Annotated in this window: 49 protein-coding genes and 1 tRNA gene (1 of these 50 cut by a window edge); 18 read left to right on the forward strand and 32 right to left on the reverse strand. The window is 58.2% G+C overall.

The features are described 5' to 3' along the window. From RDL77_RS12925 to RDL77_RS12945, 5 genes are all read right to left on the reverse strand, one after another. On the reverse strand, nucleotides 1–687 hold the 5' portion of the coding sequence (locus RDL77_RS12925) for a PQQ-dependent sugar dehydrogenase (protein ID WP_288193178.1). It extends 456 nt beyond the left edge of the window; 687 of the gene's 1,143 nt are visible here — the first part of the coding sequence; the start codon lies at nucleotides 685–687; the stop codon falls past the left edge of the window. Between the two features lie 100 nt (nucleotides 688–787). Beyond that, entirely contained in the window at nucleotides 788–1,198 is a 411-nt protein-coding gene (locus RDL77_RS12930; RefSeq protein ID WP_288193179.1) for a DUF2147 domain-containing protein, read from the reverse strand. Between the two features lie 194 nt (nucleotides 1,199–1,392). Then, nucleotides 1,393–4,506 (reverse strand): efflux RND transporter permease subunit, encoded by a 3,114-nt coding sequence (locus RDL77_RS12935; protein WP_288193180.1) that lies wholly within the window; start codon nucleotides 4,504–4,506, stop codon nucleotides 1,393–1,395. Next, nucleotides 4,503–5,744, reverse strand: a complete 1,242-nt coding sequence (locus RDL77_RS12940; protein WP_288193181.1) for an efflux RND transporter periplasmic adaptor subunit — start codon at nucleotides 5,742–5,744, stop codon at nucleotides 4,503–4,505. The genes RDL77_RS12935 and RDL77_RS12940 overlap by 4 nt, the downstream gene beginning before the upstream one ends. Before the next feature lie 290 nt (nucleotides 5,745–6,034). Beyond that, entirely contained in the window at nucleotides 6,035–6,736 is a 702-nt protein-coding gene (locus RDL77_RS12945; protein WP_223613050.1) for a response regulator transcription factor, read from the reverse strand. Nucleotides 6,737–6,867: 131 nt separating this feature from the next. On the opposite strand from RDL77_RS12945, the gene RDL77_RS12950 reads away from it, so the two are divergent. Both RDL77_RS12950 and RDL77_RS12955 read left to right on the forward strand, forming a co-directional pair. Next, nucleotides 6,868–7,551 carry a response regulator transcription factor gene (locus RDL77_RS12950; protein WP_288193183.1) on the forward strand — a complete coding sequence of 228 codons (684 nt, stop codon included), beginning with the start codon at nucleotides 6,868–6,870 and terminating at the stop codon, nucleotides 7,549–7,551. Beyond that, entirely contained in the window at nucleotides 7,538–8,929 is a 1,392-nt protein-coding gene (locus RDL77_RS12955) for a HAMP domain-containing sensor histidine kinase (protein WP_288193185.1), read from the forward strand. Before RDL77_RS12950 ends, RDL77_RS12955 begins: the two co-directional genes overlap by 14 nt. Here the strand turns inward: RDL77_RS12955 and RDL77_RS12960 are convergent. From RDL77_RS12960 to RDL77_RS12980, 5 genes are all read right to left on the reverse strand, one after another. Next, nucleotides 8,914–9,654 carry a polysaccharide deacetylase family protein gene (locus RDL77_RS12960; protein WP_223613053.1) on the reverse strand — a complete coding sequence of 247 codons (741 nt, stop codon included), beginning with the start codon at nucleotides 9,652–9,654 and terminating at the stop codon, nucleotides 8,914–8,916. The genes RDL77_RS12955 and RDL77_RS12960 overlap by 16 nt on opposite strands. Nucleotides 9,655–9,773: 119 nt before the next feature. Beyond that, nucleotides 9,774–12,152 (reverse strand): outer membrane protein assembly factor BamA, encoded by a 2,379-nt coding sequence (gene bamA, locus RDL77_RS12965; protein WP_288193186.1) that lies wholly within the window; start codon nucleotides 12,150–12,152, stop codon nucleotides 9,774–9,776. A gap of 212 nt (nucleotides 12,153–12,364) precedes the next feature. Then, the gene (locus RDL77_RS12970; protein ID WP_288193187.1) at nucleotides 12,365–12,922 is read right to left on the reverse strand and encodes an invasion associated locus B family protein; all 558 of its coding nucleotides are present in this window, start codon (nucleotides 12,920–12,922) and stop codon (nucleotides 12,365–12,367) included. A 283-nt stretch (nucleotides 12,923–13,205) separates the two neighbouring features. After that, a complete protein-coding gene (locus RDL77_RS12975; RefSeq protein ID WP_288193188.1) occupies nucleotides 13,206–14,465 on the reverse strand; it encodes an ATP-binding protein in 1,260 nt (419 codons plus the stop codon). After that, nucleotides 14,462–15,187: a response regulator gene (locus tag RDL77_RS12980; protein ID WP_288193189.1), complete on the reverse strand. Its 726-nt coding sequence runs from the start codon at nucleotides 15,185–15,187 to the stop codon at nucleotides 14,462–14,464. Before RDL77_RS12980 ends, RDL77_RS12975 begins: the two co-directional genes overlap by 4 nt. 216 nt (nucleotides 15,188–15,403) lie before the next feature. Here RDL77_RS12980 and RDL77_RS12985 point away from each other — a divergent pair, with 216 nt between their 5' ends. Beyond that, the gene (locus RDL77_RS12985) at nucleotides 15,404–16,042 is read left to right on the forward strand and encodes a hypothetical protein (protein WP_288193190.1); all 639 of its coding nucleotides are present in this window, start codon (nucleotides 15,404–15,406) and stop codon (nucleotides 16,040–16,042) included. Nucleotides 16,043–16,101: 59 nt separating this feature from the next. Then, nucleotides 16,102–16,263 carry a hypothetical protein gene (locus RDL77_RS12990; protein ID WP_288193191.1) on the forward strand — a complete coding sequence of 54 codons (162 nt, stop codon included), beginning with the start codon at nucleotides 16,102–16,104 and terminating at the stop codon, nucleotides 16,261–16,263. A 96-nt stretch (nucleotides 16,264–16,359) separates the two neighbouring features. Here RDL77_RS12990 and RDL77_RS12995 read toward each other — a convergent pair whose 3' ends face one another. Further along, the gene (locus RDL77_RS12995; RefSeq protein ID WP_288193193.1) at nucleotides 16,360–16,833 is read right to left on the reverse strand and encodes a VOC family protein; all 474 of its coding nucleotides are present in this window, start codon (nucleotides 16,831–16,833) and stop codon (nucleotides 16,360–16,362) included. A gap of 52 nt (nucleotides 16,834–16,885) precedes the next feature. On the opposite strand from RDL77_RS12995, the gene RDL77_RS13000 reads away from it, so the two are divergent. Then, nucleotides 16,886–17,677, forward strand: coding sequence for a pentapeptide repeat-containing protein (locus RDL77_RS13000; RefSeq protein ID WP_288193194.1), 792 nt, complete (start codon nucleotides 16,886–16,888; stop codon nucleotides 17,675–17,677). A gap of 78 nt (nucleotides 17,678–17,755) precedes the next feature. On the opposite strand, the gene RDL77_RS13005 is transcribed toward RDL77_RS13000, so the two are convergent. Further along, nucleotides 17,756–18,685 (reverse strand): LysR family transcriptional regulator, encoded by a 930-nt coding sequence (locus RDL77_RS13005; RefSeq protein WP_288193195.1) that lies wholly within the window; start codon nucleotides 18,683–18,685, stop codon nucleotides 17,756–17,758. A gap of 134 nt (nucleotides 18,686–18,819) precedes the next feature. On the opposite strand from RDL77_RS13005, the gene RDL77_RS13010 reads away from it, so the two are divergent. From RDL77_RS13010 to RDL77_RS13045, 8 genes are all read left to right on the forward strand, one after another. Then, a complete protein-coding gene (locus RDL77_RS13010) occupies nucleotides 18,820–19,335 on the forward strand; it encodes a hypothetical protein (RefSeq protein ID WP_223613063.1) in 516 nt (171 codons plus the stop codon). 32 nt (nucleotides 19,336–19,367) lie between these two features. Further along, nucleotides 19,368–19,646, forward strand: coding sequence for a metal-sensing transcriptional repressor (locus RDL77_RS13015; protein WP_223613064.1), 279 nt, complete (start codon nucleotides 19,368–19,370; stop codon nucleotides 19,644–19,646). A 13-nt stretch (nucleotides 19,647–19,659) separates the two neighbouring features. After that, entirely contained in the window at nucleotides 19,660–20,979 is a 1,320-nt protein-coding gene (locus RDL77_RS13020; protein WP_288193196.1) for an MFS transporter, read from the forward strand. Nucleotides 20,980–21,141: 162 nt separating this feature from the next. Continuing rightward, nucleotides 21,142–21,960, forward strand: coding sequence for a sulfurtransferase/chromate resistance protein (locus tag RDL77_RS13025; RefSeq protein WP_288193198.1), 819 nt, complete (start codon nucleotides 21,142–21,144; stop codon nucleotides 21,958–21,960). Nucleotide 21,961: 1 nt separating this feature from the next. Next, nucleotides 21,962–23,368 (forward strand): chromate efflux transporter, encoded by a 1,407-nt coding sequence (chrA, locus tag RDL77_RS13030; RefSeq protein ID WP_288193199.1) that lies wholly within the window; start codon nucleotides 21,962–21,964, stop codon nucleotides 23,366–23,368. Between the two features lie 91 nt (nucleotides 23,369–23,459). After that, nucleotides 23,460–24,911, forward strand: coding sequence for an amidohydrolase family protein (locus RDL77_RS13035; RefSeq protein WP_308526401.1), 1,452 nt, complete (start codon nucleotides 23,460–23,462; stop codon nucleotides 24,909–24,911). A gap of 303 nt (nucleotides 24,912–25,214) precedes the next feature. Further along, nucleotides 25,215–25,835 carry a 3'-5' exonuclease gene (locus RDL77_RS13040; RefSeq protein ID WP_288193200.1) on the forward strand — a complete coding sequence of 207 codons (621 nt, stop codon included), beginning with the start codon at nucleotides 25,215–25,217 and terminating at the stop codon, nucleotides 25,833–25,835. A 413-nt stretch (nucleotides 25,836–26,248) separates the two neighbouring features. Then, the gene (locus RDL77_RS13045) at nucleotides 26,249–26,521 is read left to right on the forward strand and encodes an usg protein (RefSeq protein ID WP_223613069.1); all 273 of its coding nucleotides are present in this window, start codon (nucleotides 26,249–26,251) and stop codon (nucleotides 26,519–26,521) included. 40 nt (nucleotides 26,522–26,561) lie between these two features. On the opposite strand, the gene RDL77_RS13050 is transcribed toward RDL77_RS13045, so the two are convergent. Continuing rightward, nucleotides 26,562–26,768 carry a hypothetical protein gene (locus RDL77_RS13050; protein WP_223613070.1) on the reverse strand — a complete coding sequence of 69 codons (207 nt, stop codon included), beginning with the start codon at nucleotides 26,766–26,768 and terminating at the stop codon, nucleotides 26,562–26,564. A gap of 48 nt (nucleotides 26,769–26,816) precedes the next feature. Here RDL77_RS13050 and RDL77_RS13055 point away from each other — a divergent pair, with 48 nt between their 5' ends. Then, entirely contained in the window at nucleotides 26,817–27,665 is an 849-nt protein-coding gene (locus tag RDL77_RS13055; RefSeq protein WP_288193202.1) for a dienelactone hydrolase family protein, read from the forward strand. Nucleotide 27,666: 1 nt separating this feature from the next. Here the strand turns inward: RDL77_RS13055 and RDL77_RS13060 are convergent, their stop codons facing one another. Further along, nucleotides 27,667–28,548, reverse strand: coding sequence for a nucleotidyltransferase domain-containing protein (locus RDL77_RS13060; protein ID WP_288193204.1), 882 nt, complete (start codon nucleotides 28,546–28,548; stop codon nucleotides 27,667–27,669). Nucleotides 28,549–28,871: 323 nt separating this feature from the next. Between RDL77_RS13060 and RDL77_RS13065 the strand changes: the two genes are divergently transcribed. Continuing rightward, the gene (locus RDL77_RS13065; protein WP_288193206.1) at nucleotides 28,872–29,309 is read left to right on the forward strand and encodes a VOC family protein; all 438 of its coding nucleotides are present in this window, start codon (nucleotides 28,872–28,874) and stop codon (nucleotides 29,307–29,309) included. A 247-nt stretch (nucleotides 29,310–29,556) separates the two neighbouring features. Here the strand turns inward: RDL77_RS13065 and RDL77_RS13070 are convergent, their stop codons facing one another. The 9 genes from RDL77_RS13070 to RDL77_RS13110 form a co-directional block, all read right to left on the reverse strand. Beyond that, entirely contained in the window at nucleotides 29,557–30,279 is a 723-nt protein-coding gene (locus RDL77_RS13070; protein ID WP_288193208.1) for a cytochrome c biogenesis CcdA family protein, read from the reverse strand. A gap of 10 nt (nucleotides 30,280–30,289) precedes the next feature. Continuing rightward, complete coding sequence (locus RDL77_RS13075) at nucleotides 30,290–30,694, reverse strand: thioredoxin family protein (RefSeq protein ID WP_288193210.1); 405 nt, start codon at nucleotides 30,692–30,694, stop codon at nucleotides 30,290–30,292. Nucleotides 30,695–30,719: 25 nt separating this feature from the next. After that, the gene (locus RDL77_RS13080) at nucleotides 30,720–31,391 is read right to left on the reverse strand and encodes a DUF1109 domain-containing protein (protein WP_288193211.1); all 672 of its coding nucleotides are present in this window, start codon (nucleotides 31,389–31,391) and stop codon (nucleotides 30,720–30,722) included. Continuing rightward, nucleotides 31,388–32,050: a sigma-70 family RNA polymerase sigma factor gene (locus RDL77_RS13085; protein WP_308526402.1), complete on the reverse strand. Its 663-nt coding sequence runs from the start codon at nucleotides 32,048–32,050 to the stop codon at nucleotides 31,388–31,390. Before RDL77_RS13085 ends, RDL77_RS13080 begins: the two co-directional genes overlap by 4 nt. Before the next feature lie 79 nt (nucleotides 32,051–32,129). Beyond that, nucleotides 32,130–32,558 carry a DoxX family protein gene (locus RDL77_RS13090; RefSeq protein ID WP_288193212.1) on the reverse strand — a complete coding sequence of 143 codons (429 nt, stop codon included), beginning with the start codon at nucleotides 32,556–32,558 and terminating at the stop codon, nucleotides 32,130–32,132. 83 nt (nucleotides 32,559–32,641) lie between these two features. Beyond that, nucleotides 32,642–33,445, reverse strand: coding sequence for a DUF2063 domain-containing protein (locus RDL77_RS13095; protein WP_288193214.1), 804 nt, complete (start codon nucleotides 33,443–33,445; stop codon nucleotides 32,642–32,644). After that, the gene (locus RDL77_RS13100; RefSeq protein WP_288193215.1) at nucleotides 33,429–34,319 is read right to left on the reverse strand and encodes a DUF692 domain-containing protein; all 891 of its coding nucleotides are present in this window, start codon (nucleotides 34,317–34,319) and stop codon (nucleotides 33,429–33,431) included. The genes RDL77_RS13095 and RDL77_RS13100 overlap by 17 nt, the downstream gene beginning before the upstream one ends. 64 nt (nucleotides 34,320–34,383) lie before the next feature. Continuing rightward, nucleotides 34,384–34,728: a DUF2282 domain-containing protein gene (locus RDL77_RS13105; RefSeq protein ID WP_288193216.1), complete on the reverse strand. Its 345-nt coding sequence runs from the start codon at nucleotides 34,726–34,728 to the stop codon at nucleotides 34,384–34,386. A gap of 187 nt (nucleotides 34,729–34,915) precedes the next feature. After that, nucleotides 34,916–35,137, reverse strand: coding sequence for a GDCCVxC domain-containing (seleno)protein (locus RDL77_RS13110; RefSeq protein WP_288193217.1), 222 nt, complete (start codon nucleotides 35,135–35,137; stop codon nucleotides 34,916–34,918). 164 nt (nucleotides 35,138–35,301) lie between these two features. Here RDL77_RS13110 and RDL77_RS13115 point away from each other — a divergent pair, with 164 nt between their 5' ends. Together RDL77_RS13115 and RDL77_RS24835 are read left to right on the forward strand one after the other, a co-directional pair. Continuing rightward, nucleotides 35,302–35,703 carry a helix-turn-helix domain-containing protein gene (locus tag RDL77_RS13115; protein ID WP_288193218.1) on the forward strand — a complete coding sequence of 134 codons (402 nt, stop codon included), beginning with the start codon at nucleotides 35,302–35,304 and terminating at the stop codon, nucleotides 35,701–35,703. Nucleotides 35,704–35,784: 81 nt separating this feature from the next. Beyond that, on the forward strand, nucleotides 35,785–36,021 hold the full coding sequence (locus tag RDL77_RS24835; protein WP_353884997.1) for a Chromate resistance protein ChrB: 237 nt from the start codon (nucleotides 35,785–35,787) through the stop codon (nucleotides 36,019–36,021). Between the two features lie 271 nt (nucleotides 36,022–36,292). On the opposite strand, the gene RDL77_RS13120 is transcribed toward RDL77_RS24835, so the two are convergent. The 6 genes from RDL77_RS13120 to RDL77_RS13145 form a co-directional block, all read right to left on the reverse strand. Further along, a complete protein-coding gene (locus RDL77_RS13120) occupies nucleotides 36,293–40,075 on the reverse strand; it encodes a vitamin B12-dependent ribonucleotide reductase (RefSeq protein ID WP_288193219.1) in 3,783 nt (1,260 codons plus the stop codon). Nucleotides 40,076–40,672: 597 nt separating this feature from the next. Continuing rightward, nucleotides 40,673–41,272 carry a tetratricopeptide repeat protein gene (locus tag RDL77_RS13125; protein ID WP_223613099.1) on the reverse strand — a complete coding sequence of 200 codons (600 nt, stop codon included), beginning with the start codon at nucleotides 41,270–41,272 and terminating at the stop codon, nucleotides 40,673–40,675. A 17-nt stretch (nucleotides 41,273–41,289) separates the two neighbouring features. Beyond that, nucleotides 41,290–41,724: an NUDIX hydrolase gene (locus RDL77_RS13130; RefSeq protein ID WP_308526403.1), complete on the reverse strand. Its 435-nt coding sequence runs from the start codon at nucleotides 41,722–41,724 to the stop codon at nucleotides 41,290–41,292. Between the two features lie 358 nt (nucleotides 41,725–42,082). Then, nucleotides 42,083–42,580, reverse strand: a complete 498-nt coding sequence (gpt, locus tag RDL77_RS13135) for a xanthine phosphoribosyltransferase (RefSeq protein WP_223613101.1) — start codon at nucleotides 42,578–42,580, stop codon at nucleotides 42,083–42,085. 162 nt (nucleotides 42,581–42,742) lie between these two features. Then, the gene (locus tag RDL77_RS13140) at nucleotides 42,743–43,585 is read right to left on the reverse strand and encodes a universal stress protein (protein WP_223613102.1); all 843 of its coding nucleotides are present in this window, start codon (nucleotides 43,583–43,585) and stop codon (nucleotides 42,743–42,745) included. 125 nt (nucleotides 43,586–43,710) lie between these two features. Then, on the reverse strand, nucleotides 43,711–44,460 hold the full coding sequence (locus RDL77_RS13145) for a competence/damage-inducible protein A (RefSeq protein ID WP_288193220.1): 750 nt from the start codon (nucleotides 44,458–44,460) through the stop codon (nucleotides 43,711–43,713). Nucleotides 44,461–44,633: 173 nt separating this feature from the next. On the opposite strand from RDL77_RS13145, the gene wrbA reads away from it, so the two are divergent. Then, nucleotides 44,634–45,233, forward strand: coding sequence for an NAD(P)H:quinone oxidoreductase type IV (gene wrbA / locus RDL77_RS13150; RefSeq protein ID WP_288193221.1), 600 nt, complete (start codon nucleotides 44,634–44,636; stop codon nucleotides 45,231–45,233). A 5-nt stretch (nucleotides 45,234–45,238) separates the two neighbouring features. Here the strand turns inward: wrbA and map are convergent, their stop codons facing one another. From map to RDL77_RS13165, 3 genes are all read right to left on the reverse strand, one after another. Beyond that, nucleotides 45,239–46,033, reverse strand: coding sequence for a type I methionyl aminopeptidase (gene map, locus RDL77_RS13155; RefSeq protein ID WP_288193222.1), 795 nt, complete (start codon nucleotides 46,031–46,033; stop codon nucleotides 45,239–45,241). Continuing rightward, the gene (locus RDL77_RS13160) at nucleotides 46,030–46,242 is read right to left on the reverse strand and encodes a ParD-like family protein (RefSeq protein ID WP_288193223.1); all 213 of its coding nucleotides are present in this window, start codon (nucleotides 46,240–46,242) and stop codon (nucleotides 46,030–46,032) included. Before RDL77_RS13160 ends, map begins: the two co-directional genes overlap by 4 nt. 106 nt (nucleotides 46,243–46,348) lie before the next feature. Next, nucleotides 46,349–46,434 (reverse strand) — tRNA-Leu (locus RDL77_RS13165). Nucleotides 46,435–46,509 lie beyond the last annotated feature (75 nt).

Here is a 46,509-nt window from a genome sequence, read left to right on the forward strand (position 1 = left end):
GTTGCGATGCCCCAGGGTCCAGATCTGTGCTCTGATACCGCCTTGCTTGGCCCAGGGATTGTCGGGAGGGGTCGATCCGTCGAGATTGAGCCGCAGCACTTTCCCCAGCGCCTGATCGGGGTTTTGGGCGGTGTCTGGCCGCATGCGATCCCCCGACGTGAGGAACAGGTGCCGACCGTCAGGGGAGAACGCGATGATTCCGCCGGGCTGGCCGCCGTTGCCCTTCGGCATCTGCCGCCAGATGACTTCCAGCCCCTTCAATGCGGCGGTCTTTCCGGTCAGCGAGAGTTCGGCGCGGGCGAGGGCGAGACTGCTGCCGCCAGCCCCAGGTTCCACATAAGTCAGATAAATGACGAGTTTCTTTGCGAAATCCGGCGCGACCGCCACGTCGAGCAAGCCGTTCTGGCCGCTATAGGCCACGTTGGGAACGCCGCTAATCTCCGTCTTGCTTCCCTCGCGGGTAACCAGAAAAAGCCGGCCGGGCTTTTCCGTAACAAGCATGCGGCTATCGGGGAGGAAGGCTATGGCCCACGGCGTATCAAAACGTGCAACGGTCGTTGCCGTGAATGGGGTGGTGGTGCTCGGCGCATTCCTGCCCGCATTGACGGATGGGGCAGGCCATGCAATCGAGCTTGAACCGGCAATGCCAAGGATTGCAAGGACGACAGCTGCAGCACGACGACTCATGAAAGCCCTCCAGTGAATGCCGGTTAATGCCTCACGTTGCACATAGGTGTGCTGTCGGCGGCATGCAAGCGCTGGCCAGCGGATAGAGGTTGGCGGTGACTCAGTCGACGCGGCGCCAGACCGAGACCTTGCAGATCAATCCGCCAAGGACGCAGCCGGACAGTTCTATGCCCTGATCCGAAACCTTTGCCTTGCCCGTATAGGTCTGGCCATTTTCGGTGTTGTAGAGGGTTCCGGAATAGGTTCCTTCGCCGTTTGACTTCAACGTTACGGCCTGAATACCGACAACAGGCCGGTTGCGCTTGGACGCATCGGGATTTTTCACATCGTTGACGGGCGCGCTCATCCAGACGACCGTGCCGCAAATCCCGGCGCCGCAGTCGCTGAGCCGAACCTTCGTGCGGCCGGTATCATTGACGTAGGTTCCGGCGATATCCTGTGTCTCGGCGACGGACTGGCCAGTCAGCGCCGCAAGAAAAAGACACGAGAAAATAGCGTTTCGCACAGTCATCAATGGGTATCTCCTGGCCATCACGGACCGTTGGGTTTGCAAGCCGGTTAACAACCGTATCCTGCGCACCCTTACAGGACAAGTATGGCATTCCTGTGCACACAGAGCGCGCGGCCGCCGCCACGAGGAGAACAAAAACAATCAGGCGTGCTCTCCGGTCATCCCGGGAGCGCCGCCTGAAAATATATTCTGTATCAATGGGTTAGAACTGTTCCTTTGCTGGGAAGCATATCAGGCGTTGTATCGTCCAGCGCATAATCCTTTTTGCCCGAACCGCCGAGCGCCAGATATATGACCGGCGTCGTAAAGAGCGTGAGGATCTGCGAGACGACAAGTCCGCCGACGATGGCAATGCCAAGCGGCGTGCGCAGTTCCGCGCCGGGGCCTGTGCCGAGCGCCAGGGGCAATGCCCCGAGAAGGGCGGCCATGGTCGTCATCATGATCGGCCGGAAGCGCAGCAGGCAGGCCTGGTGGATCGCCTCCGCCGGGGCCAGACCCTGTTGGCGCTCGGCTTCCAGGGCAAAGTCGATCATCATGATCGCATTCTTCTTCACGATTCCGATCAGGAGGATGATGCCGATCATCCCGACGATGGACAGGTCCTGGCCGAACAGCAGCAGGGCCAGCAAGGCGCCGAGACCGGCCGAGGGCAGGGTGGATATGATCGTCAGCGGGTGAATGGCACTTTCATAGAGAACGCCGAGCACGATGTAGACCGCTATGACCGCCGCCAGGATGAGCCATGGCTGGGTGCTCAGGGAACTCTGGAAGGCCTGTGCCGTACCCTGGAACGTGCCGGTGACGGTGATGGGGAGCCCCGCCTTCAACTCCGCGGTGTGGATGGCCGTCACCGCGTCGCCGAGGGCTATGTTGGGCTTCAGATTGAAGGAGAGTGTCGTTGCGGGCATCGACCCCTGATGATTGATCGTCACCGGCGACACGGTTGTTTTCACGGATGCCAGCAGGCTCAGCGGAACGAGCTGGTTCAGCGTCGACGAGCGCACGAACAGATGATTGAGTGCATCGGTGGACAGGCTGTAGCGCGGGTCGACCTCGAGCACGATGTGGTTCTGGCTGACCTGCGTGAACTGGGTTGCGACCTGACGTTGTCCGAATGCATCGTAGAGCGTGTCATCGATGGCCTGAACACTCACGCCGAGACGCGATGCAGTGGCACGGTCGATGTTCAGTGTCGCGCTCGTGGCTTCGTTCTGCTTGTCGGAGATCACGTCCTGGACCTCGGGCAATGAACTGAGGGCCTTGGACATGACGGCGGCCCATTTGGTCAGTTCGTCCGTATCCTGAGCCTGGAGCGTGTACTGGTATTGCGATGCCGATGAGCGGCCGCCGACCTGAATATCCTGCCGTATCCGCATGCCAAGGGTCAGCCCCTCCATGCCCGCGACGGCTTTCTTCAGGCGCGCTATGACCGCCTGGGCGGTGCTGCGCTGGCCGAACGGCTTCAGATTGATCTGGACCTGTCCCACGGCGGTGGAAGGGCTGGGGTTGATCCAGTAAGCCACGTTGTCGACGGCCGGATCACGCATGATGATGTCGCCAAGGTTCTGCATTTTGACAGACATCGCATCGAAGGAGATATCAGTTGCGGCCTGTGCCTGCGCCTGGATGAAACCCGTATCCTGTTCAGGCAGGAACCCCTTGGGGACGATGACGTAGAGCCACACCGTCAACACGAGAGTAATGCAGGTGACGACGAGCGTGATGCTGCGATGCCGGAGAACGAAATCCAGTCCGCGGCCATAGGCGCGCGTGATCGAATTGAACAGCCGCTCGGACCAGTTGAAGATGCGCCCGTGCGATGTGTGTTTCTCGTCGCGGATCAGCCAGGCGCACAACATCGGTGTGACGGTCAGGGATATCAGGCCGGACATCAGGATCGCGACGCTGACGGTAACGGCAAATTCCCGGAACAGGCGCCCGACAATGCCGCCCATGAGCAGGATGGGGATGAAAACGGCGACAAGCGATATGGTCATCGAGATGATCGTGAAGTTGACTTCACGCGCGCCTTCGATGGCAGCCTGCAGCTTGGATTTTCCGTTTTCGAGGTGGCGCACAATGTTTTCGATGACAACGATGGCATCGTCCACGACAAAGCCGACGGCAATTGTCAGTCCCATCAGCGACAGATTATCCAGACTGTAGCCGAGAAGGTACATGACGCAAAAGGTGCCGAGCAGCGACAGCGGGATCGTTATGCTCGGAATGAGCGTGGCCCAAAAGTTTCGCAGAAACGAAAAGATGACCATGACGACGAGCGCGACGGTGATCAGCATCGTGATCTGCACGTCGAACACCGATGCGTCGATGATCTGCGTGCGGTCGCCGACGACTGACAGTTTGACGCCGGCTGGAAGCCCGGCTTCCAGTGCGGGCAACCTGGCCTTTATGTTGCTGATGGTTTCGAGAATGTTCGATCCGGCCATTTTGTGAACATCGATCATGACCGAGCGTTTCGTCTGCAGCCACGCAGCCTGCTTGTTGTCTTCAGGCCCCGCGATCACCTTGCCCACATCCTTGAGGTAGATCGGAGCGCCGTTGCGGTAGGCTATGATGGTGTTGCGGTAGGTCGGAACATCGACGATCTGGTCCGTGGCGTCGAGGACGGTGGTGCGGCCGTCGCCGCTGATCGAGCCTTTGGGTGTATTCACTGTCTGGCTGCCAACGATGCTGCGGACATCCTCCAGGGTGAGCCCGCGTGCGGCCAGCCTGTCCGGGTCGATCTGAATGCGCACGGAAGGACGCTGCGGTCCGTGAAAATCCACGAGCCCCACACCGTTCATCTGCGATACCTGCTGCGCAACGATATCTTCGGCGTAGTGGTCGAGTTCGGTGAGCGGAAGGCGGTCGGAGGTCAATGCCAGCGTCAGCACCGTGGCTTCGGCGGGGTTGGATTTATGATAGGTGGGAGGGCTTGGCAGGCTCTTGGGCAGGCTGCCAGCCGCCGCGCCGATGGCCGCCTGGATATCCTGCGCCGCGGCGTTGATGTCCCGCGACAGATCGAATTCAATGGTGATGTTGGTTCGGCCCGAAGAACTGGTCGAGGTCATCTGATTGACCCCGGAAACATTGGAGAGCTGGTTTTCCAGCGGTGTGGCGACTGACGTGGCCATGGTGTTGGCACTGGCGCCGGGAAGGGTGGCTTCCACCTGAATGGTTGGAAAGTCCACCTGGGGCAGCGAGGCGACGGGAAGCATGAAGTAAGCGACCGCGCCAAGAAGCATCATTCCCAGTGCAAGCAGGCATGTTCCCACGCGGCGGCGGATGAATACCTCGGAGATGCTCATGGCTTGGTCTCCGCAGCGCTTGCAACATTCGGCTTGGCGTTCTTTGCCGAAATCGAAGCGCCGTCGCTCAGGCGGGATTGTCCGCTAACGACGATGTCCTGTTCCGGCCCGAGACCGGATTTCAAGGCGGTAAATCCGCCCGCAGTCACACCCGCTTCGACGGAAACGGTCGCCACCTTGTTATCGGGCTTCACAACGAAGACGTACGGTCCGCTCTGCCCGTTCAGGATCGCCGAGGTGGGAGCGGCGATGACGTTGCGGTCCGTTCGTGTTACCACCCGCGCCGTCACCAGCTCGCCGGGCCACAGGCTCAGGTTTTCATTGGGAAACGTGGCCTTCAGCTTGATCATGCCGGTATTCTGGTCCACCTGGCTGTCAATGGCGGTGATCTTGCCGTCAGCAAGATGCTGCCGTCCGTCACGGCTGTCGACGGCGACGGTCAACTCGCCGCTGTTCTGGCTGGCCAGGAGATCGGGAAGGTCGTCCTGCTGCAGCGAGAACTGGACTGCAATCGGTTTCATCTTGGTGATGGTCACCAGACCCGCTGCGTCCGATACATGAAGCATCGAGCCTTCGTCGACAAGCTTCAGGCCGGTGCGGCCGCTCACCGGTGCAGTGATCGTCGCAAATTCCAGATTGAGCTTGGCGGCATCGATGGCAGCCTGATCGCCGGCAATCGTTGCTTCCAGAATAGCCACCTGACCTTTGGCGGTATCGGCGATCTGGACTGCACCATAGCCGGAACTCGATAGCTTGGACGCGCGGTCATAATCGGCCTTTGCAACAATCAGCTGGGCACTGTCCTTTGCCAGCGTGGATTGGGCACGGGCGAGTTCGGCTTCATAAGGGCGCGGATCAATCCGGGCCAGGACGTCGCCGGCTTTGACATCCTGACCTTCCTGAACGGCCAGATTGAGCAACTGGCCATCGACCTTGGTTCGCACCGTCACGGTGGACAGCGCTGTCACGGTGCCGAGGGCGGAACGCTCAATCGACAGATCGCGAATGTCGGTTTTCCCGGTGGTGACGGGGATAGCAGTCGGCGCGGAAGCTGATTTTACCGGGTGACCGTTCAGAGACGACCAATAGTGCTGTCCGGCGAAACCGGCTGCGGCCAGCACGACAAGGCCGCCGATCACAAAAAACCGGCGGCGGCTGCGGCCACCCGGCTTCGGCTCGGCGGGCTCGTTCAGATGACCATCGTCCTGACGGAATTCATTGGGGCCGCGGTTCAGCATGGGCACGCACCAAGATGGGCAACGGCGCGATCAACCGATAGCGAGTGTGCCGCGTGAGGAACACAAGACGGCCCATGGGATCGTTTTCGGCCAACGTGCCCGATAGGCCAGAACCGGCGGGGGTTCTGTACAGAAACAACAGCGTCTAATTCCATCTTTGGCACCACCGAGGCAAGAAAATGCGGCAATCAATTTTGCTGCTGCCCCGATAATGGATGCCTGGTCATGCTCTCGACTTCGCGCGAACATGAAATGTATTTTAGAAAGTGCGCGCCGGGCACCGTGCGAGGTCAATCGCCGCCGAGCGTACGGTCTTCCGGCATCCGCCCGATGAGATATCCGGCACCGGCGATGGTATGCAGAATGGACTCTTCGAAACCGGCGTTCAGCTTCTTCCGCAACCGGTGAATATGCATGTCGACGATGTTGCCCTTCGGCTCGAAATCATAGTCCCACGCCGCCTCGAGCAGCATGGACCGGGTGACGACCGCATTGGCATGCTGCATGAGCGTACGCAGAAGAAGAAATTCGCGGTTCTGCAGGTCAATGGGGGAACCGGCGCGCGCGGCCTGCCGCTTCTTCACGTCCAGCGTCAAATCTCCAACGCTCAGTATATCGGCCCCAGCGGTCCGGTCGTTTCGTCGCTGCAATGCCTGGACGCGGGCAAGAATTTCCGAAAATGCGTAGGGCTTGCCGAGATAGTCATCACAACCGCTGCGCAATCCCTCAATCCTGTCCTTGGCGGTGGCGATGCCGCTGAGCATCAGCACTGGCAGGTTGATCTTCAGCCGGCGCAGTTCCGCAACGACGGCCAGTCCGTCCAGGCCCGGAAGGATGCGGTCGATAATGGCCACGTCGTAAATCCCCTCCATTGCAAGGGTCAGCCCGAGTTCGCCGCCCGCAGCATGATCGGCCACGTGGCCGCTTTCGTTCAGGCCGCGCGTCAGGAAGCGCGCCGTCTTTTTGTCATCTTCGACGATCAGTATTCGCATGGATGACGTTTCCATTTATAAAATGCATTTAATGTTTTGGCGAAGTCGCATCAGGGTCGCACCAATTATGGTGTATAGCAAAGGCCCGCCTCTCAGATTCAATCTCAATTGGGCGTTTTCATGGAGGTGACGTGTCGACAATTCTTGTAATCGAGGATGATGTCCGGACAGCGTCCGAAATCGAAGCGGCGCTGATCGACAATGGCTGTGCTGTCAAAATAGCAGCCGATGGCCGAGCGGGGCTGCTCGAAGCCGTGACGGGCAAATATGATCCCATCGTTCTTGACCGCATGCTGCCGGGAGAACTGGATGGGCTGGGCGTCCTGTCGACCCTGAGAGCTGCAGGCATCCACACGCCGGTGCTGATCCTGAGTGCGCTTTCCGCCGTGGACGAGCGGGTCAGGGGATTGAAGGCAGGGGGCGATGACTACCTGACCAAGCCGTTCGAATTCCTGGAGTTGACGGCACGCATCGACGTGCTGGCACGGCGGCGGTCGGTTGCCATGCCGGAAACGTCGCTTCGCGCCGGTGATCTGGAAGCCGATCTCCTGACCCATACCGTGAAGCGGGCCGGAAAACTCATCGATCTCCTGCCACGAGAGTACCGGTTGCTGGAATACATGATGCGCCATGCGGGCCAGATCGTGACCCGTACAATGCTGTTTGAAGAAGTCTGGCACTATCGTTATGACGAGCCGACGAATGTCATCGACGTCCATGTCAGCAAGCTTCGCAAGAAGATCGAAGCCACCGGAGCAGCGACGGTGATCAGAACAGTCCGCGGCTCGGGATATGTGCTTGATGCGCCTGATTGAACTCGTACACACAACAAGTTTCCGGCTGGCTATCGCTTTTCTGGTTCTCTTCGCTGTCGCGTCAGGGGCGCTGTTTGCCTTTCTTTCATGGGAAACCCGCGACTTTCTGACAGACCGCACGGATGAGTGGCTGCTGCGGGAGGTCAACACCTTTTCCCCGCTTGACGATCAGGCCATCACGTCGCGATTGGCGACGCGGGAATCCGTGAACGCCGTCAAGGAACGCCCGATTTCCTTGTTCGATCCGCGCGGTGTGCTTCTTGCAGGCAGCCCGATGACTTTGCCTGCAGCGGATAAGACCAAACCAGATCCCCACAATTTCGCGACATTGAGGGCTGGCAAACGTGCGCATTTCCGCGGGGTTATGAGGTCATTGCCATCCGGCAACACACTTCTCATTGCGCAGGATGTCGGGGAGCTGCGCGAATTCAATGATGTCCTTACCAACGCCATGATCCTGGGCGCTGCCGTAACGGCAGCCCTGGGCTTGCTCGGTGCGACGTTTATCGGTGCCGGTTCCGTCAGGCAGATCCACACGATTTCAGACGCGACCCGCAACATCATGAGCGGAGATCTGACACAGCGGCTGCCCGCCTTGGGTGGCAGCGGCGATGTGCGCCGGCTGGTGAAAGTCGTCAATTCGATGCTGGATGAGATCGAGCGGCTGATGCACGAAGTGAAAGGGGTTTGTGACAATATCGCGCACGATATGCGGACCCCGCTGACGCGCATGCTGGCAGGACTTGAGCGCGCCCGCCGCAGGGCGGTGACTGCGGATGATTATGCCGAATATGTCGATGGCGCGATTGTGGAAACGCAATCAATGTTGAAGACGTTCAGCGCGCTCCTGCGTATTTCGGAGATTGAAGACGGTGCGCGCCGGGCAGGGTTTGTGCCGGTGGATATGAAAACCGTCGTATCGGATGCGGTGGACCTGTACGAGCCGCTTGCCGAGGAGCGCGGGGTCGAACTGTCAGTTGATTTCGGTACGGTTCCCCTCAGCATTCTCGGCGATCCAAGCCTGCTGTTTGAAGCCGTGGGCAATCTTGTCGACAACGCCATCAAATTCACGCCGCGTGGCGGTGCCGTCAAAGTCACCCTCGACGGACATCTGAAGCGGCCACGGCTTTCAGTGGAAGACACCGGCCCCGGCATTCCTCCACAGGAAAAGGAACTGGTGCTGCAGCGGTTTCACCGGGGTGAAAGAAGCCGCCATGAACCGGGCAACGGGCTTGGCTTGAGCCTCGTGGCGGCGATCGCGCGCCTGCATGGCATCGACTTGAGCCTTGGGGAGCAGAAAACCGGCTGCAACGTGATACTGGAGTTCAACAGCCATGAGCAGGGGCGCACGCCGGGGCAGGTTCAGCCGGCGTCATAATCCTTGATCCGGCCAAAGGTATAACCCCGGGCCTTCAGTCCTGTAATCAGCGCTTTCAGATTGTCCGCACCGTTGAACGTGTCCTGAAACATCTCGTCATGCATCAGAAGTATCAGCTTGTTGGGCTGGGCCAGTTTGCCGAAGCCGAAGAGATGGTCGATTTCACCGAGCAAATGATCGACGGTCTGGACAGGTTTGCCGCTGTTCTCATGGACCCATTCGTGGTCCCAACCGTAGAGAAAATAACCGCTCGCCGCGACAAATTCGAAGTCCGGTTCTTCACGCCGGTCTTCCGGCTTGCCAATCGATAAATCGTCCGATGACAGGTCGGGAAGGCGGAAGACGTTGCGTCCCGGCAGGCGCGCATGGATTGGGTTGCCGGTCAGCCCCAGCGACGTGTTGGCACGCGCCAGGTCGGCCAGCAACTCCTCAACGGAGGAATAGAAAAGGCGGTAGTGATTGTTCGCATGAGTGTAACTGTGGTTGCCCACCGTGATGAAGGGTATCGACTTGGCCTTTGTCACCAATGCTGCCCGCTCGCTGCTCGCGTCGGCATGCAAGCCCACCATGAACATCGTGGCCGGAACGTTTTGCGCTTGAATGACGTCCAGGATGTTCGACGTTCCCTCAAGCGGGCCATCATCGAAGGTAAGGTATATCGTTCGTTGTGCGAAAGCAGCGGACGAGAATATGCATAGGATCAGGCACAGAAATACGGTCCGCATGGGTTTCTCTGAAACGGCACAAAGTACAATGTGATTGCTTTCAGCAATTGGTACACGGATTTGTTTCATGCGGGGCGGGAGACTGTCAAGCGAGACACCGGCGCATATCAAACGAACCGTCAGAACTTGCTCGACATGTTGAAGCTGAAGTTCTGCACCTGGTCTCCATCGACTTTCAGCACGGGAATGGCGTAGTCAAACCGGAGGGGACCGAATGGCGATGCCCACATGATGCCGGCGCCAACGGAAGCGCGCCATTGCATGTCCGTGTTGGTGGCGTAGGCATTGTCACTGCCGAACAAGGTGGCGACATCGGAAAAGACAGCGCCCCTGATTCCAACGCTTTCGGGTATCAAAGGCACGGGGAATTGGGTTTCGGCGGTTGCATTGACGTAGGTCGTGCCGCCGACGAAGCTGCCGTCCGCATCGGTAACGCGGGAGTCGCGGGGGCCGATTCCGGCATAGCTGAAGCCGCGGATCATGTCGCTGCTGCTCTGGAACGTGTCAAAGACGCTCAGCCCGTTGTTGCCGAGCTCCTTGATGTAACCGCCGCCGACGCGAACCAGACCGACAATATCCTGCTGTGCCGACAGCGTCTTGTAGAAGCTGCTTTTGAAGGTGGTTTTGAGAAAGCTGGCATCGCCGCCAAGCCCGGCCGCCTCCTGTTCGAATTTCGCGTAGAGGCCGTCGTGCGGGTTTTTTCCATCATCGATGGTGTTGTAGACAAGTGACCAGCTGACCGACGACTTGATCCACGTTCCCTGACTGGCTGCATCGATATAGGCTTGTGACACCAGTGTCGGGTCAGGAACGCCGCTTGCGGTCAGGGCCGCATCGTCAATCGTTATTTTCTGCTGCGACAGGTTGTATGCCACGCCGGCGGTGAGATCCGTGCTGATCGGCAGGCCGAACCGGATCGATCCGCCCGTTGTGTCCGTCAGATATTTGTCGGTTACACCCGATTGCCGCTTGTAGATATCAAAGCCGGCTGAAATGCGCTGGCCGAGGAAATAGGGCTCGGTGAAGGACAGGGCATAGGATTGATAATTCTGGCTGTTGAAGAGCGTTGTGCCAGCCGACAGACGCAGATACTGACCGCGCCCGAGAAAGTTCTTCTCGGTAATCGAGCCTTCAACTGAGGGACCGGACTGATCCCCGCTGGTGGTGTAGCCGCCGCCGATCGAAAAATCGCCGGATGATTTCTCGACGACATCGACGATGAGCACGACCTGATCGGGCTGCGAACCGGGTGTCGTCGAGATGTTGACGCTCTGGAAAAAGTCGAGCCGCTCCAGGCGCTTCTTGGCGCGCTGGATCAGAACCTGATTGAACGCGTCGCCTTCGCTCACATCGAATTCACGGCGGATGACGTAATCCCGGGTTTTCGCGTTACCGCGGATTTCAATGCGTTCGAGATAGGCGCGCGGACCCTGGTCGATGTTGTAGACGACCGAAATCGTATGGTTCTCGAAGTTGCGGTCACCGCGAGGGTCGATCTTGGCAAAGGCATATCCTTGGCCGGCAACCTGCTCCGACAGCTTGCTGACGGAATCCTCGACTTCCCTAGCGTTGTAGGTCGTACCCTGCGCTGTGTGTACCAAACCGCCAAGTTTCGATGTATCGACACCGTCGACCGAACTCTGGATCTCGACACCGCCGAACGTGTACTTCTCGCCTTCGTCGACCGTAACGGTGATCGTATATTCATTGGTTGCCGCATCGAGATTGGCCGTCGATGAAATCACGCGGAAATCCGCATAGCCGTGCTCGTAGTAGAACCGCTGCAGGATTTCTTCATCCGCCCGCATGCGCTCTTCGCTGTAGACGTCGTTGCGCGTCAGCCAGGACAGGAAATTGGATCGGCGTGTCGTCATCAAATCGCGCAGCCGGCGCGTGTTGAAAGCGCGGTTGCCGACAAACACGATGTTGGCGATCTTGGTACGGTCGCCTTCGTTGATGTCGAAGACAACGTTGACGCGGCCGCCATCCAGATTCATGAGGCGCGAACTGACCGTCGCGTCATTGCGGCCGATATTGTGATAGGCGGCGCGGACAGCCTCGGTGTCGGCATCGAGCGTCTGCTGATCAAACGGGCTGCGCGGCTTCAGCTTTACCGCTTGGGCAAGCTGCGTATCCTTGATTTTCTTGTTGCCCTGAAAAATGACCTGATTGACAATCTGGTGTTCAGACACCGTCACAATCAGTGCACCGCCGGACTGGGTGATGCGCACATCGCTGAACAGGCCGGTATTGAACAGCCGTTTGGTTGCCGCATCGATATCGGTGCTGGAGAATGGCTTGCCCGGCGTGATGCCGAGATTGTCCTTGACCGTTTGGGCATCCACCTGGGCATTCCCGCGCACGTCGATGCGGCTGACGGTTGCCGCCTGCGCCGCCGTCGTCCCCGCGACCGCCGCAATCATCGCTACCGAATTTATCAGAACCGCTGAAATGGCGAGCGCCGACGCTGCACCAGTGAATTTTGAACTTGCCGCCATCAACTATCCAAACTCTGTCTTGTCATTCCGGGAAGGGCACTCAAAAATCGCGGCAACCGGATGCGCGCGTTGGGCTCGACATTCCCTGCGGGCGATGTCCAAAATCAGTCCGTATTGTCTCGAACTTTTGCTACGGGCGGCCGTTTTGTAATCGAACATTGCTGGTGGGCAGGCCGCACCGGAAGCAGTTCTGGCGCGGTGCAGCGAAGGTCCTATGGACGGATGGCCGCGCTCATCTTCTGGAATGCCGATTGAAACCCCTGCAGTGCGAACGGGAAATGCATGGCTTCGCCGGACCTGAGTATGATCGCGATGTCGACCTGCGTGCTGGTTTGCAGCAGCGCCAATTGCTGCTGGTTGAAACGGATATCGGCAACGCACCCCTCCGGTATGCACGACATCAGGGGAAATTGCAGGGATGCTGCGCCAATGCGGATGGTGATGCCTTCCTGCAGCAGGAAACCGGATGGCAGCATCACATGTCCGCGCACGCCGTTTTCATCAATGCCGTTGATCTGCAACAGTATTTTGCCGTCGGGTACCCGATTGTCCACAAGGGTCTGCGACAGGAAACAATCATTCCCGGCCTCCATTGCCTGGCAAAGCAGCGACCAGTTCTGGAATGTTTCCTCCTGCGACGGCGACAACAACTTGACGGTAAGCGGATCCTGCCGGCTCGCGTGGGCCTGTCTGGGTCCCGATGCCTGCCTGCGCTCGCTAAGCACCTGATCAAGCAGGGGTTTGTTGTCGACACCCGCTTGAGCGGACATTGGCAACAGTCCGGCAAGGGCGAAGACGAGGCAGGCGCCGCGTATGAATCTCGCACTGTTCCGGCATGGATGATCTGGCGTCATGGCGTTCCGCAAATCGCTTTGCGCCGCATTCGAGCGGCCCGTTTAACCTGTACGGGCAACGGCTGGACCCTGTCGGTCCAACGGTGGCCTGTCGGTCAAAAGTTGCAGGATACGATGTTGAGAATGCGTTCCGCCGGTTTCAGAAGATTTCTGGCCGTCGCGGTTTCGTTAACCAGTGTTTCCCGTGCCGCCGGCCAACCTAAGCTTGCGGACGCGTTTCGACGGTGAACAGGATGGTCTGGAGAAGGCCAGACGGTTCGCGATTGGCAATGGTGACCGTACCGCCGAAACGCTCGATGATCTCCTTGGCGATTGCCAGCCCGAGACCGGCGCCAAGCACGGTCTTGCGCCGCGAACGGTCCGCACGGAAAAATGGTTCAAACACCTTGTCCAGGAGTTCGGACGGAATTCCGGGCCCATTGTCGCTGATGGTGATCACAGCCGCTTGCTGCCGCTGTTCCATGGCGATGGCAGCACCATTGCCATGGGTTGCGCCATTGATGATGAGATTGCGCAAGGCCCGCTTCAGCGCCAGCGGGCTCGCCGCAATCGACAGCGGCACAAGGTTCTGGACATTCACCTTCATGTCCAGACCGGAAAGTTCGTCGGCTATCTCCCGCAGGGTGAGATCGAGCCGCGTGCTTGCGAATGTATCCCGGACTGTTTCCTCGCGAACAAGACTGATCGCGCTGTCGGCGATATTGCTGAGTTCTTCCAGGTCATTCAGCCATTTCTGGCGGTCGGGATCATCCGGCAGGAATTCGGCGCGCAGCCGCATGCGGGTCATCGGGGTCCGCATGTCGTGACCGGCCGCCGCAATCAGCCTCATGCGGCTTTCCGTGGCGGTTTTCAGCCTCTCCGACAGCCGGTTGATCGTCTGTGCCGTGGCGCGGACTTCCTGCGAACCGGTCTCCGGAACATGGGGCAGGGTCCCGTCGGCGCTGACCGCCGTCACCGCATTGTCCAGGAGCAGGAGCGGCTTGGTGATTTTCGATGCGGCAAAGATGGATACGGCGGTGCTGCCCAGGGTGATGAGGGTTATCCATGCCGTCAGTATCCACCACATGCGCGGTGTCATATCCGGAACATCGACAACCAGCCACATGCCCGTCCGCAGCCTGACCGAAGCGGCAAGGCCCTGCTGCCCGGCATTGCGGGTGACGATGACTGTCCGGGTAAGCCCGGCTTGGGCAAGCTCGCGCATGAACATGCCGGACAACCGCCTGTCGTCAAAGCCGGGGGCCTGCATGGGTTGTATTGCAAATTCCTGCGACGCAGCGCTGGCCGGATTTGCCTCGATCATGCGGATGACGGGACTGATCTTCTGGATGACCGGCGACAACACGGCTTCGGGCGGCGGCCCGCGCAGCACGGTCACGGCTGTCAGCGTGGCCAGAAGCACCACGGTGACAATCGCCAGAAACAGCAGAAGGGCGATCCGGTTGCGCAGGGAGTTCATGGTTCGGCGGCAGTGCGTTTGACGGGAACAGTCAATTGATAACCGCCGTTGCGCACGGTCTTGAACAAGGGATGCTGCTCGCAGTCGCCGAGTTTCTTGCGCAGGCGGCTCATCAGGACATCGATGGACCGGTCGAGCGGATCGCGGTCACGCCCCTGTGTCAGATCAAGCAGCAGGTCGCGGGACAGCAGCTTTCCCGCTCTTTCCAGGAAAACCTTCAAGAGGTCGAATTCCGCGCCGGTCAGATCGACCGCACCATCCGACGGACCGAGCACCCGGCGCAATCGCGGCTCGACGACAAAGCCGGCAAATTCGAACGTGCTGATTTCTTCCGCAGCCGGCTTGTCACCGTTTGACCGGCGCAGCACTGCCTTGATCCGGGCGGTCAGCTCACGCGGGTTGAATGGTTTGCTCATGTAATCATCGGCACCGATTTCGAGGCCGATGATCCGATCGACGTCTTCCTTGAGCGCGGTCAGCAGGATGATCGGAACCTGCTGCCTCTGGCTGCGCATGACCCGGCAGATATCGAGACCGGACCCATCAGGCAAAAGGACATCGAGCACAAGCAGGTCCGGGTTGCGCTCGGCGAAGAGCGCATCGAACTCGCGCCGGTTGGCGGCCACTGAGACACGGAAACCCTGCTCCCTCAGATAGCGCCCGAGAAGCGAACGGATTTCGGCGTCGTCATCGACGACCATGATATGGGCTGCAGTCTGCATCGCTCAACGCATTTCTAATCGCATCGCCGTTCCTAACGGTTTTTCCAAAGGCCCGGCAGAACAATTTTGTAACGAAACATTGCCGGGTATGCGCCCGTTTACGTTCGGTTACAAAAATATGGCCGCGAGCAAGTTTCCGAAATGATTGAGACGGATTTCCGACGTCCGCACGTTTCATGTTCCAGCAGCAAGACTTTCCCTGATGCGAGGTGACGAATGACACATACGGTTCTGACTGCGGGATTGGCCGCAGCGATGGTACTTGGCCTTTCAACGGGCTCGAGCGGGGCGGGCCCGATGGCTCGTCCGGACAATGTGATCCCGGATAAAGCCGTTGCCCGCATATCCTTCACCCAGCTCGCCCGGTCCATTCTCGGTGACGATGACGATTACAACGGCGAGAACGCGTGCGGCGGGGAGCCGGCAGACAAGTCCGCTGCCCCTCAGCATAATCGCGAGCGGCATGTGGGGCCGCCGAAGGATGGCGCCTTTCCCCTGGCAAGCTGGCTGTCGGCCCAGGAGACCATGGTCGGCATCCAGAGTGCGCAACTGGATGCCTGGAGACGCTATACGTCGACGCTCCTGGCGTTTGTCGATCGGTCACCATCTGGTCCCGGCACTGAATCCTCGCCGGAAAAACCAAGAGACGAACCCGGCAAGCCGCATGAAAGGCCACCATTGACGGCGGATCGCATGGCGGACCTTGCGATAGAGCGTGGTGCGAAAGCGCAAACGTTCAAGCAAGCCAGAACGGCATTGCTTGAGGTGTTGACGCCGGATCAGCAGGCGATGTTTCTCGATTCCGAGCGGAAATACCCCTGGGCGCCGCATCGTGTGCCGCCGCGGGCGCCATGAACCGTTTTCCCGGGGCAGCGCCCTATTTTCATAGGATGGTTTGCAAATGGGCGGCACAGATGGACGCTAATCTGGTTTTAACGGCTTGCAGTCTGGCGATTGCGTTTCTCAAAGCGGCGTGTGCGCCGTATGTCAGGCTGGGACTGGGTGTCGTGCGCATCCGCAGCAAGCGTGCGGATGCGGAGCTCGGCACCGGGACATCCAAAGCCAGGACGCTTTAATCTGGTCTGGTGCAGGATACTGTTTGGCGTGGTGGCAAGCGGATGACGGCAAAGCGGCGCCAGGACATAGGCGTCCCTGGCGGTCGCGTTGCAGCGTCAACCACGCCGCGCTGCCTCGATCGCCGCGACGTCGATTTTCCTCATGCCCATCATTGCATCGAACGCGCGCTTTGCTTCGCTGCCGCCAGCCACCAGCGCGTCGGTCAGCACGCGCGGCGTAATCTGCCAGGAAATCCCCCACTTGTCTTTGCACCAGCCGCAGGCGCTTTCCTCGCCGCCATTGCCAACGATGGCATTCCAGTAGCGATCGGTCTCCTCCTGATCGTCGGTGGCGATCTGGAACGAGAAGGCTTCGTTATGCTTGAACACAGGGCCCCCGTTGAGACCGAGACAAGGAATGCCGGCAACCGTGAAATCGACCGTCAACACGTCACCCTGTTTGCCGGATGGGTAGTCGCTGGGTGAACGAAACACGGCACGCACCGCGCTGTCAGGAAAGACCCCGGCGTAGAAGCGGGCGGCTTCCTCGGCATCCTTATCGAACCAGAGACAAATCGTATTCTTTGCCATTGCGTGATCCTTTCGCTGTGGAACTAAGTTTTCCGTCTTGTTTGAGCCTTCCATGCGCATAAAAGAGAAGCAGATTTCGCAACGCGGAGCCAAGGGCGCGAATAAAATGACCAATGAAGCTTTAGAGACCGCGTTGCAATCAGCCGGTTTAATCGAAAATCTGAGCTTCAATGGCGATGACGTGAGTGAATATCACATCGTAGAAGCGCAATTCCGCAATTGTCACTTCAAGAATTGCAATTTCGACCTGAGTAAAATCCATTCGTCCGAATTTATCAATTGCCGTTTTGTTCATTGTTCATTTCGCGAGGCCGAATTTCAAAACTGTTCATTCTACGATGAGGTCAAACAAACAGGATCCCAATGGTCGTTTTGCAATCTGACCGAGGCCAAATTTTCACGCAGCAATTTAAGCCTGAACAAACTCGATAAATGCGATGCATATCTCCTCGAGTGCATGGAATGCGCAGCCAGCGGCATGTCATTGGAAATTGGGGTCCATCGAGAGGTCGGCAAACGGATACTGACCGGGGGCGTGCGCTTTTCCGATTGCAAAATGCAATATGCGGTTTTTGTACCTGGAAACTACGAGGAGAGCAGGTTTGAACATTGCGATCTCCGCGATGTCTCCCTCGCTGGAAGCAATCTGACCCGAACAAGTTTTATCGGTTCCAGCATCAACAATATCGATCTGTCGGGGGCCACGCTCGACAATGCGGTTCTCGCAAATGCAACTTTTGATGAGATCGACCTCGCGTCGATGTTTTCCTACAAGGCAATGGTGGTGAGCCGCGACCAGCACGAGAATATTCTGGTGTCGATTGGCATCCTGACGCTCAACTGACACCGGGATTGCCGCTTCCTCGGGAAACCGGCCCCCATGTCAGCACTGTCATCTCGTGTGTTGGGCTTGTCGTCCCTGTCACTGCGGCTTGTTGCCGGCACCCTGGCGGCTCTTCACGTGATCGATGAAAGCGCGCAGTTTCGGCAGCATTTGATGACGGCTGGGATAGTAGAGATAGACACCCGGCATCATCGGCGCGAACTGTTCGAGCACCCCGATGAGTTTGCCGGCTTTCACCGCGCTGGAGGCGACGGGCCCGGGCACCTGCGCGAGCCCCAATCCTTCCACCGCCGCACCGAGCACCGTTGGCATGTCGTTGGCGATAAAAGGTCCGGAAACCATGACGTCGACCGGCTCGTTGCCGCTGACAAAGGACCAGGGAGCGATCGAACCGTTCGAGCGGCGCATGCGTATGCAGGCCTGATGGCGCAGATCGTCGATGCGCTCCGGCCGTCCCCGCCGGTACAGATAGTCGGGGCTGCCGACCACGGCCAGCGGGAGCGATGGCGTCAGCTGCACCGCGATCATATCGGCCTGGATGAACTGGCCGAGCCGGATGCCGGCGTCGAATCCCTCCGCAGCGATGTCGACCAGCTCCGCGCCCGTGGCGATCTCCACCTCGACATCGGGATAGGCTTGGCAGAAGGAAGCAATCAGCGGCTCCAGCAGGATCGGCACCACGGCCCGGGGGGCCGCAAGCCGCAGCAATCCGGCCGGCCGCCGCCCAAGGTCGCGTGCAATCTCGCTTGCCGCGACAAGCTCCTCGAAGGCCGGTTTTGCGCGCGAAAGGAACCGTTCGCCGACTTCGGTCAAGCCGACACTGCGCGTCGTGCGGATGAAGAGTGCTGCGCCAAGACGCGACTCAAGCGTGCGTACCGCCTGGCTGATCGCAGACGGCGTCACCGCAAGATCCGCAGCCGCCTTGCGGAAATTGCGGTGCTGCGCGACGCTCAGGAACGCCTCGACGCCGTCGAGTGCGCCCTGCCTGACTGTGAAGTTCTGTTTCATAACCCATCAACATTATCGCGAATAGTCGATCGCGGGAAGCAGTCCTATACCGGTATGCAAGTCAGGGCATCACGCAGCGGCCGGTCATGGCCGCCATGTCACCTGACATCCGGCAGAATGGATAGGAACCCAAAATGTCCCCGGCATTCATCTTCAATGTGCATCTGGTTCTCGGTTACATCCCGTGGCTGCTTTGCTTTGGCGCATATGTCTGGCCCAGGCTCAAGTCCATGGACCAGGCCGAGGCGCAACGCGCCATCGCCACGCTGCACAGTTTTCGCTTCTTCGGTCTCGTCTTCATGATTCCGGGCGTTGTTGGCCCCAATCTGCCCTCCGACTTCGCAACAGTCGCCGCCTATGGCGACTTTGCCACCGGCCTGTTGGCCATGCTGGCTCTTCTCAGCGTCAGGACGCGCCCGCTTTTCCAGCTGTTTGTCGTTGCATTCAATCTGGTGGGGGCGGCCGACATCCTCATTGACTATTATCACGGCATCCAGCTCGGTCTTCCCGCGCTCGCGGGGCAGTTGGCCGGCGCGTACTGGATTCCGATCATCTATGTCCCCCTGCTGATGATCACACACGTCGCCGCACTGTATTTGCTGATGCGTTCTCAGCTCAACGTCGTTGGATATCCTGAGCCCCGCACTTGACCATATCCCCCCAGGGGGGATATGGATGCCTGATGAACATCGATCAAAAGCATTCCCACCACAGAGAAATAGCTCTTCGCCTGAAGCGGGCGGATGGCCATTTGAAGAAGGTCATCGAGATGATCGAGACGGGCCGAGCCTGTGTCGACATCGCCCAGCAGTTGCATGCTGTCGAAAGGGCCATCAGCCAGGCCAAAAAGACACTGATTCAGGACCACATCGATCATTGTCTGGAAGATGCCGTCAGTTCGATTTCGGCTGAACAGCGCGGTTCGATTGATGAGTTCAAGACCATCACCAAATATCTGTAAGGCGTGATCGACGATGCTTTTCGTTCTCTATAACCGGACATACCGCCATTTGTTCGCGGCACAGGTCATTGCCCTTATCGGTACGGGGCTGGCGACGGTTGCCCTCGGACTACTCGCTTATGACCTTGCTGGAAAAGACGCGGGCGCCGTTCTTGGTACCGCCCTGGCCATCAAGATGATTGCCTATGTGGGGGTTGCGCCGATTGCTGCCGCGTTTGCCGAGCGGTTGCCAAGACGTGCCATGCTTGTCAGTCTTGACCTGGTCCGCGCCGCCGTTGCGATAGCCTTGCCGTTTGTCAGCGAGATTTGGCAGGTCTATGTGCTGATTTTCGTGCTTCAGTCGGCATCGGCCGCCTTCACGCCGACATTTCAGGCAACGATCCCCGATGTTCTGCCCGAAGAGAAGGACTACACACGGGCACTCTCGCTGTCGCGGCTCGCCTATGACATGGAAAGTCTTGTCAGTCCGATGCTGGCGGCGGCGCTTCTGACGGTCATCAGTTTCCATAGCCTGTTTGCCGGCACGGTTATCGGGTTTCTGTTTTCGGCTGCACTTGTTGTCTCCGTCACGCTGCCCAGCCCGAAACCATCCGAACGGCGTGGCATCTATGACCGTACAACACGCGGGATGCGCATTTACCTGGCAACACCACGCTTGCGTGGACTGCTCGCCATTAATCTGGGTGTTGCTGCTGCCGGGGCGATGGTCACTGTCAACACAGTCGTCATCATCCAATCCGAGTTTGGTCTGACACAGCGGTCGACTGCACTGGCGCTTGCAGCCTTTGGCGGTGGTTCCATGCTTGCCGCGCTTCTTCTGCCTCGTCTGCTTGAGACAGTTGCGGATCGCAGGGCGATGCTGGCAGGTGTTGTCTTCTTGTTCGCCGGCCTGCTTGCCGGTGTGGTGACGCCATCATTTGTGCCACTATTGGTGTTGTGGTTTTTGCTCGGTCTTGGCTATTCGGTTGCGCAGACACCATCGGGCCGCCTGCTCAGGCGCTCCGCACACGCCGAAGACAGGCCGGCACTGTTTGCAGCGCAGTTTGCCCTTTCCCACGCGTGCTGGTTGATCACTTATCCCCTGGCAGGATGGCTTGGAGCGGAATTCGGGCTTTCGTTCACGTTCGTCGTACTGGCAGGCGTCGCTGGCTTCTCTCTCCTGTTAGCCGCCCTGGTTTGGCCTGCGGGCGATCCCGATGTCGTTGAGCACAGTCATGCTGGTCTTGCGCATGATCATCCGCACTGGGAGGAGGGAACCGGCAGAAGGGGTTCCAAACATGCACATGCCTTTGTTATTGACCGCTATCATGACGTGTGGCCGCGTGATTTCTGAACTTGCCACGGAGTACATATCCCCGAAACATATGTCCGCTCGGTTATGCTTGACATAATTCCGGTTCGTGCCAATTTAATGTGCATGGGGATTGCGATCTCCCCACGAGGCGTCAGCCCAAGTATCGCGTCCAATAAACCCGATTTGACGGAAGGACGCGACATGTCTTCGACCACAACTATTACACACGATAAATTGGCACGGCTGATCGGAACACCCGGCAGCCCGGTTCTCATTGACGTGCGGATCGATGAGGACTTTGACCTTGACCCGCGATTGATCCCCGGCGCGCGCCGGCGATCCCATGGGAACGTCGGCACCTGGGCAAATGAGCTTGAGGGCAAACGGTCAATCATCATCTGCCAGCAGGGCAAGAAACTGAGCGAGGGCACCGCCGCCCTGTTGCGGTATCATGGTGTCGCCGCGGAAAATCTGGTCGGCGGCCATGAAGCCTGGAGCAATGCCGGGCTTCCTCTCGTTCCCGTGGCAAAATTGCCTGCTCTCGACCCGAAGGGACGGACGGCATGGGTGACACGGGCACGGCCGAAGGTGGACAGGATTGCCTGTCCTTGGCTGATCCGGCGTTTCGTTGATCCGGATGCAGTCTTCCTGTTTGTCACGCCCGCGGAAGTGGAAGCGGTTGCCGACCGATTCAACGCGGCACCCTTCGACATCGAGAATGTCTTCTGGAGCCATCGTGGCGCGCTGTGCACCTTCGATGTCATGCTCGAAGAATTCGGATTGAACGCCGAGCCGCTGTCGCGGCTGGCGGCCATTGTGCGGGGTGCCGATACGGCCCGTCCCGATCTTGCACCGGAAGCACCGGGGCTGCTGGCAGCATCACTTGGTCTGTCGCGCATGTACTCCGACGATCTGGAGCAGCTTGAAGCCGGCATGATACTCTACGACGCGTTTTACCGATGGTGCCGGGATGCCACCGACGAAACACATAACTGGCCCAACAGAAGGCCGGGAGCGTGAGATGGTGCAGTTTGTCGGCGCTGAAAGGGAGGTTGCTTCGGCAACCTCCGGGAACCACGATATTTCCTTTGCTGAAGCTGTCCGTGTCTGGGTGCGTATTGCCGCATTGAGCTTTGGCGGGCCAGCCGGGCAGATAGCGGTGATGCACCGCATCCTTGTCGATGAGAAACGATGGATCGGCGAGGGCCGGTTTCTGCATGCGCTCAATTATTGCATGCTGTTGCCCGGGCCTGAAGCCCATCAGCTTGCCATCTACATCGGATGGCTTCTGCACAAGACCAGGGGCGGCCTTGTCGCAGGCATTCTATTTGTGCTGCCGGGTTTCCTGTCGATACTTGCCCTGAGCTACATCTATGTCATCTTTGGCAATGTCGGTGTCATCGAGGGATTGTTCTTCGGCCTGAAGGCAGCTGTCCTGGCCGTCGTGTTGCAGGCGGTCGCAAGGATCGGCACGCGAGCGCTCAAGAATAGGGTGATGGTGCTTATTGCCGTCGCGGCGTTCTTGGCAATATTTGCATTCCGTGTGCCGTTCCCGCTCATCATTCTGACCGCTGCAATCATTGGATATTTCGGCGGTCGTGCAGGATCGCCGTTGTTTCAGGTGGGGGGCGGACATGGACGTTCGGGTCCCGGACTTGCGGATCGGGATTCTGCCCTTGGCGAGGAGACGCCGGCCCACGCGCGTCCAAACCTTCTCTGGTCGTTGAAGATATCGGCCGCCTTCCTGCTCCTGTGGCTCATCCCTGTTGCAGCCCTTCTACTGATCCTCGGGCCGGACAATGTGTTCAGCCAGATCGGTATCTTTTTCAGCAAGATGGCGATGGTGACCTTCGGCGGCGCTTATGCGGTGCTGTCCTATGTGGCGCAGGAAGCTGTTCAGAATTACGGCTGGCTCAAGCCGGGCGAAATGCTCGACGGCCTTGGTATGGCTGAAACCACGCCGGGGCCTTTAATACAGGTTGTGCAATTTGTCGGTTTCATCGGCGCATTTCGTGATCCGGGCGTGCTGTCTCCGCTGACCGCTGCCACACTGGCGTCGATCCTGACGACCTGGGTGACCTTTGTTCCGTGCTTTCTCTGGATATTTCTTGGAGCCCCCTTCATCGAAGGCTTGCGCAACAACAAAGCGCTGACGGGAGCCATGTCAGCAATCACGGCGGCAGTTGTTGGTGTGATCATGAACCTGGCAATCTGGTTTGCGCTTCACCTTCTGTTCAGCGAAATCATCCACTGGCAGGCATATGGCATCAATCTGGATGTTCCGGTGGCGCATTCAATCAATGTGCCATCGTTGCTGCTAACGCTTGCTTCCGTCGTTGCCATCTTCCGCCTCAAGCTTGGAATGATCCCGACGCTTTTGATTTCGTCAGCGGCGGGGATTGGGTGGTATTTTGCCACCAAATACTGAAAGGTCTCCTTGTTAGAGGAAGTCAAATCGGCTTAACTGCTTTATCGATCATCGACCGGCTTGAGCCAGGGAACTGGCGGGAGTGTATCGCTTGCTGTTTTGGCTGGGCCAGAAATACCAGCACTTGAGCCATGAAGGCGGCTGCGCCTGCCACAGCCTGCGAGCTCAGCAGCTATTTGCACGCGTCGACAAGGGACTGTCGCGCCGCTCCATTCTGAAAGGTGTCGCAGCGAGCCTTGCCGCTCCTGTGCTTGGAATGGCCAGCCCTGGCTTCGCGCAGAGTCCGGCCAAACCGATCCTGCTCAGCAATGTGAATATTTTCGACGGGACAAGCGGCAAGCTTGCCCAAGGTCAAAGCGTTCTGGTCGAAGGTAAATTCATCAAGGCTCTGGTCACGTCCGCAGACACGGTTGCCGATGCCGACGTCGTTGACTGCGGCGGACGGACGCTGATGCCAGGCATGATCGACGCGCACTGGCATTCCATCCTGGCGGGCATTTCACAGATTGCGGCAATGACCGCCGATATCCCCTACGTCCACCTTGTCGCCGCACAAGAGGCAGAGCGCACGGTGCTGCGTGGCTTCACCACGGTCCGCGACGTGGGCGGTCCTTCATTCGCCCTGAAACGCGCCATCGACGAGGGACGCATTGCGGGACCGCGTATCTATCCTTCCGGCGCCATGATCTCGCAGACGTCCGGACACGGCGACTTTCGCATGCGCACGGATCTGCCGCGAACGGCGCAAAGCGATCTCAGCGTGGCCGAGCAGGCGGGCATTTCGGCTATCGCCGACGGAGAAGCGGAAGTGCTGCGCCGGGTACGCGAGCAACTCATGCTGGGCGCCAGCCAGATCAAGATCATGGGCGGCGGCGGCGTCGCGTCTGCCTACGACCCGATTGATGCGCTCCAATATACCGAAGCCGAGATGAAGGCGGCAGTGTCTGCGGCGACGGACTGGGGCACCTATGTGTGCATCCACGCTTACACGTCCGCCGCCGTTCAGCGCGCCCTCGCATGCGGCGTCAAATCCATCGAGCATGGCCAACTTGCCGACGAGGACACCGTCAGGCGCATTGCGGATGCGGGCGCATGGTGGAGCATCCAGCCCTTTCTTGCCGATGAGGATGCCAACACCTACGCGTCGCCCGAACAGCGCGCGCAGCAGCAAAAGATCGCAGACGGAACGGCCCGGGCGGTCGAACTGGGACGCAAGCACGACGTACGGATGGCGCTTGGCACCGACATATTGTTCAACCCGAAGGGCACCGCCACGCAGGGCAAGCAGCTCGCCAAGTTCGCCCGGTGGTATGATAACGCCGAGGTGTTGCGGCTTCTGACCAGCGGCAACGCCGAGCTCGCAGGTCTTTCCGGACCGCGCAATCCCTATCCGGGAAAGCTCGGCCGGATCGAGCCTGGTGCCTATGCCGATATTCTGGTGGTCAACGGCGATCCGCTCAAAGACATCTCCTTGATCGCCGATCCTGAGCGGACGATGCAGCTCATCATGAAGGAGGGGCGCATCCACAAGAATACACTGTAAGCGTGAAGGGGGCCTTGAATAGATTTGCCGTTGCCGTTTTATCAATGTGTGGGGGCGTTTCTGGCACATCTCCAACAATGTGACACTCACCATAGGCCTTGGCAGGCTACAAAGTGCTTGATATCGATTACGAGCGTGGCGGCCATGTCCATGATACGCGGTTGTCCGGGCCAGTTCGGGGCTTGACGTACCGGTTTTGAGACAGGGCCAATGCCCACGACGGCTGCAAGGAGATGAATGGGATGTTGTCAGCCGCCGTGACAATCATAGTCAATCACCCGCTTTAACCGGGAAGCGCTAACCATGCAGACTGCCATCATTTTCGATTGCGAATTTCTTTGCCGCGAAGGGTCCCAGCGTCGATTCTGGTGTGCGGCTGATGATCCTGATCCGGTTATTGCACAAATCGGGGCGGTGAAACTCGGGCTGGAGGGAGATTTCCCTCTTTTGGATACGTACCGATCTCACGTTCTGCCAGTCGACCGATTTGGCAACAGGTATGCGCTCGATCCGTTTTTCACCAAGCTGACGGGGATCACCGATGAAACCATGGAAGCGGAGGGCGTATCGCTGCAGGACGCACTGGCAGGCGTCGATCACTTCTCAAATGGTGCGCAATTCTGGTCGTGGGGGAAGGATGAGCTGAACATGGTTGCCGTCAGTTGCTATGTCGCCGGCATTCAGCCATCCATTCCGGCTGGCCGGTTCGATAATGCGGTAAAGCTGCTGATTGCGGCTGGGATGCCAATTGAGGATTTGGCCAAGACGCCCAGCAACAGGCTCGCTGATTACTATCGTGTGAAACATCCCCCGTTGCAGGGACACGATGCACTCGATGATGCCCTTTCCGTGGCATACACGCTCCAATATTTATTGAAATCTGGGAAATTGCAGCCAGACTTTTTCGATCACAGCAAGTCCTGAAAGTCAGCCGCTTGGTGCCCAATCGCATGCGTCAGCTCACGATAGAGACAGGTGGGAGCGCGATCTGTTATGGGCTGCCAAGGAATGACCGGATTGGGTGGGCATCACAGACCTGAGCCTCGATATAGCCGCCACCGAGAGAGCTTTGCCTTTCAGGTAAGCCGTGGATAGCAACAATCTCCCGGATACCCGGCAGGGTGAAGACTTGGCCCTGGCATGGAGATTTGACAAGTGAATTGCCATTCAACCGGATAGGCACAACAGGTGGCATTCTCCGGAAATTAGCAATCACCGGCGATCGCTGCTAATATATTGTATTCTAATGATTATTATGTGAATTCCATTGATTTGCCATTGAAGTCGGCAAACAAGTGCGGCACCATATTTCCAATGTGAGAACAACGGAGATTGCGATGCACTTTTCGTCAGAGATGGAACGCCAGCTGAAGGGCTACGGTATCACAACTGCTCATATTCTATACCGCATTCCCCATTTTCAATCCGTTCTGCAGACCTATATCTGGCAGGACTACGATCTTGCTCCGGAATTTCCCGAGATGAGGAAATTCCTGGACTTCTGGCAAAGAAAACTGGATGGCCCGCTGCATTCCGTTCGCTACTGCCATCAACGCCTTATTGGCCCCAGTGAGTGGCGTCATGTCGATGGTGAGTTCAAGTTGAACTGAGTGACCTGAGGGTTTCATTGGCAAAGCGGTCCGCGCCAGCCTACCCGGGCACCAGGCCGTCGAACACTTCGAGCATCGCATCGGCAATCGCCTTGCCCAATGCGGTCCCGCATTCTTTAATTCCAGCTTCATCCATATCACGTGCGGCCAATGCCAGCGCGGATCCCTCGGCCCTGACAATCTCCTGGGCACGCTCGATGGCCCAAAGGGCAAAATCGCTTCGCGTGGTTATTTCGATCGTTTCCATGTTATGTTCCACTTCGGTGAAGGACCCCAACAATGGCGGAGAGACCCGTTGAGGCTGCTCAAAAAGATTGTCTGTCCGGCTTGCCTTTGTCTCGCCGGGCATCTTTTTACCGCCCATGCAAATGCTGACCAGTTCGTACAGTTTGAAAGTGCGGCTGTGAAGCCTACTCAGTTTCAGGAACGCAACGCCCGGGCAAGAGGCGAGGCAGTGAATGCCGTTCCCGGCACGCCGCTGCAGGGGTATCTGACACGACCACAGGGGGAAGGGCCGTTTCCCGCCATCGTCATTCTGCACGGATGTGCGGGTATACACCCGAGTGTGAAGGAAACCTGGCCCGAGCGGCTGGCATCGTGGGGCTACGTTGTACTTGTTGTCGACAGCTTCAGCACGCGTGGCATTCAGAACACCTGTAATAACCTCCTTGTCGACCGTGTATATGATGCCTATGGGGCTCTGGAGTTCCTATCAAACTACAGTTTCGTTGATCCCAAACGCATTGCTGTGATGGGTTTCTCGGCTGGCGGGATTGCAACACTGGAAGCGGTGCAATTTGGCGGGGCCGAGCGGCTGATGGAGCACAAGTTCAAGGCGGCGGTAGCCTATTATCCGATATGCAAGGCAGCCAATGGCGACATGGCGGTCCCGACTCTGGTTCTGGTCGGCGACCTCGATGACTGGAGTCCCGCGGAGCAATGCCGAACGATGATGAAACAACGCAGCGGCGCGGGAAGCCCCGTACAACTCAACGTCTATAAGGGTGCGCATCACGCGTTTGACGCTCCGGAATTCAAGACTGGCTTTGAAGCCTACGGTCACTGGATCGAATACAATGGGATTGCCGCCGATCAATCCGTAAGCGACGTCCATGCCTTCTTACGGGGAGTCTTTGGGAATTAATTCATCCGGGCAAGATTGCATCTCCAAAGGTCTCAATCCGAAATGTGGAAGAACGCGCATCAGCGGGAGCCATGCGTTTGTCGCCCGCAAAATATAGTCCGCCGTGTCGTGCCAGTTCATTTTCCGCAAGCAATTGAAGTGGAACGGTGTCGCCTTGGGCTGCATGCTCGAAGGCGTGGTCAAAGCGCTGCGCAAGTTCGCTGTCCAATTTATTGAGCAGGCGCGGTATCCATTTGCCCTTGCCTGACCACGCGCAACGGCCAAGCAGTGCAAAATCGGCCAAGGGTTGATAGAGCTCGGCCGCTATGGCACGTCGCTCCGCAGGCGCGTGCGCGTCGCGCAAATCTTCAAGAAGGCTTGTAATCAGATAACGAATACCGTCCCGTTTCTCACCCTCGAATGGTGGAGGGCCTTTGGCGAGGAGATTTGCAGCAAACGTCTTGAGGGCTTCCGCACGATCGATGTCAGGCCCAATCGCGACACCCGAAGCGATCATGTCCACCATTATGGGATAACCGTTCTTGGCATCATTCTCTATGAACCAGGCCAAGGTTTGAGGGTCATGCACAAAGGCTTCGACCGGAAGGCCAGATTCGATGAATGACTCGCGCCATGCCGCATCGAGATGGTCAAAGACAACAACGAGGTCGATATCCGAAGAGGGGGTGCCTTCGCCGCGCATGATGGAGCCTGCTACAAACGCACAGGATGCACCTTGAAAACGGGCGGCGAAAACATGATTGGCAATGACCAGTGCTCGGTTGATCTGCTCTTGCATTCCAACTCCCATGTTCTGCTCCCTCAGAAATGCTGAAATCTCATGCGGCTTTGCCAAATTATGTCTCATGCCACGTTCCGTTGAAGAGAGCAGCTTCTCGTTCACACCCCTCGACGATAAACCCGCACTTTTCATGTGCCCGGATCGCACGCTTATTATAGGCGAGGACCCGAATTCCTATCCGACGCAAGCGCATGGTCAAGAACGCATACCCAGTACCAGCTTTATAGCGCAACTGCCCAATCCATGGCCAAGAGAAGTCTTGTCGTAGATGCCGATTGCCAACGTCGACATGCGCGATGGCAGATGAATGAGGTTCAGCCGGGCTTCCGTCAGGATGAACCAGGTACGTTTCCACGTGAGCCATTAAGCCAGCACAACCCGGTGTGCGCTTGCATAAGGGGGGCAGTTATCAGTAGACTGGGTGCATGGCACTCAAACGAATGGACAACTTAGGAATCGTCGTCGAAGACCTCGAAGAGGCGATTGATTTCTTTCGCGAGCTCGGCCTCGAACTCGAAGGTCAGGCCACAATTGAAGGAGAATGGGCCGGACGTGTCACTGGACTGGGCGATCAGCGTGTCGAGATTGCCATGATGCGCACACCGGACGGCCACAGCCGGCTTGAACTTTCCCGCTTCCTCACGCCGCCCGTCGTCGCGGATCACCGCAATGCTCCGGTCAACGCTCTAGGCTACCTCCGCGTCATGTTCACCGTGGACGATATCGACGACACGCTTGAACGGCTCCGCAAGCGCGGCGCGCAGCTTGTAGGCGAAGTCGTCCAGTACAAAGACGCGTATCGGCTCTGCTACATCCGTGGGCCTGAAGGACTTCTCATCGGACTTGCCCAAGAACTCAGCTGAGCGGGCACGTTGCAATTGTGCACGCCAACCAGGCCATCACCGAAACATTGGTCCTTTTGCACAAAATGTCGGCTCTTGGCGGCGGCATTGCCGCTCAGGCGAAACATCCCGATACGCGTTTTCATATGTGTTTTTTACCCGGAGGACGCCCGGATTCAATCCACTGTACGCGCTGAGGGGCGCTGTGAGTGCGTTCCACCGATATCACCTCAGCTTCGGCCAAGATACAGAGTGGAATGTCCGCCAGTCAGAAATGGGTTGTAAGTTGGGTAAGCCAAACAGGTGATACCTCGACCAGCAAGGTCTCCATCCTCTTGTCCAAGCCACTCACGATAAGAAATCCGATGGCGAAGAGCAGAGCGCCCAATATGGCTTTCCCTCGTTGACCGGCGTGCAGCAGCTGGTTGCGCCACCGGAGCATGCGCTCCCGGGAAACAACTCCGAGAAGAAGCAAAGGCAGGGCCGCACCGATACCAAAGGCTGTCATGACGCTTGCCACCTGTCCGAGATCCTTACCCTGTGCCGCCAGCACGGATGCAGCACCAAGCGTCGGACCGACGCAGGGTGTCCATACCGCACCGAGCAGCAGACCAAGGGCGAACTGCCCCTTTAACCCGGTTGCGGAAAATCCACCAAAGCGGCGATCGGCCCAGCCGCCAATTGGGCCCCCTGACACGGCGAGTTGAGTCTGGAATTTGGGAACCATGAGGACCAACCCGACTGCCAACAAGAGCAGGGCGGCAAAGTCCTGAAAGGCTCCGGTGTCCAACCCGATTGCGAAACCGATCGTTGCGACAAACAGCCCAATGCCAACGAATGAGATGGCTAGGCCCGCAGCAAGCGCGACCGGACCCAACTTGTGCTGGAAGACAGCTACGCCAATGACAAGCGGCAAGAGTGGCAGAACGCAAGGCGACAATGTTGAGAGGATACCAGCCAGGAACGCAAACAAGGAGCTGCCAATTCCCATTGCACTATCCTCACTTCATTGCCGTTGACTGAATGAGAGCTTCTATTGAGCCCGGATTCGTATCGCCGACCGACCGAGCGGTCTCCACCGTTCCTCGGAACGCGATCAAGGTGCTTTGGCTCTGCGCATGAAATTGGCGGACGATCGATTTCTGGCTGTCGAAATCGACCTCGAAAATCACGAGGTCCGTGTTCACCGGCTGCTCTGCAAGCCTGTCGATGATCGGCTTCTGGGCCTTGCAGGTAGGGCACCATGTGGCCGAAATATCCACGAGAATGCGTGCACCGCTTTGCTGCGCCGCTTTGAAGCTTGCCGTATCGTAGGACTTTCGATCAACTGCGCCCGCCACGGATCCAGCGGCCCATGTCGCCGATAACGCCGTGAGCAGGGAAATAAGAAACAGTCGTCTTTTCATGATTATCTCCATCATCTTCCGGGGTTCAATCCTGTGGTGACAAGGTGCGCGGAGCCACCCATCGGAACATTCTTCGACCGAACAGGCCGCCGAGCCCTATCAGCAGGACCGCGGTGCCCAGGTTCCACATCAGGATCATCATGGTGGCATCGATGACGTGAAACAGCGACAAAGCTGTCGCAGTGATCGCAGCCACGGCAAGACTGCCCATCAAGGTCGTGACTGTTGGCCGGAGCGGAGCCGCGTAGCGGAGCATCACGAGCATTGTCAGCGACAAAGGCAAACTGGTCAGGACCAGGGTCGCGAAGCAATCGGCCGCTTCCCCAAGGCTGATGCCATCGGGACTGACGCTGATCCACTGGACGAGACACTGGTATCCAATATTCGACAGCCACAACACCACGGCCGGCAAAGGAAGGAGCAGCCAGAGCCGGGAGCGGTCCGGCAGGCTCAGTTCAAAGGCAGCAATGGCGGCCGATATGCCGGTCAAAAGGGACGCTGTCATACTGATGGCAAAGATAGGGTCCCGAAGACGTTGAACGAGATCGGGCCGAATCCCTTGACTGACAGCAATCAACGCAAGCAACACAGCGGCGAGCAAAAGCCAGCAGACCGCACGGATCGCCGGCGGCCGCAGTCGCCGGACCGGCGCCATGTTTGATGCAAGTGTCGCGATGAGATCCGGAGTCTTGATCATATGTTCTTCCAATCGGCCAGCTTCTTGCGCAGGTTCTTCAGAGCGCGATGCGTGGCGACCTTCAACGAAGCGATGGACATGCCCGTTACCATCGCGGCCTCTTTCAGCGACATTTCCTTGAGCTTGAGCAGCCGGATGGCCTGCTGTTGCGTTGGGGCGAGAGTGCCGATTGCACTTTCCAATTTATGTCGATCCGGCCTTACGTCCATGTTTGCTCGGGGCTCGGCCAAGGCTTGGTGCGCTGCAGTAAGAGATACCTCGTTGGCCTTTACGCGGCCCTGACGCCTTAGCCGATCGATAAAGCGGCGATTGGCGATCGCGACCAGCCACGGTCCAAATGGCCGTGCGGGATCATAAGTGTGGCGAATCGAATGCACCGTGAGCAAAACATCCTGAACGGCGTCTTCAATGTCGCTTTGATCGCGATGTCGCCGGGCTGCAAGTGAGCGAAGATACGGTGTTATCGCCTCCAACAGCCGAAGATAGGCAGATGCGTCACCATCCTGGGCGCGCGCCATGAGGATGGTCCAATCGAGGTCAGGGATACTCGGCTCAGCGTGGCTGAAATCATGCATTCCGTTATCGCTGTTTCCCACATCGTGCTGTCGTCCGGCGACGATTTTCAACGGCTGAAAGTGGCTGCGTGGTTCCTCGGTCATCGCTGCGCTCCACATGAAGACGCGACTATTGGAGTGGAACCAATGTGGTTGTCGGGGCTTCGGAGGCGGCGAGGAGACATTAACCGGCACCTCGCGCTTTCCCCGCGTGATTGAACCGGTCAAGCAGATGATCGAGCGAAATCTTGCCCGGTCCAAGAGCAATGAGGGCGATCGCCAGGGCTGCCCAAGGGAGATGGAAGGTTGCCCAGCCATCCGGTACAACGAGTTGGATCACGGCTGTCATCATCAGGAGGCAGAGGGCGCTGAATCGCGTTGCCAGGCCAAGCACAAGCAGGATCGGGAATGTGATCTCGGCGATCCCGACCAGATGTGCGATCAAGACCGGCGCTGGAAAACCATAGAGACCGCCGAAAATATGAAGTTGGAACTCTTCCTCGAAGAGATAGAGCGTACTTGGTGAAAGCGAAAGAGAGCCGTCCCATCGGGTAAGGCCGGACCGAAAGAAGGGCACGGCGAGCGCGATGCGAAGCATAGGCGGTGCTGTCATCAATGCCACTTGGACGAGCCGCCTGGTGATATTTCGGATGGTCCGCCCGATATCGAAATCGTGGAAGGACGTGCTGACCCCGGTCATGGTCGTCCTGCCAATTTTTGCAATGTCGTATTGGTCGAGGGGCTGTAGCCGATAAAGACGCCGGTCCTCATAAGTTCTTCCAGGTTGACCGTCAGATCAAAACCGTGGTCGGCAGCCATAGCGATCTTCAGCGCAGCCAGCACCGACATCCCGTCAGCAAGTGCTTGCAGGAAGTCCAAGCCGCCCCTTGCCAGCAACCGGACTTCGACCTCGGCCGCCGGTCGAACGATAAGCACATCCTCACCAAGCGCAAGGTCGACAGGCGCTGGAACCCCGCCGGCAATGTTCATCCGCCAGATCGTAAAGGCTGGGAATTGCGAGCGGACCAAATGCACCGAAGGATGGGGAAGGAGACAGATTTCTGGAAGAGCCTCAGGTGCTATTGCGGCGAGAACCAAAGGATCGAGAGGCGAAGCTTCGGCTGCGTGATATGCCTGCGTCCAGAAATACTCGATGCGGGCGACGTCGCTTAGGTAGGGAAGCGTTGCTGCCGGGGCGAAATCACCTATAAAATCCGGGAAACTGGCACCATAGTCGAGAAGGATTGGCGAGCCTGGCGGCTCGGCAATCACGTAGGTGCGCGCCATCGCCTGAAAGAATGCCTGACCAACGATGCGGCAAATGGCTGGGAATGTCGCCTGTAACGTCTCGACCAGACCAGCCACCACATTGTTGCGATAGACCGCAAACCGCCGCGCACTGGGCTCTCCGTCTGGCCCGACAAGGCCAAACGGGGCTGGCCGCTCGGGATCGAGCAGCGCGGCGGCGAATTCCTGTTGCCGTTCAGCCAGCCGCAGCATGGTAAAATCCCGTGGGCAGCCCGGCAAACATGATTGCCTCGGCGCGCTCAGCTTCTGCCTTGAGCATGGTCCATGCAGGAATATCCGCGTCCCATTCGATCAGCGTGGGTAAAGGACCGACACGTTTCACCGTGTGTTCGAAAAGACCCCAGACGATCTCGTCGACGGGACGATCATGGGTATCGATAAGAAGCGGCCGCCCCTTGTCGTCAGCCTCCTTCGCATAGCCTGCCAGATGGATTTCCCGCACATGGGCGAGGGGATAAGCATTGATATAGGCGATGGGGTCCCATTCCTGATTGGTCGACGCGACGTGCACGTTGTTGACATCAAGGAGGAGACCGCAGCCTGTTCGCCGGACAATCTCGGCAATGAAGTCGATCTCCGAATAGGTGCTTTCGGCGAAGGCGAGATAGGTTGACGGGTTCTCCAGCAACATCTGTTGCTGAAGGTTCTCTTGAACGTCATCAATGTGTTCGCAAACGCGGGTGAGTGCCTCGACCGTGTAAGGCACCGGCAGCAGATCGCTCAGAAAACCTGCATCGTGCGATGACCATGCCAGATGTTCAGAGAACAGCCCGGGTTGGTAACGTTGAACCAGCTCCCTAACGCGTTTGAGGTGATCTTGATCAAGTGGCCGGTCTGCACCGATCGACAAACCGACGCCGTGGAGGGACAGTGGATAGTGTTCGCGGATGGCCGAGAGATAGCGGTGCGGCGGACCGCCTGCGCCCATATAGTTTTCCGCATGGACTTCGAAAAAGCCAATATCTGGAGCGGTCTCGACGATTAAGCGGTAATGCCCGGGTTTGAGCCCGACGCCGGCACGCGGCGGAATCAAAGCTTGAGTGGCGGACGGCAACTGATTGTACATTGTGACCTCGTCGAAACCGATTGCCCGGACGAGCGGTGCAAATGCCCGTCCGGTTCAGTCTTTTTCAAACTTTCGGCGTGAGACTTCCCGTGCCCTTCGGTGTATGCATGGTTGTGCACGTACCCTTGGGCTCAAGCTTGAAAGCATTTCCTTGATAGTCGGTCGTGCTCGTTCCAGCGCAGGTGGTGCCAGCACCGGCGTAGCAGTCATTATGACCCTTGAGGGCCACACCAAAACATTTTTCCATCTTGCCGGATTTGACTTCTTTTGCGGTCATGTTACGCATCTTCATCATGTCAGCCTTGCTCATTGGCCTCATCTCCTCCGCGCTTGCAGATGTGACGGCAAACGAACCGAGGGCCGTAGCGAACGCGCCGGCGACCAGAGCGGATAGCATGCGATTGGACATTTCTGTTCCTCCGATTATGGGTTGGCGGTGGACGATGTGCTTTTGCCCAGCGGGGCCATCGCGGCTCGTCTGATAGGAAGTTCGCGCGGCACGCTAAAAGGTTACTGCCAAATCAAACAAACAGTCTTTTTATCCATGTTCGATATCGGGCGCTCTCAGCCGGTGCCAACACGATCAACAGCATTCCTCATAGGCGAAGTGGCGTGTTTTGTGCCCTGCATGTCTCTTGAATCGGCGGGCAGGGCACATCACCGTAGGAGCAGAAGACGCAGCAATCGCCCTCGTTAGGTTTGAGCAGCGTTCCGCAGCCCGTGCATTCGTAGAAGTATCGGCAAGCATCGGTGGGCATTGTCTCGGAGGCTCGATGTCCACAAAGCGGGCAGGTAAGGGTCGAGATGACCTGTGTCATGGTGATTGTCCCAGCTTGAGTAATCGGATGCGCCAGTCTTGGATCATACCGCGCTTCCCACTCCCTCCCTGAGGCAGGTGAGCGTCAGTCACGGCTGCTTTCCTCGCAAGATAGGTGTATCCTGAACCCTGTAGCCACTACAGGCTCAAGAGGAAACGGAGGCCATGCGTGATCTGACGATCGGCAAAATCGCACGAGCAACAGGCGTCCATCTGGAAACGGTCCGTTATTACGAGCGTATCGGCCTGATGCCTGAGCCTGTACGGACGGCCGGTGGCTATCGCAGCTATGGTTCCGAGCATGTGCGGCGGCTGTCATTCATCCGACGAGCACGTGAGCTCGGCTTTGGGATCAAAGATATCAAGGCACTTCTTGCCCTGGTGCAGCCGAGCGAGGCGTCCTGCGCCACAGTCAAAACACTGACCTCGGCCCATCTTGATGATGTGCGAGCCAAGATTTCCGATCTCCGCAGACTGGAAAGCATCCTCGCCCAAACGGTCGATCAATGTTCGGGCAGCGTGTCTCCGACTTGCCCCGTTTTGGATATGCTTAATCACATAAACTAGACGCCGATTATGTGCGCGTATCATCAGGACAAGTTCGGCAAGCAATAAGAGCGCGGTTAATACAATCGCTCCCAATCTGCTCTGCCTTACGCTGCATTTGACAAGTTCACCTATGTCGAACCTGAAGAAAACGACGATGACCTTAAGAAGCTTCGCACATGGCTTGGAAAGATAAAGGCGCTCGACGTCTACCAATCCCCAAAAGGGGCGGAAGCGATGAATAAGCGCAATGAGCGCGAAGCTCGGCTCGAATCCTTCGCCCAACCGGTGTTTGCCGCGCAGGATGAGAACAAGCCCAACTCGGGGCCTCAATCGTAACAATGCACACCGGGGAAATAGCTAGTCGCTCGCCCTGCCTGAATCTTCCTGGTGTATAGTGGCGGGTTGACTGGGCTTCTAGCGACCTTGGAGAAGGTCTCCGGTTGTCCGATTCATTGGTCTGAACTTGGTTTTTGGGTTCCCCAACCCTTGGGAAACCCGTTTTCTCAGGAAATAGTTTTTCAGCTAAGCCTTTGACTTCGTTGGTAGGAGAACGGGACATCGGGTCCTAAATACAGAACTTTGGGTCTCCCACCACCACTTAGCTGGTTTAGCTGCAGCCGGACGTGCTTCCGCATGTATCGCACTTCAGGCAGGTGCCGTTGCGCACCATGGTGAAGTTCGAGCATTCCGAGCAGCTGTCGCCGGTATAGCCCTGCATCATCGACTTGATGCGGCGGTCGGACATCACCTTCTTTGCTTCGGCCTTGGCTTCTTCCGCCGCGGCTTCGGCGCTGGCATCCCCAAACAGGGCGGAGGCAGCGGATGTGTCTTCTTCCAGCTGGTCCTTGGCGCGTTCCTCATAGTCACGCTTGAAGCCCGTGGCCTCGTCCTGCGCCTGGGCAATAACCGGCTTGGTCGCGATGGCAACCGCGGAGCGGGTCGCAAGGGCCGTGACGTTCGACGCCATGACGGCCTTCGGTGCACCCGAGCCGAAACCCTTGGGATCGGGAGCGCCGGGGCTGACCATCTTCAGGACGGCGCCGCGGGTCAGACCCTTGGATACCGGCTCGGTCTTGCCCTCGGAAATGCCGCGGCCCAGCGATGTGTTGGAGAAGTCGGACTGATCCACATGGGCAAGATCATGGCGGTCGAGATAGGAGACAGCCAGCTCACGGAACACATAGTCGAGGATCGACGTGGCGTTCTTGATCGCGTCATTGCCCTGAACCATGCCGGCCGGTTCGAACTTGGTGAAGGTGAATGCCTCCACATATTCTTCCAGCGGCACGCCATATTGCAGGCCGAGCGAGATGGCGATGGCAAAGTTGTTCATCATCGCCCGGAAGGCAGCGCCTTCCTTGTGCATGTCGATGAAGATCTCGCCGAGACGGCCATCGTCGAACTCACCGGTGCGCAGGTAGACCTTGTGGCCGCCGACGACGGCTTTCTGGGTGTAACCCTTGCGGCGGTTCGGCAGTTTCTCGCGGTCGTGGATATATTTCTCGACGATGCGCTCGACGATCTTCTCGGTGACCTGCACCGCGCGGGCGGCGGCAGGCGCCTCGATCAGCGCCTCGATGGCATCGTCCTCGTCGTCATCCACGTCGGCGAGCAGCGAGGAGTTCAGCGGCTGCGACAGTTTCGAGCCATCGCGGTAAAGCGCATTGGCCTTCAGCGCCAGTTTCCATGACAGCATGTAGGCCGACTTGCAGTCGTCGACGGTTGCTTCATTGGCCATGTTGATCGTCTTGGAGATCGCGCCGGAGATGAAGGGCTGGGCGGCGGCCATCATGCGGATGTGGCTGTCGACCGAGAGATAGCGCTTGCCGATCTTGCCGCACGGATTGGCGCAATCGAAAACCGGATAATGCTCTTCCTTCAGGAAGGGCGCGCCTTCCAGTGTCATCGCGCCGCAGATGTGGATGTTGGCGGCTTCGATTTCCTTCTTGGAGAAGCCGAGTGCCGGCAGCATTTCGAAGGAGAAGTCGTTGAGCTGTTCATCGGTGAAGCCGAGAACATTCTTGGCGAAGTCTTCGCCGACCGTCCATTTGTTGACCGCGAACTTGATGTCGAAGGCCGACTTCAACGCCGTGTTCAGCGTGGCGATGATCTCGTCGGTAAAGCCCTTGGCCTTCAGCGAGCCCGGGTTGATGGCGGGTGCCTGGTTGAGATTGCCGTGACCGACGGCATAGGCTTCGATTTCAGCAATCTGGCTTTCGGAATAACCGAGCGTGCGCAGGGCTTCCGGTACGGCGCGGTTGATGATCTTGAAGTAACCGCCACCGGCGAGCTTCTTGAACTTGACCAGAGCGAAATCCGGCTCGATGCCCGTGGTATCGCAGTCCATGACGAGGCCGATCGTGCCGGTCGGCGCGATGACGGTGGCCTGCGCATTACGGTAGCCATGCTTTTCGCCGAGTTCCAGCGCCTTGTCCCAGGCCGAACGGGCATGGGCGATCAGGTCCTGGTCCGGGCAGTCGGAAGCAATCAGCGCAACCGGGTTGACGGCGAGGCCTTCATAACCCTGGGTTTCGCCATGGGCAGCGCGGCGATGGTTGCGGATGACGCGCAGCATGTTGGCGGCATTTGGTGCATAGCCGTTGAAAGCACCCAGCTCCTTGGCCATTTCAGCCGAGGTTGCATAGGAAATGCCGGTCATGATGGCGGTGAGGGCGCCGCCGATGGCGCGGCCTTCAGCGCTGTCATAGGGAATGCCCGAGGTCATCAGCAGGCCGCCGATATTGGCGTAGCCGAGACCGAGCGTGCGGTATTCATAGGAGAGGCGGGCGATTTCCTTGGACGGGAACTGCGCCATCATCACGGAGATTTCGAGGACGATCGTCCACAGGCGGGCCGTGTGCTCATAACCCGTCACGTCGAACTTGCCGTCCTTGCCGCGATAGGTGAGGAGGTTGATCGATGCGAGGTTGCAGGCCGTGTCATCGAGGAACATGTATTCCGAGCACGGGTTGGAGGCGCGGATCGGGCCGGCCGCCGGGCAGGTGTGCCAGTCGTTCATCGTGGTGTTGAAATGCAGGCCCGGATCAGCGGACGCCCAGGCGGCGTAACCGATCTTTTCCCAGAGGTCGCGGGCTTTCAGGGTCTTCATGACCTTGCCGTCCTTGCGGGCGGTCAGGCTCCAGTCGCCATCATTCTCGACGGCGCGCAGGAATTCGTCCTTGAGCGACACGGAATTGTTGGAATTCTGGCCGGCAACGGTGAGATAGGCTTCGGAATCCCAGTCGGTGTCGTAGGTCTTGAAATCGATATCCGTGTAGCCCTGCTTGGCGAACTGGATAACCCGGTAAATGTAGTTTTCCGGAACCTGGTTCTTCTTGGCCGCCTTGATCTCGCGCTTCAGCGCCGGGTTCTTGGCGGGTTCGTAGCAATCGCCATTGTCGGCCTCGCAATTCACGCAGGCCTTCATGATGGCAGCCAGATGCTGCTTGACGATCTTGGAACCGGTGACAAGAGCGGCAACCTTCTGCTCTTCCTTCACCTTCCAGTCGATATATTCCTCGATATCGGGATGATCGACATCAACCACCACCATCTTGGCGGCGCGGCGGGTCGTGCCGCCCGACTTGATGGCGCCGGCAGCGCGGTCACCGATCTTGAGGAAGGACATCAGGCCGGAGGAGCGTCCGCCGCCGGAAAGCTTTTCGCCTTCGCCGCGCAGGAACGAGAAATTGGAGCCGGTGCCGGAGCCGTACTTGAACAGGCGGGCTTCGCGAACCCACAGGTCCATGATGCCGCCTTCATTGACCAGATCGTCGGCGACGGACTGGATGAAGCAGGCATGCGGCTGCGGATGTTCATAGGACGATTTTGACTTCGTCAGCTTGCCGGTGTCCGGGTCGACGTAATAGTGACCCTGGCCGGGGCCATCGATGCCATAGGCCCAATGCAGGCCTGTGTTGAACCATTGCGGGGAATTGGGGGCGACGCGCTGGGTGGCGAGCATGTAGGCGAGCTCATCGCGGAACGCGAGGGCGTCTTTCTCCGAATCGAAATATTTGCCCTTCCAGCCCCAGTAGGTCCAGGTGCCGGCAAGGCGATCGAAAACCTGACGCGCATCCATTTCCGAGCCATAGCGTGCGTCGGCCGGCAGCGCTGCCAAAGCTTCCTCATCGGCAACCGAACGCCACAGCCATGAAGGGACGGAATTTTCCTCAACCTTCTTCAGCTTGGCCGGTACGCCTGCCTTACGGAAATATTTCTGCGCGAGAATGTCGGCCGCGACCTGACTGAACTGGGCCGGCACATCGATATTCTCCAGACGGAATACAACAGAGCCGTCGGGATTCTTGATCTCGCTCGTCGCTACGCGGAATTCGATGTCCGCATAGGCTGATTGATTCTCTTTGGTAAAACGCCGTTCGATCCGCATCTGCTTCGTCCTTGTCTCTATATATAGTGTTCGTTGGGCGCCATGTGAAGAGCTGCGCGCATCAAGAACACAAACCCGCCCTATCCGGATTCAGTCCCTGAATCCGGTGCTGTCGCCGCGACCTGTCCTCGATGCGGTTTTCACCGCTTCAGTCCTGGGCCCGGCGGCCCTTTTTTGACGCCTGTTTTGTGACTCGCCCCAAATGAGAATGTCACATTATCTGGTGTCGAACGTACCTGTAAACACTAAATATTGTGTTAAGACACCATTTACCCAACAAATGTTTCCCTGTGCACAATGGTATTCTTCCGGCTGCAGACACAGGTCATCACCGGCGTGCACCATAGGGTGCAAACTGTGAAAAACACTGCATAAACTGGGAAAAAGACCGGTCACATTACTCCCCGGTCACGCCACAAACGCAACGACTGCCCTATAAAAAGTGACTCGGGGTCGAGCGTCAAGAATTAGTTTTTTACATATTTGTGACCGCAACATCTTGTGTGTCACATATGTGGATAACGGGGAGAACTTTCGCTTGTTTTTCCGGTAGCTGGCTACGGATGGAAAGGTGGCGCCAATGGCGCTCAACATCACCTATTGTGGGTTCTTGTCCTTCAGGCGCTCATATTCGAGGGCGTCGCGCGTGGCATTTTCCGTATCGCCCTTGGCGTTATAGGCGATGGCACGGTTGTAAAAGGCGGTGGGATAGTCCGGCTTGAGGCGGATAACGGCGGTGTAACCGGCAATCGCCGCGTCGAGATCGCCTTTCTTTTGAGAGGCATAGGCTTTGCCATACAGGCTGTCGATGTCTTCGGGTGCCAGTTTGAGCGCCGTGTCGTAGTCCTCGATCGCCTGATCGTAATTGCCCAGGTCGTGCCTGGCATAACCCCGGCTGTACCAGGCATCCTTGAAGTCCGGCTTCAGGGTGATGGCTTGGGAATAATCGGCAACCGCAAGATCAAGCTTCTGCACATCCAGATAGGCGTTGCCCCTGTCATAATAGGCCTTGGCGCGCAGCTTATCCGGCGCGCTGTCAATCCAGTTGTCGCAGTTGCTGATTCGCTCTTCCGGTGATGACGATGCGGTCTCGTCGATGCAGCCGTGCTCGATCTTCTGCAATTGCGTATTGTCGAGAGCGAGGGCGGGGCTGGAAAGGATGGCGATAATGGCGAGCGAAAGATTGAAGCGGATCATATCGCTCGTCCCGAACATCAGCGAGGGGTGACGAGCGCCGGATCAAAACTCGCAATGAGGGCCTTCAGTTCCGGCTCTTCGACCCGGCGGGCGCATTCTTCGACGCTGACCCATTCGAGGCGGCGTTCGCCGCGTTCGGGCCAGTTCTTTTCCTGATGGGAAAAATGCATGGGAAAGACATCGACGACGAAATCGCCGCATTCGCCTTCCGACATATCGTGCTTTTCATAGCGGTAAACGCCGATGGAGAAGGGGGCTATATCACCGCGCGCACCGGCTTCCTCATAGGCCTCGGTCTTGGCCGAATGGGCGAAGGTCTTGCCAACCTGCGGCCAGCCCTTGGGCAGCACCCATCGCCCCGTGCCGCGACTGGTGATCAGAAGAATCTCTGTTTGCTGTTTTTTGACCCGGTAAACGAGCGCGGCAACCTGGCGGATTCTGCCGTCCGGCATTTCAATCCGCTTTTCCGTCACGATCTCGTTGGCGTAATTTAAGTTCAATGCTCCGCTCTTTTTTTGCGATTTGTTTCAATGATTGTGAACCGATTCTTGCAAATCGCAATCACTCTCAGGCTACTGTTCCTAGCTTATATGCGACTTGTGTCGATTTTTTGAACAGCAGTGCAAAAAAACCACAGCGGATCCCGCAGAGGCAATATCACTTCGAAGGCAGGGAATCCATTCTACGGAAGAATGAGAGGCAGCCGGAATGAACGGCGCTGATCACGATATGCCATGACCTCCAGCGAGGTCATGGTTCCATTCGTGTTTGGGCGGAGGCGGTTCGGGCTACCCCGCAGGAAATGGCTGGTTAGCCCCGGTGTCCCTTGGTGATCGGTTCCTGATAGGTCAGGCCCATATCCCAGGGGAAATAGATCCAGGTGTCCTGCGAGACTTCCGTGACGAACGTATCGATCAGCGGGCGGCCCTTCGGCTTGGCGTAGACCGTGGCAAAATGCGCCTTGGGCATCATGGCGCGCACGACCGCAGCGGTTTTGCCGGTATCGGTCAGGTCGTCGATGACGAGAATGCCCTCACCACCATCTTGCAGAAGGCGCGGATCGACGTCCTTCAGCACCTTGAGTTCGCCCTGTTCCTCATAGTCGTGGTAGGAGGCAATGCAGACGGTTTCGATCATGCGGATGCCGAGCTCGCGGCAGATGATTGCCGCCGGTACGAGGCCGCCGCGGGTGATGGCAACCATGGCGCGCCATTCGCGCTGCATGCCCGCGACACGCCAGGCAAGGGCACGGGCGTCCCGATGGAACTGGTCCCAGGACACCGGAAAAGCTTTATCGGGAAGAGACATGGTGCACTCCATCAGGTAAACACGAAACAGGCGGAGGTTAATCCGCTAGGGAATGCGTCTCGCAATAGCTGGAAAAGCCTGTCCGTGGCAAGCCGCTTGCGCGGCCCGCTGTTCCCGAGGGTGCAGAAAGATGTGATTTGCGGCTGTCTTGCGCGGAGTTCGTCAGCGTGACATCAGCGTCAGGCATGGCATGTCGGATATGAATGAACTTGTCACCCCGCCAAAAACCCATTCCTTGAGGCGCGACTGGCTATAGGCACCCATGACGATCAGATCCACCTTGTCGTCGGCAATCTTGCGGCGCAGGATCTTGTCGGCGGCCTCGCCATTGGATTCAATCGTGAAAGGATTGACGTTGACGCCGTGGCGGCGCAGGGCGTCCGAGAGCGGGGTGCCCGGAATATCCATATTCGGGTCGGTGGTTTTCTTTGGATCGATCCAGACGACATCCGTGCGTTCGGCCTTGATCAGGAAGGGCAGGGAATCGAACGCCGCCCGCGAAGCCTCGCGCTTGCCATTGAAGGCAACGAGCACGCGGTTGATTTTCGTGGGGAGTTCGATCTTGTAGGGGACAAACAGCACGGGACGCCCGCTTTCCATGACAAGCGGGTCGGTGACATCGTTGACGCTGTCCGGATCATCCGGGTCCGGTTGCCCGGCCACGATGATATCCGCACGCAGGGCGCTTTGGGTGACGCCGGCCGACGGGCTGCTGCTCTCCGAGCGGACGATGCGGAACTCGTGGGAAATCCTGCCCTTGCCCATTTCCTTGTTGAACAGCGCAGAGATCGCCTCCGAATTCTCCTTGTGGCGCTGTTCATGCGCCTCGAACAGGGTCGTATCGGCAAAACCGGTGGGATCTGCGTAAACGATGGGAGAGGGGATCGTGTAAAGGCCGATGATGTGGGTTCGTTCGCTTGAAGAGGCGATCAGCTTTGCCGCGCCCATAACCCTTGGCGCCTCGCGCTCGCTGCGGATAAAAGCGATGATCGTGCGAAATGCCATGCGGGCCTCCATCGGTTGACAGGTCGATCTTGCTATTCAGAGCATTATACGCTCCGAACGCAAGACCGGCGCGTGTGATTTTATCGCAGGTGCGAACGGAACGTTGGCCGCAGGCCTATGGTTCCTCAGATTTGCTTGGCCGATGCGAGGTGTTCCACCATGGCCCGTACGGCCTGTTCTGCGGCGGCGAGCTTGTCCTCGTCACGGGCGCGGACAACCAATTCCGTTGAAAACCTGTTGTTTTCGTACTTCGGATAGGAGCCGATGATCGTATCGGGATGCGCTGCCTGGATATCGCGCAGCGGTATGGCAATCGTGCCTTCGCCGAAGGGGCAATTGACCGAACGGGAAAGCAGCTGCTTGCCGACCCTCAGCGTGGGAATCACATTGTCGAGCATCGCCTGAAAAATCGAGGGAACACCCGCCATCACGTAGACATTGCCGATGTTGAACCCGGGCGCGGTCGAGACGGGATTGTCGATATGCACGGAACCGCGCGGCATGCGCGCCATGCGCTGGCGGCTTTCGGTGAACTCCATGCCGCGCGCCGCGTAATTGTCGCCCATCAGCTGCATGGCCTTGGCGTCATGCTCGCAAGGCACGCCAAATGCCTTTGAAACGGCGTCCGCCGTAATGTCGTCGTGGGTCGGGCCGATGCCGCCTGAGGTGAAGACATAATCATAGGCGCCGCGCAGGGCATTCAACGCGTCAACGATGCGGTCTTCCTCATCCGGAACAATCCGCACTTCCTTCAGATCGATGCCGACCGCCGTCAGAATATCGGCGAGATGGCCAATGTTCTTGTCCTTGGTCCGGCCGGACAGCAACTCGTCGCCAATGGCAAGCATGGCAGCGCTCACGACTTCATTCGTCATCTGGATTCTCCTATCGCGGAGGCGACCGTAATGGGCGCAAACAGCCGCCGCAAGCCATTTCAAATGGTGAACAGTTTGTCGCGACAATGTCTGTTTTAATGAACAGCGAAAAGCTTAACCTATGGGCATGGCGGCATTTTCCCGTCCAACCGATGTCAACGATGGAGACGATCATGGCCAAGGTGTTGGTGCTTTATTATTCAAGCTGGGGACATATGGAGCAGATGGCCTATGCCGCTGCGGACGGCGCACGGGAAGCCGGCGCCGAGGTCACTGTCCGGCGCGTGCCGGAACTGGTTCCGCTCGATGTGGCGAAGGCCTATCACTACAAGCTCGACCAGAAGGCAGAGATTGCCACGGTGGACGAGCTCGAAACCTATGACGCGATCATTGTCGGCGTATCCTCGCGCTTTGGCTCGATGTCGGCGCAGATGAAGAATTTTTTCGACCAGACCGGCGGTCTCTGGGTCAAGGGCGCGCTGATCAACAAGGTCGGCTCGGTCATGGCGTCTTCAGCCACCCAGCATGGCGGCCAGGAACTGGCGCTTGTTTCCACCCAGTGGCAGATGCAGCACCATGGCATGATCATCGTACCGCTCTCCTATGCCTATCAGGCGCAGATGGGCAATGACGTCGTGCGCGGCGGTGCGCCCTATGGCATGACCACGACGGCCGATGGCGACGGCTCGCGGCAGCCTTCGGCGCAGGAACTGGAAGGCGCAAAATTCCAGGGCAAGCGCGTTACCGAGATCACCATCAAGCTGCACGGCTGATTGAATCAGCCAGCCGGCGCAAGCCGCCTGAGCGGTCCTGCCGCCAATTCGTCAGGACGCAGCGTCAACACGGACACACCGGAGGCTGTAACGGCGACGGTGTGTTCAAACTGTGCGGAAAGCGCCCCGTCTCTCGTCACGACAGTCCAGCCGTCGGCTTGCGTTTTTACGGTCCGGCGGCCCTGATTGAGCATCGGCTCGATGGTGAAAACCATGCCCTCACGCAGGGTGAGGCCGGTTCCCGGCTTTCCGAAGTGCAGGATCTGCGGTTCCTCATGCATTTCCCGGCCGATGCCGTGACCGCAATATTCATGCACCACGGAATAGCCATGGCGCTTGGCATGGCGTTCGATTGCCCAGCCGATGTCACCAAGCCGCGCACCCGGTCGAACGGCGCGGATGCCCATCCACATGGCTTCGTAAGCGGTGTGGACCAGCCGCCTGGCGGCCGGATTGACGTTGCCAACGAGATAGGTCTTGCTGGAATCTGCGATATAGCCGTTCTTCTCCAGCGTGATGTCGAAATTGACGATGTCGCCGTCCCGAAGCACATCCGATTGGGACGGGACGCCATGGCAGACCACATCGTTCACCGAAGAATTCAGCACAAAACCATAGCCGTACTGGCCTTTGCTCGCAGGGCGGGCCTGAAGATCATGGACGATGAAACGCTCGGCCATTTCATTGATCTGAAGTGTCGACATGCCGATCAGCGAGGTTCGATCCAGCAGCCCGAACACGGACGCCAGCAGCCGGCCGGATTCGGCCAGCAATGCCAGTTCCTGGGGCTGCTTCGTCATGCTTCACTCGCAGCCAGCGGTTGCGCCGATACGCCGGCGGAACTGAGCTCGCGCTCGATGATCGCGGTGAAACTGAGCGTCGGATTGGTCTCGCAGAGCATGCCGATTTTGATCCAATAGGCGGCCTGCGCATTGATTGAGCGGCACGATACTTTGCTCGCCCTGCGCAGTTGATCGTGCAGATCGTCATCTATGCTCACAATACCCATGGGTATCTCCATATATGGTTCGTATATGAATCGTATATAATACGGATATGAAAAGGCCAAGGGTAACGTTGCACAGCAGCATGATGAAACGTGCGGGGACGGGAAATGGTGCGGACGGCGGGGGTCGAACCCGCATGACCTATGGCCGAGGGATTTTAAGTCCCTTGCGTCTACCAGTTTCGCCACGTCCGCGCGCCTATGCTTTTCAACGGTTCGGACGATTCCGTCAACAGCCGGTTGCCGGAAAATCGGGGCTCGATCACGTTC

The sequence above is a fragment of the uncultured Phyllobacterium sp. genome (assembly GCF_902479695.1).
GTDB lineage: Bacteria > Pseudomonadota > Alphaproteobacteria > Rhizobiales > Rhizobiaceae > Phyllobacterium > Phyllobacterium calauticae.

What these genes read in the sequence shown, in the direction of transcription:
- RDL77_RS13125 (WP_223613099.1), bottom strand. Translation starts at nt 41,272, where the DNA reads ATGATCCGCTTCAATCTTTCGCTCGCCATTATCGCCATCCTTTCCAGC.
- RDL77_RS12960 (WP_223613053.1), bottom strand. Translation starts at nt 9,654, where the DNA reads ATGCGGACCGTATTTCTGTGCCTGATCCTATGCATATTCTCGTCCGCT.
- RDL77_RS13040 (WP_288193200.1), top strand. Translation starts at nt 25,215, where the DNA reads ATGCAGACTGCCATCATTTTCGATTGCGAATTTCTTTGCCGCGAAGGG.
- RDL77_RS13045 (WP_223613069.1), top strand. Translation starts at nt 26,249, where the DNA reads ATGCACTTTTCGTCAGAGATGGAACGCCAGCTGAAGGGCTACGGTATC.
- RDL77_RS12945 (WP_223613050.1), bottom strand. Translation starts at nt 6,736, where the DNA reads ATGCGAATACTGATCGTCGAAGATGACAAAAAGACGGCGCGCTTCCTG.
- RDL77_RS12970 (WP_288193187.1), bottom strand. Translation starts at nt 12,922, where the DNA reads ATGTCCGCTCAAGCGGGTGTCGACAACAAACCCCTGCTTGATCAGGTG.
- RDL77_RS13020 (WP_288193196.1), top strand. Translation starts at nt 19,660, where the DNA reads ATGCTTTTCGTTCTCTATAACCGGACATACCGCCATTTGTTCGCGGCA.
- RDL77_RS12935 (WP_288193180.1), bottom strand. Translation starts at nt 4,506, where the DNA reads ATGAGCATCTCCGAGGTATTCATCCGCCGCCGCGTGGGAACATGCCTG.
- RDL77_RS13090 (WP_288193212.1), bottom strand. Translation starts at nt 32,558, where the DNA reads ATGACAGCACCGCCTATGCTTCGCATCGCGCTCGCCGTGCCCTTCTTT.
- RDL77_RS13105 (WP_288193216.1), bottom strand. Translation starts at nt 34,728, where the DNA reads ATGTCCAATCGCATGCTATCCGCTCTGGTCGCCGGCGCGTTCGCTACG.
- RDL77_RS12930 (WP_288193179.1), bottom strand. Translation starts at nt 1,198, where the DNA reads ATGACTGTGCGAAACGCTATTTTCTCGTGTCTTTTTCTTGCGGCGCTG.
- wrbA (WP_288193221.1), top strand. Translation starts at nt 44,634, where the DNA reads ATGGCCAAGGTGTTGGTGCTTTATTATTCAAGCTGGGGACATATGGAG.
- RDL77_RS12975 (WP_288193188.1), bottom strand. Translation starts at nt 14,465, where the DNA reads ATGAACTCCCTGCGCAACCGGATCGCCCTTCTGCTGTTTCTGGCGATT.
- RDL77_RS13065 (WP_288193206.1), top strand. Translation starts at nt 28,872, where the DNA reads ATGGCACTCAAACGAATGGACAACTTAGGAATCGTCGTCGAAGACCTC.
- RDL77_RS13160 (WP_288193223.1), bottom strand. Translation starts at nt 46,242, where the DNA reads ATGGGTATTGTGAGCATAGATGACGATCTGCACGATCAACTGCGCAGG.
- RDL77_RS13015 (WP_223613064.1), top strand. Translation starts at nt 19,368, where the DNA reads ATGAACATCGATCAAAAGCATTCCCACCACAGAGAAATAGCTCTTCGC.
- RDL77_RS13050 (WP_223613070.1), bottom strand. Translation starts at nt 26,768, where the DNA reads ATGGAAACGATCGAAATAACCACGCGAAGCGATTTTGCCCTTTGGGCC.
- RDL77_RS13000 (WP_288193194.1), top strand. Translation starts at nt 16,886, where the DNA reads ATGCGCATAAAAGAGAAGCAGATTTCGCAACGCGGAGCCAAGGGCGCG.
- RDL77_RS13100 (WP_288193215.1), bottom strand. Translation starts at nt 34,319, where the DNA reads ATGTACAATCAGTTGCCGTCCGCCACTCAAGCTTTGATTCCGCCGCGT.
- RDL77_RS13110 (WP_288193217.1), bottom strand. Translation starts at nt 35,137, where the DNA reads ATGACACAGGTCATCTCGACCCTTACCTGCCCGCTTTGTGGACATCGA.
- RDL77_RS13005 (WP_288193195.1), bottom strand. Translation starts at nt 18,685, where the DNA reads ATGAAACAGAACTTCACAGTCAGGCAGGGCGCACTCGACGGCGTCGAG.
- RDL77_RS13075 (WP_288193210.1), bottom strand. Translation starts at nt 30,694, where the DNA reads ATGAAAAGACGACTGTTTCTTATTTCCCTGCTCACGGCGTTATCGGCG.
- RDL77_RS13095 (WP_288193214.1), bottom strand. Translation starts at nt 33,445, where the DNA reads ATGCTGCGGCTGGCTGAACGGCAACAGGAATTCGCCGCCGCGCTGCTC.
- RDL77_RS13115 (WP_288193218.1), top strand. Translation starts at nt 35,302, where the DNA reads ATGCGTGATCTGACGATCGGCAAAATCGCACGAGCAACAGGCGTCCAT.
- RDL77_RS12980 (WP_288193189.1), bottom strand. Translation starts at nt 15,187, where the DNA reads ATGCAGACTGCAGCCCATATCATGGTCGTCGATGACGACGCCGAAATC.
- bamA (WP_288193186.1), bottom strand. Translation starts at nt 12,152, where the DNA reads ATGGCGGCAAGTTCAAAATTCACTGGTGCAGCGTCGGCGCTCGCCATT.
- gpt (WP_223613101.1), bottom strand. Translation starts at nt 42,580, where the DNA reads ATGTCTCTTCCCGATAAAGCTTTTCCGGTGTCCTGGGACCAGTTCCAT.
- RDL77_RS13010 (WP_223613063.1), top strand. Translation starts at nt 18,820, where the DNA reads ATGTCCCCGGCATTCATCTTCAATGTGCATCTGGTTCTCGGTTACATC.
- RDL77_RS12995 (WP_288193193.1), bottom strand. Translation starts at nt 16,833, where the DNA reads ATGGCAAAGAATACGATTTGTCTCTGGTTCGATAAGGATGCCGAGGAA.
- RDL77_RS13085 (WP_308526402.1), bottom strand. Translation starts at nt 32,050, where the DNA reads ATGACCGAGGAACCACGCAGCCACTTTCAGCCGTTGAAAATCGTCGCC.
- chrA (WP_288193199.1), top strand. Translation starts at nt 21,962, where the DNA reads ATGGTGCAGTTTGTCGGCGCTGAAAGGGAGGTTGCTTCGGCAACCTCC.
- RDL77_RS12985 (WP_288193190.1), top strand. Translation starts at nt 15,404, where the DNA reads ATGACACATACGGTTCTGACTGCGGGATTGGCCGCAGCGATGGTACTT.
- RDL77_RS13130 (WP_308526403.1), bottom strand. Translation starts at nt 41,724, where the DNA reads ATGCCGGACGGCAGAATCCGCCAGGTTGCCGCGCTCGTTTACCGGGTC.
- RDL77_RS13140 (WP_223613102.1), bottom strand. Translation starts at nt 43,585, where the DNA reads ATGGCATTTCGCACGATCATCGCTTTTATCCGCAGCGAGCGCGAGGCG.
- RDL77_RS12940 (WP_288193181.1), bottom strand. Translation starts at nt 5,744, where the DNA reads ATGCTGAACCGCGGCCCCAATGAATTCCGTCAGGACGATGGTCATCTG.
- RDL77_RS12990 (WP_288193191.1), top strand. Translation starts at nt 16,102, where the DNA reads ATGGACGCTAATCTGGTTTTAACGGCTTGCAGTCTGGCGATTGCGTTT.
- map (WP_288193222.1), bottom strand. Translation starts at nt 46,033, where the DNA reads ATGACGAAGCAGCCCCAGGAACTGGCATTGCTGGCCGAATCCGGCCGG.
- RDL77_RS13145 (WP_288193220.1), bottom strand. Translation starts at nt 44,460, where the DNA reads ATGACGAATGAAGTCGTGAGCGCTGCCATGCTTGCCATTGGCGACGAG.
- RDL77_RS13070 (WP_288193208.1), bottom strand. Translation starts at nt 30,279, where the DNA reads ATGGGAATTGGCAGCTCCTTGTTTGCGTTCCTGGCTGGTATCCTCTCA.
- RDL77_RS13025 (WP_288193198.1), top strand. Translation starts at nt 21,142, where the DNA reads ATGTCTTCGACCACAACTATTACACACGATAAATTGGCACGGCTGATC.
- RDL77_RS13080 (WP_288193211.1), bottom strand. Translation starts at nt 31,391, where the DNA reads ATGATCAAGACTCCGGATCTCATCGCGACACTTGCATCAAACATGGCG.
- RDL77_RS12955 (WP_288193185.1), top strand. Translation starts at nt 7,538, where the DNA reads ATGCGCCTGATTGAACTCGTACACACAACAAGTTTCCGGCTGGCTATC.
- RDL77_RS13120 (WP_288193219.1), bottom strand. Translation starts at nt 40,075, where the DNA reads ATGCGGATCGAACGGCGTTTTACCAAAGAGAATCAATCAGCCTATGCG.